The sequence below is a fragment of the Burkholderia savannae genome (assembly GCF_001524445.2).
In the GTDB taxonomy this organism is placed as follows: Bacteria; Pseudomonadota; Gammaproteobacteria; order Burkholderiales; family Burkholderiaceae; genus Burkholderia; species Burkholderia savannae.
In genome coordinates this window covers 3,544,939-3,601,738 of the sequence record NZ_CP013417.1, presented here as the reverse complement: position 1 = coordinate 3,601,738, position 56,800 = coordinate 3,544,939, and the positions used below count along the sequence as shown (strand labels likewise).

General features: G+C 69.6%; 50 protein-coding genes (2 of these 50 running past the window's edge). 33 read left to right on the top strand and 17 right to left on the bottom strand.

What is annotated here, in order from left to right:
• Together WS78_RS17635 and rfaE2 are read left to right on the top strand one after the other, a co-directional pair.
• Positions 1-595, top strand: the 3' portion of a protein-coding gene (locus WS78_RS17635) for a ferritin family protein (RefSeq protein WP_038747145.1). It extends 281 nt beyond the left edge of the window; 595 of the gene's 876 nt are visible here — the last part of the coding sequence; the start codon falls outside the window, past its left edge; its stop codon occupies positions 593-595.
• 133 nt (positions 596-728) lie between these two features.
• Complete coding sequence (gene rfaE2, locus WS78_RS17630) at positions 729-1,220, top strand: D-glycero-beta-D-manno-heptose 1-phosphate adenylyltransferase (protein ID WP_038747148.1); 492 nt, start codon at positions 729-731, stop codon at positions 1,218-1,220.
• A gap of 66 nt (positions 1,221-1,286) precedes the next feature.
• On the opposite strand, the gene WS78_RS17625 is transcribed toward rfaE2, so the two are convergent.
• From WS78_RS17625 to WS78_RS17615, 3 genes are all read right to left on the bottom strand, one after another.
• Positions 1,287-1,688 carry a hypothetical protein gene (locus WS78_RS17625; RefSeq protein ID WP_059584395.1) on the bottom strand — a complete coding sequence of 134 codons (402 nt, stop codon included), beginning with the start codon at positions 1,686-1,688 and terminating at the stop codon, positions 1,287-1,289.
• 119 nt (positions 1,689-1,807) lie between these two features.
• Positions 1,808-2,587 carry a type III pantothenate kinase gene (locus WS78_RS17620; protein ID WP_038747153.1) on the bottom strand — a complete coding sequence of 260 codons (780 nt, stop codon included), beginning with the start codon at positions 2,585-2,587 and terminating at the stop codon, positions 1,808-1,810.
• Entirely contained in the window at positions 2,584-3,582 is a 999-nt protein-coding gene (locus tag WS78_RS17615; protein ID WP_059584311.1) for a biotin--[acetyl-CoA-carboxylase] ligase, read from the bottom strand. Before WS78_RS17615 ends, WS78_RS17620 begins: the two co-directional genes overlap by 4 nt.
• Between WS78_RS17615 and WS78_RS17610 the strand changes: the two genes are divergently transcribed.
• Positions 3,565-3,942 (top strand): hypothetical protein, encoded by a 378-nt coding sequence (locus tag WS78_RS17610; protein ID WP_157131157.1) that lies wholly within the window; start codon positions 3,565-3,567, stop codon positions 3,940-3,942. The two genes, WS78_RS17615 and WS78_RS17610, sit on opposite strands and share 18 nt — an antisense overlap.
• 341 nt (positions 3,943-4,283) lie before the next feature.
• Here WS78_RS17610 and WS78_RS37640 read toward each other — a convergent pair whose 3' ends face one another.
• The 3 genes from WS78_RS37640 to WS78_RS17585 form a co-directional block, all read right to left on the bottom strand.
• On the bottom strand, positions 4,284-6,980 hold the full coding sequence (locus tag WS78_RS37640; RefSeq protein WP_226377161.1) for a coiled-coil domain-containing protein: 2,697 nt from the start codon (positions 6,978-6,980) through the stop codon (positions 4,284-4,286).
• Between the two features lie 722 nt (positions 6,981-7,702).
• A complete protein-coding gene (locus WS78_RS17595) occupies positions 7,703-8,590 on the bottom strand; it encodes a tetratricopeptide repeat protein (protein ID WP_038747156.1) in 888 nt (295 codons plus the stop codon).
• Between the two features lie 504 nt (positions 8,591-9,094).
• Positions 9,095-11,158, bottom strand: coding sequence for a bifunctional 2',3'-cyclic-nucleotide 2'-phosphodiesterase/3'-nucleotidase (locus WS78_RS17585; protein WP_059584321.1), 2,064 nt, complete (start codon positions 11,156-11,158; stop codon positions 9,095-9,097).
• A 311-nt stretch (positions 11,159-11,469) separates the two neighbouring features.
• On the opposite strand from WS78_RS17585, the gene WS78_RS17580 reads away from it, so the two are divergent.
• From WS78_RS17580 to WS78_RS17550, 7 genes are all read left to right on the top strand, one after another.
• Complete coding sequence (locus tag WS78_RS17580) at positions 11,470-12,594, top strand: MlaE family ABC transporter permease (protein WP_038755306.1); 1,125 nt, start codon at positions 11,470-11,472, stop codon at positions 12,592-12,594.
• On the top strand, positions 12,591-13,433 hold the full coding sequence (locus WS78_RS17575; protein ID WP_059584324.1) for an ABC transporter ATP-binding protein: 843 nt from the start codon (positions 12,591-12,593) through the stop codon (positions 13,431-13,433). The genes WS78_RS17580 and WS78_RS17575 overlap by 4 nt, the downstream gene beginning before the upstream one ends.
• Positions 13,434-13,456: 23 nt before the next feature.
• Entirely contained in the window at positions 13,457-14,386 is a 930-nt protein-coding gene (locus WS78_RS17570) for an MlaD family protein (protein WP_059584326.1), read from the top strand.
• Positions 14,387-14,404: 18 nt separating this feature from the next.
• The gene (locus WS78_RS17565; RefSeq protein ID WP_038755310.1) at positions 14,405-15,043 is read left to right on the top strand and encodes an ABC-type transport auxiliary lipoprotein family protein; all 639 of its coding nucleotides are present in this window, start codon (positions 14,405-14,407) and stop codon (positions 15,041-15,043) included.
• 31 nt (positions 15,044-15,074) lie between these two features.
• Positions 15,075-16,286 (top strand): VanZ family protein, encoded by a 1,212-nt coding sequence (locus WS78_RS17560; RefSeq protein WP_063889487.1) that lies wholly within the window; start codon positions 15,075-15,077, stop codon positions 16,284-16,286.
• Between the two features lie 91 nt (positions 16,287-16,377).
• Positions 16,378-16,695 (top strand): (2Fe-2S) ferredoxin domain-containing protein, encoded by a 318-nt coding sequence (locus WS78_RS17555; RefSeq protein WP_038755308.1) that lies wholly within the window; start codon positions 16,378-16,380, stop codon positions 16,693-16,695.
• Between the two features lie 35 nt (positions 16,696-16,730).
• Positions 16,731-17,375 (top strand): alpha/beta hydrolase, encoded by a 645-nt coding sequence (locus WS78_RS17550; RefSeq protein ID WP_059584330.1) that lies wholly within the window; start codon positions 16,731-16,733, stop codon positions 17,373-17,375.
• A gap of 99 nt (positions 17,376-17,474) precedes the next feature.
• Here the strand turns inward: WS78_RS17550 and WS78_RS37115 are convergent, their stop codons facing one another.
• Positions 17,475-17,732, bottom strand: a complete 258-nt coding sequence (locus WS78_RS37115; protein ID WP_226377160.1) for a hypothetical protein — start codon at positions 17,730-17,732, stop codon at positions 17,475-17,477.
• Positions 17,733-17,757: 25 nt separating this feature from the next.
• Between WS78_RS37115 and WS78_RS17540 the strand changes: the two genes are divergently transcribed.
• The 3 genes from WS78_RS17540 (at position 17,758) to WS78_RS17530 (ending at position 20,405) form a co-directional block, all read left to right on the top strand.
• Positions 17,758-19,068, top strand: a complete 1,311-nt coding sequence (locus tag WS78_RS17540; protein WP_038755301.1) for a D-alanyl-D-alanine carboxypeptidase family protein — start codon at positions 17,758-17,760, stop codon at positions 19,066-19,068.
• Between the two features lie 86 nt (positions 19,069-19,154).
• Complete coding sequence (locus tag WS78_RS17535; protein ID WP_059584401.1) at positions 19,155-20,066, top strand: D-amino acid aminotransferase; 912 nt, start codon at positions 19,155-19,157, stop codon at positions 20,064-20,066.
• A 30-nt stretch (positions 20,067-20,096) separates the two neighbouring features.
• A complete protein-coding gene (locus tag WS78_RS17530) occupies positions 20,097-20,405 on the top strand; it encodes an HP0495 family protein (protein WP_009893214.1) in 309 nt (102 codons plus the stop codon).
• A 10-nt stretch (positions 20,406-20,415) separates the two neighbouring features.
• On the opposite strand, the gene WS78_RS17525 is transcribed toward WS78_RS17530, so the two are convergent.
• Positions 20,416-21,381, bottom strand: coding sequence for a transcriptional regulator GcvA (locus tag WS78_RS17525; RefSeq protein WP_059584332.1), 966 nt, complete (start codon positions 21,379-21,381; stop codon positions 20,416-20,418).
• Positions 21,382-21,482: 101 nt separating this feature from the next.
• Between WS78_RS17525 and WS78_RS17520 the strand changes: the two genes are divergently transcribed.
• The 3 genes from WS78_RS17520 (at position 21,483) to lipA (ending at position 23,651) form a co-directional block, all read left to right on the top strand.
• Positions 21,483-21,809: a DUF2917 domain-containing protein gene (locus WS78_RS17520; RefSeq protein ID WP_059584334.1), complete on the top strand. Its 327-nt coding sequence runs from the start codon at positions 21,483-21,485 to the stop codon at positions 21,807-21,809.
• 86 nt (positions 21,810-21,895) lie between these two features.
• A complete protein-coding gene (gene lipB / locus WS78_RS17515) occupies positions 21,896-22,669 on the top strand; it encodes a lipoyl(octanoyl) transferase LipB (protein WP_059584337.1) in 774 nt (257 codons plus the stop codon).
• Entirely contained in the window at positions 22,662-23,651 is a 990-nt protein-coding gene (gene lipA, locus WS78_RS17510; RefSeq protein ID WP_059584340.1) for a lipoyl synthase, read from the top strand. Before lipB ends, lipA begins: the two co-directional genes overlap by 8 nt.
• 565 nt (positions 23,652-24,216) lie before the next feature.
• Here lipA and WS78_RS17500 read toward each other — a convergent pair.
• Entirely contained in the window at positions 24,217-25,206 is a 990-nt protein-coding gene (locus WS78_RS17500) for a zinc-dependent alcohol dehydrogenase family protein (RefSeq protein WP_059584342.1), read from the bottom strand.
• Positions 25,207-25,309: 103 nt separating this feature from the next.
• Here WS78_RS17500 and WS78_RS17495 point away from each other — a divergent pair, with 103 nt between their 5' ends.
• Entirely contained in the window at positions 25,310-26,221 is a 912-nt protein-coding gene (locus WS78_RS17495) for a LysR family transcriptional regulator (protein ID WP_059584344.1), read from the top strand.
• Positions 26,222-26,611: 390 nt separating this feature from the next.
• On the opposite strand, the gene ggt is transcribed toward WS78_RS17495, so the two are convergent.
• On the bottom strand, positions 26,612-28,501 hold the full coding sequence (ggt, locus tag WS78_RS17490) for a gamma-glutamyltransferase (protein WP_059584346.1): 1,890 nt from the start codon (positions 28,499-28,501) through the stop codon (positions 26,612-26,614).
• A 156-nt stretch (positions 28,502-28,657) separates the two neighbouring features.
• Positions 28,658-29,560 carry a LysR family transcriptional regulator gene (locus WS78_RS17485; RefSeq protein ID WP_059584349.1) on the bottom strand — a complete coding sequence of 301 codons (903 nt, stop codon included), beginning with the start codon at positions 29,558-29,560 and terminating at the stop codon, positions 28,658-28,660.
• Between the two features lie 158 nt (positions 29,561-29,718).
• Between WS78_RS17485 and WS78_RS17480 the strand changes: the two genes are divergently transcribed.
• The 7 genes from WS78_RS17480 to WS78_RS17450 all read left to right on the top strand — a co-directional run bounded on the left by WS78_RS17480 (position 29,719) and on the right by WS78_RS17450 (position 41,002).
• The gene (locus WS78_RS17480; RefSeq protein ID WP_059584350.1) at positions 29,719-31,845 is read left to right on the top strand and encodes a 3-hydroxyacyl-CoA dehydrogenase NAD-binding domain-containing protein; all 2,127 of its coding nucleotides are present in this window, start codon (positions 29,719-29,721) and stop codon (positions 31,843-31,845) included.
• Positions 31,846-31,896: 51 nt separating this feature from the next.
• Complete coding sequence (locus tag WS78_RS17475) at positions 31,897-33,108, top strand: acyl-CoA dehydrogenase family protein (protein WP_038750609.1); 1,212 nt, start codon at positions 31,897-31,899, stop codon at positions 33,106-33,108.
• 353 nt (positions 33,109-33,461) lie between these two features.
• Positions 33,462-34,604, top strand: coding sequence for an acyl-CoA dehydrogenase family protein (locus WS78_RS17470; protein ID WP_038750607.1), 1,143 nt, complete (start codon positions 33,462-33,464; stop codon positions 34,602-34,604).
• 25 nt (positions 34,605-34,629) lie between these two features.
• Positions 34,630-35,835 carry a CaiB/BaiF CoA transferase family protein gene (locus tag WS78_RS17465; RefSeq protein ID WP_038750604.1) on the top strand — a complete coding sequence of 402 codons (1,206 nt, stop codon included), beginning with the start codon at positions 34,630-34,632 and terminating at the stop codon, positions 35,833-35,835.
• 436 nt (positions 35,836-36,271) lie between these two features.
• Positions 36,272-37,561 carry a dicarboxylate/amino acid:cation symporter gene (locus WS78_RS17460; RefSeq protein WP_038750637.1) on the top strand — a complete coding sequence of 430 codons (1,290 nt, stop codon included), beginning with the start codon at positions 36,272-36,274 and terminating at the stop codon, positions 37,559-37,561.
• Positions 37,562-37,563: 2 nt separating this feature from the next.
• Positions 37,564-39,597 (top strand): sensor histidine kinase, encoded by a 2,034-nt coding sequence (locus WS78_RS17455; RefSeq protein WP_038750601.1) that lies wholly within the window; start codon positions 37,564-37,566, stop codon positions 39,595-39,597.
• A 46-nt stretch (positions 39,598-39,643) separates the two neighbouring features.
• Positions 39,644-41,002 (top strand): sigma-54-dependent transcriptional regulator, encoded by a 1,359-nt coding sequence (locus tag WS78_RS17450; protein WP_038750598.1) that lies wholly within the window; start codon positions 39,644-39,646, stop codon positions 41,000-41,002.
• A gap of 77 nt (positions 41,003-41,079) precedes the next feature.
• Here WS78_RS17450 and WS78_RS17445 read toward each other — a convergent pair whose 3' ends face one another.
• Positions 41,080-41,616, bottom strand: coding sequence for a TlpA disulfide reductase family protein (locus tag WS78_RS17445; protein ID WP_038750595.1), 537 nt, complete (start codon positions 41,614-41,616; stop codon positions 41,080-41,082).
• Positions 41,617-41,927: 311 nt separating this feature from the next.
• Here WS78_RS17445 and WS78_RS17440 point away from each other — a divergent pair, with 311 nt between their 5' ends.
• On the top strand, positions 41,928-42,479 hold the full coding sequence (locus tag WS78_RS17440) for a hypothetical protein (protein WP_038750592.1): 552 nt from the start codon (positions 41,928-41,930) through the stop codon (positions 42,477-42,479).
• 673 nt (positions 42,480-43,152) lie between these two features.
• Here WS78_RS17440 and WS78_RS17435 read toward each other — a convergent pair.
• Entirely contained in the window at positions 43,153-43,989 is an 837-nt protein-coding gene (locus WS78_RS17435; protein WP_082717688.1) for a thioesterase II family protein, read from the bottom strand.
• A gap of 513 nt (positions 43,990-44,502) precedes the next feature.
• On the opposite strand from WS78_RS17435, the gene WS78_RS17430 reads away from it, so the two are divergent.
• The gene (locus tag WS78_RS17430) at positions 44,503-44,946 is read left to right on the top strand and encodes a GNAT family N-acetyltransferase (protein WP_038750589.1); all 444 of its coding nucleotides are present in this window, start codon (positions 44,503-44,505) and stop codon (positions 44,944-44,946) included.
• A 106-nt stretch (positions 44,947-45,052) separates the two neighbouring features.
• Here WS78_RS17430 and WS78_RS17425 read toward each other — a convergent pair whose 3' ends face one another.
• On the bottom strand, positions 45,053-46,627 hold the full coding sequence (locus WS78_RS17425) for a YifB family Mg chelatase-like AAA ATPase (protein ID WP_059584353.1): 1,575 nt from the start codon (positions 46,625-46,627) through the stop codon (positions 45,053-45,055).
• A 140-nt stretch (positions 46,628-46,767) separates the two neighbouring features.
• A complete protein-coding gene (locus WS78_RS17420; protein ID WP_004198021.1) occupies positions 46,768-47,019 on the bottom strand; it encodes an accessory factor UbiK family protein in 252 nt (83 codons plus the stop codon).
• A gap of 365 nt (positions 47,020-47,384) precedes the next feature.
• Here WS78_RS17420 and WS78_RS17415 point away from each other — a divergent pair, with 365 nt between their 5' ends.
• From WS78_RS17415 to ptsP, 7 genes are all read left to right on the top strand, one after another.
• The gene (locus WS78_RS17415) at positions 47,385-47,723 is read left to right on the top strand and encodes a P-II family nitrogen regulator (protein WP_027789049.1); all 339 of its coding nucleotides are present in this window, start codon (positions 47,385-47,387) and stop codon (positions 47,721-47,723) included.
• Positions 47,724-47,755: 32 nt separating this feature from the next.
• A complete protein-coding gene (locus tag WS78_RS17410; protein WP_038750581.1) occupies positions 47,756-49,252 on the top strand; it encodes an ammonium transporter in 1,497 nt (498 codons plus the stop codon).
• Between the two features lie 321 nt (positions 49,253-49,573).
• Positions 49,574-50,863: a glutamate--cysteine ligase gene (gene gshA / locus WS78_RS17405; RefSeq protein WP_038750578.1), complete on the top strand. Its 1,290-nt coding sequence runs from the start codon at positions 49,574-49,576 to the stop codon at positions 50,861-50,863.
• Positions 50,864-50,890: 27 nt separating this feature from the next.
• Positions 50,891-51,847 carry a glutathione synthase gene (gene gshB / locus WS78_RS17400; RefSeq protein ID WP_038750575.1) on the top strand — a complete coding sequence of 319 codons (957 nt, stop codon included), beginning with the start codon at positions 50,891-50,893 and terminating at the stop codon, positions 51,845-51,847.
• 170 nt (positions 51,848-52,017) lie between these two features.
• Positions 52,018-52,485 (top strand): PTS sugar transporter subunit IIA, encoded by a 468-nt coding sequence (locus WS78_RS17395; RefSeq protein WP_059584358.1) that lies wholly within the window; start codon positions 52,018-52,020, stop codon positions 52,483-52,485.
• A 76-nt stretch (positions 52,486-52,561) separates the two neighbouring features.
• A complete protein-coding gene (locus WS78_RS17390; protein WP_010101417.1) occupies positions 52,562-52,831 on the top strand; it encodes an HPr family phosphocarrier protein in 270 nt (89 codons plus the stop codon).
• A 178-nt stretch (positions 52,832-53,009) separates the two neighbouring features.
• Positions 53,010-54,800 carry a phosphoenolpyruvate--protein phosphotransferase gene (gene ptsP, locus WS78_RS17385; protein ID WP_186448546.1) on the top strand — a complete coding sequence of 597 codons (1,791 nt, stop codon included), beginning with the start codon at positions 53,010-53,012 and terminating at the stop codon, positions 54,798-54,800.
• Between the two features lie 206 nt (positions 54,801-55,006).
• Here ptsP and WS78_RS17380 read toward each other — a convergent pair whose 3' ends face one another.
• Both WS78_RS17380 and WS78_RS17375 read right to left on the bottom strand, forming a co-directional pair.
• The gene (locus WS78_RS17380; protein WP_038750567.1) at positions 55,007-55,765 is read right to left on the bottom strand and encodes a HesA/MoeB/ThiF family protein; all 759 of its coding nucleotides are present in this window, start codon (positions 55,763-55,765) and stop codon (positions 55,007-55,009) included.
• A gap of 107 nt (positions 55,766-55,872) precedes the next feature.
• Positions 55,873-56,800 carry the 3' portion of a S41 family peptidase gene (locus WS78_RS17375; RefSeq protein WP_059584361.1) on the bottom strand. 647 nt of this gene lie beyond the right edge of the window, so the window shows 928 of its 1,575 coding nt (coding positions 648-1,575); its start codon lies off the right edge, out of view — the gene reads right to left on this strand; it ends in the stop codon at positions 55,873-55,875.

Genomic DNA, 56,800 nt, shown 5'->3' with positions numbered 1-56,800 from the left:
CAAGCCGGAACTGATGCCGACGGAAGAGGAACTGCACGCGGTGCGCTTCGAGTTCGATCCGGCGCCGCCGCTCGAGACGCTGATGCTGCACTTCTGCGGCGAAATTCGCCTGAACCACTGGTATCGCCGCGCGGCCGAGTGGCATACCGAGCCCGTCATCAAGCACATCTACGAGACGATCTCGCGCGACGAGGCGCGTCACGGCGGCGCGTACCTGCGCTACATGAAGAAGGCGCTCAACAACTGCGGCGACGTCGCGCGCGCGGCGTTCTCGAAGATCGGCGTGCTGATGGCGTCGGCGCGCCGCACCGAGAAGCCGCTGCACCCGACGAACCTGCATGTGAACCAGGCGCTGTTCCCGCGCGACACCGTGCAGTCGCGCCTGCCCGATCCGGAATGGCTCGAGCGCTGGCTCGACGAGCAGATCCGTTTCGACGGCGAGTGGGAGAAGAAGGTCGTCGACCGCATCCTGCACAACCTGTCGGTGCTGTTCGAGCGCACGTTCGCGACCGCGCAGGAACTGAACCGCTATCGGAAGGAAGTCACGGCGCGCCTGCAGGCGCAGGGCGGCCCGGCCGCCGCGCAGCCCGCGTAACCGCTGCCGCATCGCGCGACAAGCCCGCTCGCAGGTTCGGCGGGCTTTTCTTTTGCCGTTTCGCGTTGCAGCCGGCGTGCGCCTGGTGCGACGCGGTTTGCCCCGTTCATCCCGACCAACGAGTTTTCCGACCATGCCCGCTTCGTTCGAACGCAAGCTGATCACCCGCGACGCGCTCGCCGCCTTGCGCGCGTCGCTGCCCGCGCCCGTCGTCTTCACGAACGGCGTATTCGACATCCTGCATCGCGGCCACGTCACCTATCTCGCCGACGCGAAGGCGCTCGGCGCATGCCTCGTCGTCGGCGTGAACAGCGACGCGTCGGTGCGCATGCTCGGCAAGGGCGACGACCGGCCGATCAACGTGCAGGAAGACCGGATGGCGCTGCTCGCCGCGCTCGAATGCGTCGACTGGGTCGTCGGCTTCGACGAGAAGACGCCGGTGTCGCTGATCGAGGCGGTGCGCCCCGACATCCTCGTGAAGGGCGGCGACTACGACATGGACGCGCTGCCCGAAGCCGCGCTCGTGCGCGGCTGGGGCGGGCGGGCGCTGGCGATTCCGTTCGAGCACGATCGCTCGACCACCAAGCTGCTGAAGAAGGTGCGCTCGCAGTCGAACGGCGACTGATCGACGCTTCGCGCGGCCGGCGTCGCGCGCAGGGGCGCGCGGGCGGCTCGACGCTGCGTCACGGCGTCAGTGTGCGGCCGAGGCGTTCGGCTGGGGTTGGGCCGGCGCTCGAGCCGGCGGCGCCGCGGCCGTGGCCGTGGCCGTGGCCGCGGCGGGCGGCAATGCCGGTGCCTGCGTCGCTGAACTCGTCGCGGCGCCGGACGCCGGAACGGACATCGGGCCGGAAGTCGGGCCGAGCGCGTTCAGCGGCGCGGTGTCGAGCGGCGGCGACACGATCGGCCCGCCGATGATCGGCTGATCCGCTGCCTGCGACACGGGCGCAACGCGCAGCGCGTCCGGCCGCACCTGCAGCAGCGCGTGGCCCGGCTCGCGCGGGCCCGCGGCGGGCATCGGGCCGAACACGCCGCGCACTACCACGAACGCGAGCATGTTGGCGAGAAAGAGAATAGAGATCAGCCAGCGCAGCATCGTCAATACTCCCGAGAATCGTTCCGTTACCGTCAATCCGCCGCGCATCGCATCGCATCGCGGCGCCGCGCCGCTTCGCGCGCGAGCGGCTTGCGGGCCGCTCGCGCGCGCGGCCCGCGTCACGTCGAATGCGCGATCAGCGCGAGGCCCGTCAGCACGAGCGTGTCGTGCCGCGTATGCGGGACAGTCAGCGCGCGCACGATCGCCTCCGCCGCGCCGCCCGACAGCACGAGCCGCACCGGCGCTTTCCACGCTCGTTCGAGATCGCGCCACGCGCGCTCGATGAGCCCCGCCTGCGCCTGCAGGCAGCCGGCGGACAGCGCATGCGGCGTGTCGATCGCGAACGGCGCGTGCGCGTCGTTCGCGGCGACTTCGTCGAGCAGGCTCGTCGCGGCGTCGATCGACACCGTCGGCAATTGCGCGGTGTGCATGCCGAGCGAGCGCATCATCAGCGCCCAGCCGGGCGCGATCAGCCCGCCCGCGAAATGGCCGTCCGCGCGCAGCGCTTCGAGCGTCGTGGCGGTGCCGAACGTCGCGATCAGCAGATGCTCGCCCGGGAATGCGGCGTGCGCGCCGATGAGCCCCGCCCAGCGGTCGCTGCCGAGGCGCGAGGGCTTCGCGTAGCCGTTCGTCACGCCGCATTGCGCGGCGCTCGCGCGGACGACGGTGCGTGCGAGCGCGGGCCAATGCGCGTCGATCAGCGCGTCGATGCGCGCGGCGGCCGCGTCGCCCGCGACGTTCGAGATCCACGCGCCGCTCGGCGCGGGCAGCGTCGACCAATCCGGCGTGTCGTCCGCGTGCTCGAACGCGCCGCTCGCGACGAAATGGCGCGCGCTGTCCGCGAGCGCCCATTTGACGCGGCTGTTGCCCGCGTCGATCAGCAAGCACAAGCCGCTCATCGGCCGCTCCCCGGCGCGCGCAGCGACACGTCGCCCGCCGCGATCGCCTGCCGGCCGGCGGGCGTGTCGAGCAGCAACTGGCCTGTCGCGTCGATGCCGGCCGCGACGCCGCGCGCGAGCTCCGCGCCGCGTTCGAGCAGCGCGACGTCGCGGCCCGCGTAAGCGTGCAGCGCGTTCCAGCGCGCCGTGAACGGCGCGAGGCCGCTCGTCGCGAACGCGGGCAGCGCGACGGCGAGCGCGTTCAGCGCGGCGGCGAACGTGTCGGTGAGCGTCGCGCCGGGGCGCACGGCGGACAGCGCGACGGGCGGCAGGCCGCCCGCGAGCGTCGCGTCGCGCGCGCGCAGCGCGTCGATTTCGGCCGCGGCGGCATCGGCCGCACGCACGTTGACGCCGAAGCCGATCACGACCGCGGTCGCATCGTTCGTGTTCCAGACGGTTTCGATCAGGATGCCGGCGAGCTTGCCGACGATCGCGGTCTCGCCGCCTTGCGTCGACGTGACGAGCAGGTCGTTCGGCCATTTGAGCGCGATGCGAGGGGCGGCGGCGGTTGTATCGGCGGTTGCGTCGGCGGTCGTGTCGGCGCGTTGGCGGGCGGCCGGTTCGGCGCGCGCGCCGGTCGGCATTTCGGCGAACGCTTCGGCGAGCGCGACGCCCACGGCGAGGCTCAGGCCCGCGAGCTCGCCGACGGGCCGCGGCAGCACGCACGCGATCGAGCACAGCAGCGCGTCGCCCGGCCGGGCGAACCACGGGCGGCTTTGCCGGCCGCGTCCGGCCGTCTGCTCGTACGCGACGCGCGCGATCGGCGCGGCGAGCGCGTCGCGGCTGCGCGGCAGCGATTTCAGCTGCGCGGCGAGGTCGGCGTTGGTCGAACCCGTCGTGTCGACGATCTGGATCGACCATTCGCGGGCCGCGGGGGCGAGGCGCGCATCCACGCGTGCGCGGTCGATGCGCGGCCCGTCGTTCGCGGGCGTCGAGAGGTGAGGGGCGGCATTCATGGCGCGTATTGTAGCGACAGGGTGTCGCGCGTGGCTTTCCACGTGACCGACGAGGGCTTCGGATCGACGGCGTTCGAAGCGCGCGGGCGCGATCGAGTTGCCGCGACGCCGCGCAACGCGGCGCGCCGAATTGCGCTGCAGCCGCGGGCGAACGCGTTTCGCGACGGCCTCGACGCACGGATCGACAAGCGCGGCGCGCTGCCCGACGAGGTTCGTGCGCTCATCAAAGCCCCCGGCGCCGCGGCCAACAGGATCGAGCAAGGCGGCGGCCAACCGAAGGACGGCGTGAACGCGATTCGCGGCGTGACGGCGATCGCGCCGGGCGGTGCGTCGTCGTCGGCGCTGAAAAAGCACATTTGATGAACAGGCTCGGGCCGTATCGGCGCGCGCCGTCTGTCGATGAATGGACGGCGCGGCGCATTTGCGCCGATGATTCGGCGTCCGAGCGTCCGAACGATTCGGCGATTCGGGAACGCGGCGGCTCCGCGCTTCGGCGAAGTAGGCGGCGCGGCGCTTTGGCCCTCCGGCGCTCGGCCTCGCGCTCGCCGGCGCGCGCGATCTCGCGCCGCGCGACGACGGTATGCGCTGGCGCCAAACAGCCGCGCACGCGCCGCCGATCGGCGGCGCGGCCCGGCGCCGCGTTCGCGTGCCGGCCAGGTGCGTCGCGCGATGCGCCCGGCCGGCAACGGCGAAACGGCGCGTCAGACGATTCGCGGCTTGCCGTCCGACGTCAGCGCTTGCGCCTGGCGAGCGCCGGCGCGCGTCGCGGGATCGGGCCGCGGTGGGTCCTCCCGCAGCCTGTCGAGACGCTCCTCGATGTCGCCGTTGCGCAGCCTGTCGAGGCGCTCCTCGAGGTTGATGTCGCGCAGGTTGCCGTCGGCGCGCTGCAATTGCCGATTGAAGTTGTCGGCCCAGATCTGATGCGCGCGCTCGGCCGCGGCCCGCTCGATCCCCCGCCTCGCTTCCTGTTCAGCCTGCTGTCGCGCCGCCTGAGCAGCCTTTTCCTCGGCCGCGCGACGCGCGGCGTCGCGCGCAGCCGATTCGGCGCTTTCGCGCGCGCGACGCTCCGCTTCCTGCTCCGCCTTGCGCTGCGCCTCCCGCTCCGCCTGCTGCTGCGCGTCGCGCTGCGCAGCGCGCATCGCCGCGTCCTTCGCCGCGCGCTCGGCCTGCAGCGCCGCCTCGGTCTGCGCCTGTTTGCGCGCGACCTGCTCGGCCGCCGTTGCCGCCTGCGCCTTCACCTGCGACGACACCGCCTCGCCGACCCGATGCTCCGCGCCGGACGCCGCCTCGCGGCGCGCGTCGTGCAACGCGACGCCCGGCGCCGCCTGCCCGGCCTCGCGACGTGCGGCGAGATTCGAGAAGCTCTGTTGAATTCGCGCCATCTTGTCGACGAAGAAGCGATCGTTCATCACGTGGCGCACGAGCGCCTCGCTCGCGACGCGAATCGCCTTGTCCTTGTCGACGAGCCCGGAATAATCCTTCGCCCGTTCGACCGCGCGCATCACGATATCCTTCGCCTGGCTCGATTCGAGACACCGCTTCAGCGCATCGGCTTCCTCCGTCTTGTTCTCGACGAACACGCCGCTGTCGAGCATCGCGCGGATCAATTCGGCGCGCGTTTCGTGCCGCAATGCGTACTGCGCGCCGTCGAGCGCGCGTCGCGCGCTGTCCGCGACGTCCTCGAACGCGCGCGTCGCCTCCTTGAGCGCCTTCTTCTCGGCCTTGAGCGCCGTTTCGACCGTCGCCTTTTCCGACTTCGTCGCGCTCGCGCGCGGTTGCGCCTTGAGCTCGGCGAGCCGCTGCTCGAATTCGTCGACGCGCGCCCGTACCGCGCCGACGCTCGCGCGCGCCGCGTCGAGCCGCTGCGCGAAGCGCGCCTTGACGGAGTCGCCGCTCGCTTGCATGCGCTGCCCGAACTGCTCGTGCAACGCGCGCAGCAGCGACAGATGCGCGTCGCCGAGGCTCGCCCGCATGTAGTCGGGCAGATTCAGGCCGTGCGATTTCAGGCGCTCGTTCAATTGCGACTGGAGCTGTTCCTGCGCGCGTTCGAGCATCGTCTGCCGATGTTCTTCCGCGGCTTTGCGCTGCGCGATCTGCCAGGCCCGGAGCTTGATGTTTTCGAGCCGCGCCTTCACGCTGTCCTTCGACGCCGCGGCCGTTTCCGGCAACGGCTCCCGCAGGCGGCCGACCACTTCGTCGAACTGGTTCTTGATTTTGCCCGTCAGCTTGTCGAGCGCGGCTCGGTCGCCCGGCCGCGCTTGCGCGGCCTTGTCGTCGAGTTCCGCGAGCAACCCCTTCATCGATGCGAGCAGTTGCGGATGATTCACGCCGTGGTCGAGCACGGCCTTGTAATAGCCCGGCAGCTTGCCTTGCAGCAGCCGGCTCAGGCCCGACTTCTCGTGATCCGGCGAACGCAGCAGTTTCGCGACCTCCCGGGCGACCGCCTGACTGTCGCTGTCGGTCACGACCGCCTGCAGCAACTGCAGGTACGCGTCGTTCAGCTCGATTCCCGCGCCGCGCTCGGCCGAAGGCCGGTCGGTCAGACGGCGCGCCAACGCCGCGCCGATCTCGAATTCGCCGTACTGATTCTTTTGCGCGAGCCTGCGTAGCGCCGCGCCGCCCTGCGGATCGCGTGAACCGCCGAGCGCATCGATCAGCGCGCCCGCCAGACCGGTCACGGGCTGCGCCAGTTGACGCGCGCGCGCGTCGATGGCCGATTCGGCCGATGGGGCGGCGGCCGCGGCGCTCCCGGGCGCGGCGGCCTGCGCGGCGGCACGGAAATCGAGCGGCGTGAACGACGCCAGCAGTTTGTCCGCGAGACGCTCCCCTGACGCGTCCGACGCCTTGAACGGCTGGCTCGTCGGCAACGGCCGGTGCGCGGACGCCGTCGCCCCGGCATCCCCGGCTTCCGGCTGCGGCGCGCTTCGGTCGCCCGACGGCGCGCCGCCGTCGAGCTTCGCGCGCGGATTTTCGCCCGCCGCCTGCTTCGTCGCGCTCGCGTCGCCGGACGAGCCGGCCGCCTCGCGCAGGCTGTCGGACGCCTGCGTGTCCGTCGCGAGCTTGTCCGTCGCGCCGATCACGCCCGATGCGACCTTCGCCGGCGGCTGCGGAATCGCACCGGCGGCGCCGGCGACCGCGCTCGAGATCGCCGCGCCCGACGCCGCCTGCTTGATGCCGTGATCGACGCGCTGCGTCGCGTCGGCCGCTTGCGCGACGCCTTCCGGCGGCGTTGTCGCGCCGGTCGCGACCGCGCGCGCGATCGCGCCCGTCGCGCGCCCGGTCTTCGCGTACTGCTTCCACGCGTCGAGCTTCTCGCCTTCGAGCAGCGCGAGCGAACCGTCGCCGTTCGCGTAGGCCGACCTGATGTCGGCCTCGCGCATGTGTCCGGACTGGATCATGAACCCGATCAGATTGCCGCCCCAGACTTTCGGCCGTCCGCCGAGATCCGTCGTGAAATAGTTGGTCTTGTAGTCGGCGTCCGGATAAAGCGTCCGATAGACCTTGTGCGCGAAGTAGTCGGTCGCGAACTCGTCGTAGTTCCAGTTGGAATTGATGCCGGCTTCCTTCGTCGTCTGCTGAAAGCCCGTGTGATCGTGCGAAGCTACGGCGCAGCAGGATCGGCAGGGATTCGTCGATCAGCAGACGGCAGAGGCCCTGCGAATCGAAGTGCAGGCCGGGCAGGCCGAGCCGCTGCGCGAGCTCGGCGAGCAGCGCGTCGGTCGCGCCGTCGTGCGGGGAGGGCGCGGACGCCGAGCGGATGCCCGGCGGGAGGTCGGAGAAACGGACGGTCATGAGTGTCGTGTGGAACAAGGGCTTCGCGTAAACGGGGTGGCTCGCCGGAAGGCAAGCGCGGCCGAAATGCGTGGTTCGGCCGCCATGCGTATTCGTACACGATCGTCTCGCGCGCCTCTTTTTGAATTCGTCGATCGCTTCGTTTTTTGGGGGGCGGAGTTCGCGCGGCGGGCAGCGCGATCGGCTGGGCGGAGGGGCGTAAAGCGCGCGTGCGCGCCTGCGTGTTTGCGCGTTCGTGTGTTCGCGTGGCGGCAGGCGCATCCGCCGCATCCGCGCGACGGCGGGTTCCCGTGGCCCGCCGCCGCGCCCGTTCAAGGCATTCGTTCGATCAAGGCGCGAGCGCCGGGTGCTTGAGCGCGTGCGCGGCCTCGATCCATTGCGCGTGGAACGCGTCGGGGTCGCGCGGCAGCCCGAGTTCGCCGTTGCGGTACGCGATCGCGAGCGTTTGCACCGCTTCCGGCAGCTCGCGGTCGGCGGCCTGCCGGTACAGCGCGAGCGCGCGCGCCTCGTCTCGGCGCACGCCGCTGCCGTCGCGGTACGCGTTCGCGAGCATGAATTGCGCGGCCGGTATGTCGTGGCGGGCCGAGAGCTCGAACCAGCGGGCCGCCTCGGCGGGATCGGCGGGCGTGCCGTAGCCGCTGCGGTAGATGAGGCCGACGTAGTACGCGGCGTTCGGATCGCCCACGGCGGCGAGCGGGCGCAGCATCGCAAGCGCGCGCGGGTAGTCGCGCGCGGCGCCGCCCGTGCCGAGCAGCCATGCCTTGCCGAGCGCGAGGCGCGCGTCGCGCACGCCGGCGCTCGTCGGCGCGCTGCCGAGCGGCGCCGCGCGCGCGGCCGTTTCGAGCCAGCGCATGCCTTCGTCGCGCAGCGCGAGATCGCGCGAGCCGACGAGCGCGAGGCCGAGCGCCGACTGCGCGTCGGCCGAGCCGCGCTGCGCGAGCGCGCGAAGGCGGCCGAGCGCGCGCGGCTCGGCCGCCTGTTCGACCATCGCGCGCCATTCGTCGAGCTGCGCGCGCGTGACGGACTGCGCGCCGGGCGCCGGATGCTCGAGCCGGTCCGCCACGGCGACGCCCGCCGCCAGCGCCGCCGCGACGGCGAGCATGCCGACGGGCGACAGCGTCGCGCGCAGCAGGCGCTGCCGCGGCGACGGGCGCGGCGCGTCACCGGGCGGCGTCGTGACGCGTGTCGAGATCAGGTTCTTGGTTGCATTCATCATCGAAGTGAGTCGGTTTCATGGTTGGCGAGCGGGGCAGCGCCCGGCGCTCCAGGGGCGCGCGGGGCGCGGGCGGTGCGGGCGCGGCGAGACGGAGTGAGCGAAGCGAGGGGGCGAAACGAGGGAGCAAAACGAGAGAGCAAAACGAGATGGCGAAGCGCATGCGGCGAGGCGGCCGGTTCGCACGCACCGGCGCATGGCGCGCATCGCGCGGCGCTCGATGCGAACCGCATATCGCCATCGCATTTCTCATTTCGCATTCGCACTTCGCATTTACACTTTGAACCGCGAACCGCGAACCGCGAACCGCGAACCGCGAACCGCGAACCGCGAACCGCGAACCGCGAACCGCGAACCGCGAACCGCGAACCGCGAACCGCGAACCGCGAACCGCGAACCGCGAACCGCGAGCCGCACGATTCGCGCGTCGCGGTCGCGCGAATCGCGGCCGCCGTCGGCTGCTTCGCGCCCGTCCCGGTCCGCGCCCGTCCCGCCCCTCGCGCTTCGTCATTGCGTCAGATCAATCTCGTAGGTCGCGAGTCCCTTGCCGGAGCCATCGTCGGCCGCGATCTGCGTGATGCCCGCGACGCCTGCCGCGTTCGCGAGCGCGACGAGGTTCGGCGCCGACGCGAACTGCACGTGCGCGACCGACCCCGCGAGCTTCGTGAAGCGCCAGCTCCGCTGCATGCCGTCGGCCGCGCGCGTGAGCTGGCCGCGCTTCTTGATGTACGCGATCAGCACGTCGCGGTTCGCGTCGGGCGACGCGAAGATCGTCTTGCTGCCGTCGAGGCCCGGGAAGTTGCCGCCGCCGCTCGCGCGATAATTGTTCGTCGCGACGATGAACTGCGCGTTCGGATCGATCGGCGCGCCTTTGTAAGTCAGGTTCCTGATCCGGCTGCCCACCGCCTGCGTCACGTCGATCTCGTAGCGCAGATCGGCGGACGTGAACATGTCGAAGTTGTAGCCGGGGAAGCTGCTCACGAGCTTCTGCGCGGTCGCCTTCGTCGGATCGATCGTGTTGAAGCGCTTCGCCGCGGTCTCGAGCCAGTTCCTGATGTCGGCGCCGCTCACCTTCACCGCGTAGACGGTGTTCGGGTACAGATAGAGATCGGCCGCGTTGTTGATCGCGAGCGCGCCCGCCGCGACGTCGGTGAAGTCCGTGCCGCCGCCGAAGCCGCTCTTGAACGGCGCGCTCACCGACAGCACCGGCAGCGACGCGTACTGCGGCAGGTTCGCCACGACGTAGCTCGCGACGTAGTCGGCCTGCGCCTCGTTGACGATCTGGATCGCGCCGGGGTCGCCGACGTCCGCGAAATAGCTGGTCATCCGGTAGTCGGTGCCGCCGATCGGCGTCTTCACGTAATCGATCGTCGCCTGATGCTCGGCCGCGATCGCCGCGGCGACGGACGGGTCCGCGTCGACGTAGCTCTTGTCCGGATTCTGGATCGAGCGCGCCTCGACGGTCGTCTGCGATGGGTCGACGCTCCACTTCTTGCCGTCGAATGCGAGGCCGAGCTTGATCACGCCGAGATGCTTGCCCCAGTAGTTCGCCATCACGGTGGGCACGCCGTTGACCGTGCCCTTCGCCTTGTCGACGCCCGGCAGGTTGAACTGCGCGATCGTGCTCGCCGCGTCCGGGAACACCTGGTGGGAGTGGCCGATCAGCATCGCGTCGATGCCGGGCACGGTGGACAGCCACCAGCTGCCGTTTTCCATCGTCGGCGAATACGGCGAGTTGTCGAGGCCGCCGTGCGAGATCGCGACGACGAGGTCCGCGCCCTTCGCGCGCATTTCGGGGATGTACTTCTCGGCCGCTTCCTTCAGGCCCGTCGTGTAGACCTTGCCGTCGAGCCAGCGCTTGTCCCAGCTCATGATCGCGGGCGGCGTGAAGCCGATGATGCCGATCTTCACGGGCGCCGTGATCGCGCGGCCGTCCGGCGCCGTCGCGGCGACGGTCTTCGTGAGGATCGTGTACGGCGTGAAGAGCGGCGCGTTCGTCTTCGCGCTGATCACGTTCGCGAGCACCTGCGGGAAGTTCGGGCCCGCGCATTTCTTCTGCTGCGCCGGGTCGGGCAGGCCGTCGACGGCGAACGTGTTGCCCGTCACCTGCGACAGGTACGGCAGCCCGTAGTTGAATTCGTGATTGCCGATGCCGCCGCCGTCGAATTTCGCCGCGTTCATCACCTTGTAGATCGCGAGCGCGCTGCCGCACGGCACGGGTTTCACGAGCGCCTGATAATCGGCGAGCGCCGTGCCCTGGATCGTGTCGCCGTTGTCGAGGAGGAGCGTGTTCGGATACTGCGCGCGCGCCTGCGCGATCAGCGTCGCGACGCGTTCGAAGCCGAGCGACTTGTCGGCGGCGAGCTTGAAGTAATCGTACGACAGCACGTTCGTGTGCAGATCGGTCGTCTCGAGCACGGCGAGCGTGGCCTTCGCGCCGGCGGGCGTGGGCGCGCCGGACGAGGCGGGCGGCGTCGAATCGACGTCATCGTTGCAGCCGGCGACGAGCGCCGCGCATGCGACGAGGGCGGCGGCCGAGAGCCGCCGGCGAAAACGCGAGGGGAAGGGCATCGGGATTGTTCCTGTTCTGTTTCCGTTGAGCCGGGGATGGCGTGAGCGGCGCATGCGCCGGCGGCCTGGCATCCAGCGCGTGAGAGTATCGAAAGGAAACGTGACCGAAGAATGAAAGCGCTTGGACGGCCAACCGGAAGGCGCGCGGAAAGCATACCGGAAGCTTGCGCGGCGCGGGAGCGGCCGGCGCGGGCCGCGCGCCGCGTGCGCGCGCGACGCCCGGCCGCGCCGCGCGCGCGGGCGAAACGAGACTTCGCGCGGCGAAGCGGTTCGCTACAATGGCCTCTGTCACCGTTTTGCGAAATCGCCCTTTGGACTTCCAGACACCTCCCGGCCTGTCGGTCGATGCCGGCAGCCAAGGTTCGACCGTGCGCCTGTCCGGCCAGTGGACGGCGCTCGCGCTCGCGCGCGACCGCGGCAACGTCGCGCGCCGCATCGCACGGCTCGCGAAGGAGCCGGTCGGCGCGTGGGATCTGTCCGGCGTCGACCGGCTCGACCACGTCGGCGGCCAGGCGCTCTGGCGCGTGTGGGGCCGCAAGCTGCCCGCCGGGATCGCGCTCACCGACAATCAGCGGACCGTGTTCGAGCGCATCGAACGGCTCGACGAGAGCCGCGAGGCGCCCGAGCCCGTCGTGCGGATCGATCCGGTCACGCGCTTCGGCCAGGGCCTCTTCACGTTCGGCGAACACCTGTACGGCGGCATCGCGCTGCTCGGCGGCCTGATCGTCGATCTGCTGTCGGTGCTGCGCCGGCCGCGCACGATGCCGTGGACCGAGATCTCCGCGAACGTCTACGCGGCGGGCGCGAAGGCGCTGCCGATCACGGCGCTCGTCGCGTTCCTGATCGGCATCGTGCTGTCGTATCTGTCCGCGCAGCAGCTGCAGCTCTTCGGCGCGAACCGCTACATCGTCAACATCCTCGGCCTCTCGGTGATTCGCGAGCTCGGGCCGGTGCTGTCGGCGATCCTCGTCGCTGGCCGCTCGGGCTCCGCGATCACCGCGCAGATCGGCGTGATGCGCGTGACGGAGGAGCTCGACGCGATGCGCGTGATGGGCATTCCGCACGGCCTGCGGATCACGCTGCCGCGCGTGCTCGCGCTCGGCGTCGCGATGCCGCTGCTCGTGATGTGGACCAACATCATCGCGCTCGCGGGCGGCGCGCTCGCCGCGAAGTTCGTGCTCGGCATCGACCTGAACTTCTTCGTGCGCTCGCTGCCGTCCGTCGTGCCGATCGCGAACGTGTTCATCGGGCTCGGCAAGGGCGTCGTGTTCGGGATGCTGATCGCGCTCGTCGCGTGCCACTTCGGCTTCCGGATCAAGGCGAATTCGCAGAGCCTCGGCGAAGGGACGACGACTTCCGTCGTCACGTCGATCACGGTCGTGATCCTCGCCGATGCGGTGTTCGCGATCCTCTTCCAGAACGTGGGGCTCGGATGAACGCGCGCGACGACGATTTCGTGATCGAGGTGCGCGACCTGACGAAGCGCTACGGGCGCAACGTCGTCCACGAGCATCTGGATTTCGACGTGCGCGCGGGCGAGATCGTGTCGATCGTCGGCGGCTCGGGCTCGGGCAAGACGACGCTCGTGCGGCAGATCCTCGGCCTCGAGCGGCCGAGCTCCGGCACGATCGAGGTGTTCGGCCAGGACACGTCGAAGATCGACGCCGACACCGCGCGCGTGATGCGCAGCCGCTCGGGCATGCTGTTCCAGCACGGCGCGCTGTTCTCGTCGCTGACCGTGTTCGACAACGTCGCGCAGCCGCTGCGCGAGCTCGGCCGCGTGCCGGAGGATCTGCTGCACGACATCGTGATGCTCAAGCTCGAGATGGTCGGGCTGCCGTGCAAGCACGCGTCGAAGATGCCGGCCGCGCTGTCGGGCGGGATGGTCAAGCGGGTCGGGATCGCGCGCGCGATCGCGCTCGAGCCCGAGCTGCTGTTCCTCGACGAGCCGACGGCGGGGCTCGATCCCGGCGCGTCCGACGAGTTCGTCGAGCTGATCGCGACGCTGCATCGCACGCTCGGCCTGACCGTCGTGATGGTCACGCACGATCTCGATACGATGGTCGCGCTGTCGACGCGCGTCGCGGTGATCGCGGAGCGCAAGGTGCTCGTCGCCGCGCCCGTCGAAGACGCGGCGGGCGTCGATCATCCGTTCATCCGCGAATACTTTCTCGGCCGGCGCGGACGCCGCGCGCTGCAGGCGCTGCCGCCCGCGCGGCGCGCGCGCCTGCCGAAGGCGGCGCTCGAACCGGCGCCTTCGGACGCCGAGCTTTAGTACGAACACGAGGGAACCCCAGCATGGAAAACAAATCACACGCGTTCTGGGCCGGCCTCTTCACGATCGGGCTGCTGCTCGCGATCGTCGGGGCGGTCTATTGGTTCAACGTCGATCGGACGGTGCGCGTGCCTTACGATCTCGTGTCGCGCTCGAGCGTGACCGGGCTCTTTCCCGACGCGGCCGTCCGCTATCGCGGGCTCGACGTCGGCAAGGTGCAGTCGATCAACTTCGACCGCGGGCATCCGGGCGAGATCGTGATCCGCATTCTCGTCGACACGAACGCGCCGATCACGCGCTCGACGTTCGGCAGCCTCGGCTTCCAGGGCGTGACGGGCATCGCGTTCGTGCAGCTCGACGACACGGGCGCCGATCAGGCGCCGCTGCCGACGTCGGCGAAGACGGTCGCGCAGATTCCGATGCGCCCGAGTCTGTTCGACCAGCTCCAGCAGCGCGGCGACGTGCTGCTCAAGCAGATGGAGATCGCCGCGAAGAGCGTCAACGAGATGCTGTCGCCCGAGATGCGCGACCAGTTGAAGGCGACCGCGGCGAGCATGCAGCATGCGGCCGACGGCGTCACCCAATTGTCGAAGCAGGTCGAGCCCGCGCTCGCGCAAATGCCGCAGACGATGGCGCACGTGAACCACGCGCTCGAATCGGCGGACGCGCTCGTCGCGCCGGGCGGGCCGTTCGTCGCGAACCTGAACCGCGCGGGGCAGGCGCTCGTGTCGATGAACGACACGCTCGCCGAGCTGAGCGCGCGCGTGCGCTACGACACGCTGCCGCGCTTCAACGCGCTCGCGACGAACGTCGGCGACGCATCGCGCACGCTGAAGGATGTCGCGGGCGACGTCGGCCGCAATCCGCGCAGCCTGCTGTTCGGCACGCCGGCGGCCGAGCCCGGTCCGGGCGAGTCGGGATTCATGTGGCCGGGCGCCGCGCCCGCCCAGTAAGTTTTCTTGGAATTCGCGATGCACGCACACTACACGTCAGGTTTTTTCCTCCGCCGCGGCCGCCCGGCGCTCGCGCTCGCCGCGGCGCTCGCGATCGCGAGCCTGAGCGGCTGCGCGGGAACGCCCGCCGCGCTCTCGAACATCCGCTACGATCTCGGTCCGGCGCAGCCGGCCGCGACGGCGGGCACGGCGCCCGCGCTCAAGGTGCTCGACGTGAGCGCGCCCGACGCGCTCAACTCGGAGCGCTTCGTCTATCGGCTCGCGTATTCGGACGCGCAGCGGATCGCCGTCTACCGCGACAGCAAATGGACGGCGCCGCCCGCGCAACTACTGACGCAGCGGCTGCGCGGCGCGCTGTCGCGGCGCGGCGCGGTGCTCGAGGGCGAGGACAGCGTGCGCGCGCCCGTGCTGAAGGTCGAGCTGTCCGAGTTCGAGCAGGTGTTCGACGGCCGCTCGGAGAGCCACGCGGCCGTCACCGCGCGCGCGACGCTCACGCAGGAAGGCCGGGTGCTCGGCCAGCGCACGTTCGTGTCGCGCGCGCCGGCGAGCACGCCGGATGCGGCGGGCGGCGCGCAGGCGCTTGCCGCGGCGAGCGACGATCTCGTCGCGCAGCTCGTCGCGTGGCTCGGCGTCCAGGCGTACGCCGCCGCGCCATGAACGCCGCCGCGCACGCCGCGCTTGCCGCGCCGTGCGCGGCGCCGCCGAGATGACCCCCGCCGCGCGCCGGCAGCGCCGCCATTCGACGCTCGCGCGTCAGGCGTTCGCCGTCTACGCGGCGCTCGTCGTCTATGCGTCGCTCTATCCGTTCACGGGCTGGCGCTCGCTCGGCATCGGCCCGTTCGACTATCTGCTCGCGCCGCTGCCGCGCTATCTGACCGCGTTCGACGTCGTCACCAACGTGATCGGCTATCTGCCGTTCGGCGCGCTCGCGGTGCTCGCGCTCTATCCGCTGCGCGGCGTGCCGGCCGTGCTCGTCGCGATGCTGTCGGGCGCGCTGCTGTCGGGCGCGATGGAGGCGCTGCAGACCTATCTGCCGACGCGCGTGTCGTCGAACCTCGATCTCGCGGCGAATGCGCTCGGCGCGCTCGTCGGCGCGGCGGCGGCCGCGCCCGCCGCGACCGCGCTGATCGAGCGCGGCGCCGTGCGGCGCGTGCGCTTCGCGTGGTTCGAGCGCGATGCGTCGACGCCGCTCTTTCTCGCCGCGCTGTGGGCAGGCGCGATCCTGTTTCCGTCGCCGTTCCTGTTCGGCATCGGCGATTGGCCGAGCGAGCTCTGGGAGAGCGCCGACGTGTCGATGCGCGGCGCGCTCCTCGCATGGGCGCCGAACGCTTGGAATCTGCCCGCGTGGCCGGACCGGCTCGACGGCCTGCTGTCCGATTCCGCGTGGGAAACGCTGCTCGCCGCGCTCGGCCTGTTCGCGTCGCTCGCGGTTGCGTCGCTCGCGATGCGCGAGCGCGCGCCGCGCGTGCGGCTCGTCGTCGGCTTCACCGCGTTCGCGCTCGCGCTGAAGGCGGCCGCGACCTTCATGCAGTCGCACACGGGCCTCGTGTTCGACTGGGCGAGCCCCGGCGCGCTGCGCGGCATCGCGGCGGGGCTCGCCGCCGCGCTCGTCGCGCTGCGGCTGCCGGGCGCGTGGCGCGCGTCGCTCGCCGCGGCGGCGCTCGCCGTCGCGCTCGCGCTCGTCAACGTGCTGCCCGTCAATCCGTTCTTCGATTTCGCGCTGTCCGGCTGGCAGCAGGGCCGCTACGTGCACTTCAACAGCATCGCGCGCTGGCTCGCGTGGATTTGGCCCTATGCGGCGCTCGTCTGGCTCGCCGGCCGCGCGGAACGCGCGTGGCTCGCGAGGCGCGCGTCGCGCGCCGCGCGCGGCGTCAGCGGCAAACGGCGCCGGTCGCTATAATCGGCCACGACTCGCCTGCCGAATCCGTCCGATCGCTTCTGTCCGATAACGCCGGTCGCTCACGCGGCGCCCGCACGCAATGAGCCACATCATGGAACCCTACTACCAACACCACGTCTTCTTCTGCCTGAACCAGCGCGAAAAGGGCGCCGAGCGCCCGAGCTGCGCGAACTGCGGCGCGCAGGACATGCAGGAGTACGCGAAGAAGCGCGTCAAGGAGCTCGGCCTCGCGGGCGCGGGCAAGGTGCGCGTCAACAAGGCGGGCTGCCTCGACCGCTGCGAGGAAGGCCCCGTCATCGTCGTCTATCCGGAGGGCACCTGGTACACGTACGTCGACAAGAACGACATCGACGAGATCGTCGAATCGCATCTGCGCGACGGCCAGGTCGTCGAGCGCCTGAGAATCTGAGCCCCGTTTTTTCGAATCGCCCCGCACGCAGCAGCATGAACGCCTACACCCAGAAATCCCTGATCGCCGGCCCCGTCGGCCACATCGAGATCGCGATCGACCTGCCCGACGCCGTGCGCGACGGCTCGGCCGCGCCCCGCGGGATCGCGCTCGTCGCGCATCCGCATCCGCTCTTCGGCGGCACGATGGACAACAAGGTCGCGCAGACGCTCGCGCGCATCTTCGTCCAGTTGAACTACGCGGTGATCCGCTCGAATTTTCGCGGCGTCGGCGCGACGCAAGGCGAGCACGACGACGGCGTCGGCGAAGTCGACGATCTGCTCGCGGTGCTCGCGCACATGCGCACGCTGCCCGGGCACGCGGATCTGCCGATCGTGCTCGCGGGCTTCTCGTTCGGCACGTTCGTGCTGTCGCACGTCGGCAAGCGGCTGCGCGACGCCGGACAGGCGATCGAGCGGATGGTGTTCGTCGGCACGGCGGCGAGCCGCTGGCAGGTCGCCGACGTGCCGGAGGATACGATCGTGATCCACGGCGAAAACGACGACACGGTGCCGATCGCGTCGGTCTATGATTGGGCGCGGCCGCAGGAGCTGCCCGTCGTCGTGATTCCGGGCGCCGAGCATTTCTTCCATCGCAAGCTGCATATCCTGAAGCGCGTCGTCGTCGGCGCGTGGCGCTGACGCTGACGCTGACGCGCGCCGCGATCGTCGCTCGCGCCGGCGGCGATCGCCCGTCAGCCGGCCGGCGCTCGCCCGATAGGCCGGCCCGGCGCAACCGCATCACACCGCCCGCCGCGCGGCAAGCTCCCCAATCCCGAAAAGCGCCGCGGCGAACTTCCGTATAATGGCCGGGTTTTGCGTCGGCCCGTCCGCACGGACGTCCGATGCGCCGTGCAGGCCGCCGCGCCGCTTTTCGCTCTGCGAACCGATTGCGCCGCCGCCTGTCCAATCGGCGCGTTTCGCGAGCCTTCCTTCCCAGAAATGCCGCAGGAACGCCGCCGCCCGGCCTTTCAACCGCGCGCCCCGTGCGCGCTGCACATTTCTGCCATCAGCCTGAATCGATATGCGTCTGTCTTCCCTCGGCCTCACGTCACTCGCTTCCTCCACCGCCATTGCCGTCGCCGCGCGTAACGTCGCGCTCGGCGTCGTGCTGCCCGCCGCGCTCGTGTCGACGATCGCCGTCGCGCAGGCCAAGCCCGCCGCGAAGGCGAAGCACGCGGCCGCCGCGCCCGCCGCCGCGCCGACGGGCGCGCCCGCCACGTACGTGCCGGGCGCGGTGCCGCCGCCCGGCGTGAACGCGCGCTCGTGGGTGCTCGTCGACGCGTCGAGCAATCAGGTGCTCGCATCGGGCAACGCCGACGAGCGCGTCGAGCCGGCGTCGCTCACCAAGCTGATGACGGCGTACCTCGTGTTCGAGGCGCTCGACGCGAAGAAGATCACGATGGAGCAGATCGTCACGCCGAGCGAGGCGGTGCGCCGCGTCGGCCGCGACGAGTCGCGGATGTTCATCGAGGCGAACAAGCCCGTCAGCGTGCACGACCTCGTCTACGGGATGATCATCCAGTCGGGCAACGACGCCGCGATCGCGCTCGCCGAGCTCGTCGGCGGCAGCGAGGCGCAGTTCGTCAACATGATGAACGCCGAGGCGCAGCGCCTCGGGATGGCGAACACGCACTTCGCCGACGTGAACGGGATGCCCGACCCGAACCACTACACGACGGCGGGCGACCTCGCGAAGCTGTCGACGCACCTGATCCGCGATTATCCCGACTACTACAGCATCTTCTCGGTGAAGGAATTCGCGTACAACAACATCAAGCAGCCGAACCGCAACCGCCTGCTGTGGCTCGATCCGACCGTCGACGGCCTGAAGACCGGCCACACGCAGGCGGCGGGCTACTGCCTGATCGCGTCGGCGAAGCGCTCGCTGCCGGGCGCGGCCGACGCGACGCGCCGCCTCGTCACCGTGATGATGGGCGAGACGAAGGAAAGCGACCGCGTGCAGGACAGCATGAAGATGCTGAACTACGGCTACACCGCGTTCGATTCGGTGCGTCTGTACAAGGCCGGCCAGCCGATTGACACGCCGCGCGTCTACAAGGGCAAGAGCAACAACGTGCAGGTCGGCGTGAAGAAGGATCAGTTCATCACCGTGCCGCGCGGCCTGGCGGACAAGGTGAAGCCGGAAGTCGCGCTGAACGCGCCGCTCATCGCGCCGCTCGCGGACGGCCAGGCGGTCGGCTCGGTGAAGCTCGTCGCCGACGGCAAGACGGTCGCGGAATTCCCGGTCGTCGCGCTGCAGCCGGTGCCGGAAGCGGGCCTCTTCGGCCGCATCTGGGATTCGATCCTGCTGATGTTCAGCAAAAAGAAGTAAGCTGTCCGCATGCCTGCGGGCCGGGGCGAACCCGGCCCGCAGGCAACCCTTGCCCTTCGTCACGATTTCCACCGCCGTTGAACGTCATGAGTCAAGCCGACATCGAACCGATCGTCTATCTGAGCATCGCATCGCAGGAAGCGCTGGTGCCGCTCGCCGAAGCGCGCGTGCCGGTGCTCGACCGCGGCTTCATCTTCGGCGACGGCGTGTACGAAGTCGTGCCGATCTACGCGGACGGCGCGCGCCGCGCGCCGTTCCGGATCGCGCAGCATCTCGCGCGGCTCGCGCGCAGCCTGAAGAGGATCGGCATCGCCGATCCGCACGACGAGGCGGGCTGGCGCGCGCTCGTCGCGCAGCTCGTCGACGCGAACGCGGCGGCGCTCGGCGACGGCCAGCACGCGATCGTCTACATTCAGGTGACGCGCGGCGTCGCGAAGCGCGGCCACGCGTTTCCGGCGAACGCGGTGCCGACGGTGTTCGCGATGGTGAGCCCGCTCGCACTGCCGACCGACGCGCAGCGCGCGCAGGGCGTGCGCTGCGCGTCGGCCGAGGACCGCCGGTGGCTGCATTGCGACATCAAATCGGTGTCGCTGCTCGGCAACGTGCTGATGGCGCAGCATGCGGCGGAGCACGACGCGATCGAGACGATCCAGCTGCGCGACGGCAACGTGACGGAAGGCTCGTCGTCGAACGTGTGGATCGTGAAGAACGGCGAGCTGATCGCGCCGCCGCGCAGCAACAAGATCCTCGAAGGGATTCGCTACTCGCTCGTCGAGGAGCTCGCCGACGAATGCGGGATACGCTTCGTCGCGCGCGACATCAACGAGGCGGAGCTGCGCGCGGCCGACGAGATCCTGCTCACGTCGGCGACGAAGGAAATCCTGCCCGTGACCCTGCTCGACGATCTGCCCGTGCAGGGCGGCCGGCCGGGGCCGGTGTTCGAGGCGCTGTACGCCGCGTACCAGCGCGCGAAGGCGCGCGAGATGGAAAGCGTCTGAGCGGGCCGCCGCCGACGCGTGGAGAACGACATGACCGAACCGAACAAGACCGTCGAGCTGACGGGCGAAATCGCGACGCCCAAGGAAACGCTGCTCGAATTTCCGTGCGACTTCCCGATCAAGGTGATGGGCCGCGCGCATCCGGAGTTCAAGGACACGATCTTCAAGGTCGTGAGCGTCCACGACAACGAGATCGATCTCGAGAAGATCGAGGAGCGCGCGTCGAGCGGCGGCAACTACACGGGCCTCACGATCACCGTGCGCGCGACGAGCCAGGAGCAGCTCGACAACATCTACCGCGCGCTGACGGGCCACCCGATGGTGAAGGTCGTCCTGTGACGGCGGGCCGCTAGTCCCTTTCCCTTCTTTGCGCACGCGCGGCCGCGTAGGCCGCCGCGTGCTGCGCCTCCTGCGTCGCGCACAGCACCTTGAAGCGCGCGATTTCCTCCAGCAGCCACGTCCGGAACGCCTGCACGCGCGGCGTTTGCGCGAGCGACGGCGGGCACACGAAGAAGTAGTGCCACGGGCTCGGCCCCGCGATGTCGAACAGCCGCACGATCCTTCCCGCCGCCACCTCCGGCACCGCGAGCGAGCGCCGCACGAGCGCGATGCCCTGGCCGTCGATCGCCGCCTGCAGCAGATTCGACGAATCCTGATACAGCACGCCGCGCTTCGGCTCCGTCAGCGTGTCGAGGCCCGCCGCGTCGAACCACGGCCGCCACAGCTCGTCGTCCGAGCGCAGCAGCGGGTAGCGCACGAGATCGGCGGGCGTCTCGGGCAGCACGCCGCCGTTGAGCGCCGGCGCGCAGACGGGAAAAAACGTCTCGTCGAGGAGCGGCTCGACGTACAGCCCCGGATAGACGCCGTAGCCGAAGCGGATCGCGACGTCGACGTCGTCGCGCGCGAAGTCGACAAGCGCATCGCTCGCCCGCAATTCGAGATCGATTTCCGGATGCCGCTCGATGAACGGGCCGATCCGCGGCGTGATCCAGCGCGCGGCGAACGACGGCAGCGTCGACACGATGAGCCGCTTGTCGCGGTCGGTCGCGCGGATGTCGCGGGTCGCGTCGGCGAGGAGCGTCAGCGCGGCGCGCACCTGCTGCGCGTAGCGGCCGCCCGCGTCCGTCAGCGTGAGCCGCTTGCCGTGCCGCGCGAACAATTGCACGCCGAGCTCCGCTTCGAGCGCGCGCATCTGGTGGCTGACCGCGCCGTGCGTGACGGACAGCTCGTCGGCCGCGCGCGAGAAGCTCTCGTGCCGCGCGGCGGCTTCGAACACGCGCAGCGCGTTCAGCATCGGCAGTTGACGGACGCTCATCGGTTAGTTTTTCTCACAAGCACGTGAAAATCGATCGTTTTGTGCAAAGCCTTATGCACACTACGATTGTAGCCACTGGAGCATTTTTGGCGGAGGCTGTCATGAGAGAGATTTCTTCAAGCATCACGTTCGAGATCCAGCCCGGCGAAACGGTGCCGATGAAGGTCGCGCGCAGCACGCGGCTTGCGGTGCGCGGCGCGCCCGTGTGGGCGACGCGCAGCAACGACATCGCCGATTATTTCCTGTCTCCGGGCGAGACGCTGAAGCTGCGGCGCGGCGAGCGCCTGTGGCTGAGCGCCGACGGCGCGGCGAGCGCGTGCGTGTCGTTCTCGATCGCGGTGCCGCCGCAGCAGGCAGCCGTGTCCGGCCTGTTGCGGCTCGCGGCGCGGTTCGCCGCGCTCTTTCGCGACGGGTGGCGCACGGTCTGAGCATTCTCCGCCCGGCGCGCGCCGCCGCGCGGCCGGTCTCCATCGGGCACCGGCGAGGGGCATGGGTTTTCGGTAAACTACCGCCCATGTCAGCCTCGCCGGTTTCCATCGTGCCTCCCGCCTCCGACGCGCCCCCCGCGCCCGACGCCGCCGCGTCTGCCTGCGCCCGCCCATCGTCCGCGCTGCCCGTCACGGTCCGCTGGCTCGGCGAGACGCCGTACGAAGCGTGCTTCGACGCGATGCGCTCGTTCACCGACGCGCGCACGCCGGACACCGACGACGAAATCTGGGTGGTCGAGCATCCGCCCGTCTACACGCTCGGCCAGGCCGGCAACCCCGCGCACCTGCTCGTCGCCGACAGCGGCGTGCCGCTCGTGAAGGTCGACCGCGGCGGACAGATCACCTACCACGGCCCGGGGCAAATCGTCGCTTATCTGCTCGTCGATTTGAGGCGGCGCAAGCTGATGGTGCGCACCCTCGTCACGCGGATCGAGGAGGCCGTGATCGAGACGCTCGCGGCGTATAATCTCGCGTCGGTCCGCAAGGCCGGCGCGCCCGGGATCTACGTGGAATCGGGGCCGCATCGGGGCGCGAAGATCGCTGCGCTCGGCCTCAAGATTCGCAACGGCTGCAGCTATCACGGGCTGAGCGTGAACGTGAAGATGGATCTGCGCCCGTTTCTCGCGATCAACCCGTGCGGCTACGCGGGGCTCGAAACGGTCGACATGGCAAGCCTCGGCGCGACCGCCGACTGGCACGAAGTCTCACGGACGCTCGTGCGCCGTCTGATCGCCAACCTCGACGGCGCAACCGCGGCCGCCGCATCGCCGCAGCAGGCACTGGAACAATCGAATGACTGACCTTACCGCTACTCCCGCACCCGCCGAACCGGCCGCATCCGCATACGATCCGACCGCCAAGCAGAAGGCGCAGGCGAAGACCGCGCGCATTCCGATCAAGATCGTCCCGATCGAGAAGCTCAAGAAGCCCGACTGGATCCGCGTGAAGGCGGCTACCGGCAGCTCGCGCTTTTCCGAGATCAAGACGATCCTGCGCGAGCACAACCTGCATACCGTGTGCGAGGAAGCGAGCTGCCCGAACATCGGCGAGTGCTTCGGCAAGGGCACCGCGACGTTCATGATCATGGGCGACAAGTGCACGCGCCGCTGCCCGTTCTGCGACGTCGGCCACGGCCGGCCCGATCCGCTCGACGCCGACGAGCCGAAGAACCTCGCGCGCACGATCGCCGCGCTCAAGCTCAAGTACGTCGTGATCACGAGCGTCGACCGCGACGACCTGCGCGACGGCGGCGCCGGCCACTTCGTCGAGTGCATCCGCGAGGTGCGCGAGCAGTCGCCGCAAACGCGCATCGAAATCCTGACGCCGGACTTCCGCGGCCGCCTCGACCGCGCGCTCGCGATCCTGAACGCCGCGCCGCCCGACGTGATGAACCACAACCTCGAAACGGTGCCGCGCCTGTACAAGGAAGCGCGCCCCGGCTCGGACTATGCGCATTCGCTGAAGCTCCTGAAGGATTTCAAGGCGCTGCATCCGGACGTCGCGACGAAGTCGGGCCTGATGGTCGGCCTCGGCGAGACGGCCGACGAGATCCTGCAGGTGATGCGCGACCTGCGCGCGCACGACGTCGACATGCTGACGATCGGCCAGTACCTGCAGCCGTCCGATCACCACCTGCCGGTGCGCGAGTACGTGCATCCGGACACGTTCAAGATGTACGAGGAAGAGGCGTACAAGATGGGCTTCACGCACGCGGCCGTCGGCGCGATGGTGCGCTCGAGCTATCACGCCGATCTGCAGGCGCATGGCGCCGGGGTGGTTTGATCCCGGCGGGCTGGCGGGCCGCCGCACCGAGTGACGGTGGTTCGGCGGCCGGATGAAGAAAACCCGCGGCGAAGGCTGCGGGTTTTTTTTTATGCTTGCGCGACTGGCGACTGGCGATCGCCGATTGCCGATTGCCGATTGCCGACCGCCGACCGCCAACCGCCAACCGCCAACCGCCAACCGCCAACCGCCAACCGCCAACCGCCAACCGCCGACTGGCGATTGCATGGGGTGCGCGCGTTCGTCGCCGCACGGTTCGAACGGCGGTTCGCGTCGGGCGGGTGCGCGACGCAGCCCGTGCGCGCCGCCGATGAGGCGTGACGGCCAGCGGTGCGAATGGTGAGCGGCGCGCGTGGTGTGCATGCACGGTTGACGAGCGTTCGCGTCCGAAGTCGACGGCGCACGAGGAACGGCCGACAGGTCGCACGCCGCTCGCAGCGCACCACGCATCGCACACCGCACACCGCACACCGCACACCGCACACCGCACACCGCTCGCCGCTCGTCGCTCGCCGCTCACCACCGCCGCTTCGCCTGACGAAGCATCAACGCACGCTCGGCGCCGTCACACCGCGACGACGATCTTGCCGAACTGCTCGTTCGATTCCAGATAGCGGTGCGCGTCGGCGATCCGGTCGAGCGGGAACACACGGTCGATCACCGGCTTGAGCGCGCCCGACGCGAGCCCGTCGAGCACAAAGCGCTTCGCGGCGTCGAGCTTCGCCGGGTCGCCGACAACGCGCTTGTACTGGTAACCGTGCACGCTCAGCATCTTGCCGAGCACGGCGAACAGCGGGAAGGGCGCCTGCTCGGCGGCGAGCGCGCCGTATTCGATCACGATGCCGCCGTACGCGAGCGCGTCGGCCAGTTGCGGCAGCATCGGGCCCGTGACCGGATCGAACGCGACCCGCGCACCCGCGCCGCCCGTGATCTCGCGCACGCGCGCGGCGAGATCCTCGCGCTGCGTGACGATCACGTGGTCGGCGCCGAACTCGCGCAGCGCCTGCGCCTTCGCGTCGGTGCGCGTCGTCGCGATCGCGACCGCGCCGGCCATCCGCGCGATCTGGATCGCCGCGAGCCCGACGCTGCTCGACGCCGCGGTGATGACGACCGCATCGCCGCGCTTGATCTGCGCGAGGTCGATCAGCGCGCCCCACGCGGTCACGTACTGCATCCACACGGCGGCCGCCTCGGTCCAGCCGAGCGATGCGGGATGCTTGACGGCCAGGTCGGCGGGCACCGTCGCGACTTCGCCGTACGTGCCCCAGCGCGTGATCGACAGCGGCGGCACGATGCTGACCGCGTCGCCGACCGCGAAGCCCGTCACGCCGGAGCCGACGGCGCTGACGACGCCCGCCGCCTCGTAGCCGAGCCGCGCCGGAAAGACCGGCGCCTCGACGTAGTGCCCCGAGCGGAACATCGACTCGGCGCGGTTCAGGCCGAGCGCCTTCACCTGCAGCGCGATTTCGCCCGGTCCCGGCGGCGCCGGCTCGATTTCGTCGAAGCGCAGGACGTCGGGCCCGCCGGTCTGATGGATGCGTACGATGCGTGCCATGTCGGATCTCCATGAGAAAAATCGGTGAGGCCACTATAATTCGCGCCGATTCGACGATAAATCGTATAGTCGAATCAGCTATTGAAACGAATGGTTTCGAATCATGGATCGACTCACCAGCATGGCGGTGTTCGTGAAGGCCGCGGAAACGGGCTCGTTCGCGGCGGCGGGCGAGTCGCTCGGCCTGTCGTCGCAGATGGTCGGCAAGCACGTGCGCTTTCTCGAGACCCATTACGGGATGCGGCTCATCAATCGCACGACGCGCCGCCAGAGCCTGACCGAAGCCGGCCGCGCGTTCTACGAGCGCAGCCGCGCGGTGCTGGCCGAAGCGCAGGCCGTCGACGCGCTCGCCGCGAACCTGATGGCCGCGCCGCGCGGCACGTTGCGCATCAACGCGCCGATCAGCTTCGGCGTGCATTGCCTGATGCCGATGCTCGCGGTGTACATGCGCGCATATCCCGAGGTGCAGGTCGATCTCACGCTGAGCGACCGCGTCGTCGACGTCGTCGACGAGGGCTACGACGCGGTGATCCGCATCGCGCCGCTCGCCGATTCGAGGCTGATCGCGCGGCCGCTCGCGCCGTACCGGCTCGTGTTGTGCGCGTCGCCCGCGTACCTGGCCGAGCACGGCACGCCGGCCGAGCCCGCCGATCTGGCCGCGCACGAATGCCTCGGGTTTTCGTATTCGGGGCAGCCGGCGGCGCTCGAATGGCCGTTCGAGAGCGCGCACGGGCAGCAGGCGGTGCGCGTGAGGAGCCGGCTCGCGGTCAACAACGGCGCGGCGCTGCGGATGGCCGCGCTCGACGGGCTCGGCATCATCCTGCAGCCGACCGAGCTCGTCGGCGACGATCTCGCCGCGGGGCGGCTCGTGCGGCTGCTGCCGGGCTACGAGCCGCCCGCGCGGCCGATCCACCTGCTGTATTCGCCGGACCGGCGGCCGACGCCGAAGCTGCGAAGCTTCATCGACTACGTGATCGCGACGTTCGGCGGCGCGCCGGGCGACGGGCGGCCGTGAGCGGTTGAGGCATCGGAGGGGCGGGGCGGCGGGGTGTGGCGCGCTCGGGCGGCGGCGTGGTATCGCGACGCCGCGATGCGAGACGGTGGGGCGGCATGATGGCTGCGTTCCGACGGGCGATTCACCGGGCGATTCACCGGGCGATTCACCGGGCGATTCACCGGGCGATTCACCGGGCGATTCACCGGGCGATTCACCGGGCGATTCACCGGGCGGCTGCGATCGCTGATTGGACGGCCAACGGGCGACCGGCCGGGCCGCCCGCCCATCGTTACGGCGAGCCGGGCCAGCGCCGCGGCCCCGACGCGCCACGCGGCTCCGGCCGCAGCCGCATGCGGCACGGCGCGGCGCGCGAGCGCCCCGACCACGGCTCGAAGCGCCGTCAAGCGCTCAATCCCCCGCGACCACCCCGTCGCGCCGCGGATCTGAACCGCCGAACCACACCGACTGCCCCTCGACATTGATCCGCTGGATTCCCTGCAGGCTCGACCCCAGCTCGACCACGCGCACGTCGTGCCCGCGCTCCTTCAGCGCGTCGGCGAGCGCGTCGGACACGCGTCCCTTCTCGAGCTCGGTCGGCCCGTTGCGCGAGCCGAAGTTCGGCAGCGCGATCGCCTGCTGCATCGTCATGCCCCAATCGATCATGCCGACGAGCGTCTTCGCGACATCGTTCGCGGTCGACGCGCCGCCCGCCGAGCCGAGCGCCATCATCAGCCGCCGCGAGCCTTTCTCGAACACGAGCTCGGGCGCGAGCGTCGAGCGCGCGCGCTTGCCCGGCTGCACGCGGTTCGCGACCGGCTTGCCGTGCTCGGCCGATACGGGCGAGAAGTCGAGCACCTGGCTGTTGAGCAGGAAGCCGCGCACCATCAGCCGCGAGCCGAAGCGCGCGTCGAGGGTCGACGTCATCGACACCGCGTTGCCGTAGCGGTCGACGACCGTGATCTGCGATCCCGACGCCGGCTCCGCACCACGATCGGCGGCCGACGCGGGCGGCAGGCCGGACGGCGAGCCGGCGCTCGCGCCGCCGAGGCTCGCATCGCCGATCAGGCGCGCGCGCTCGGCGACGTAGCGCCGCTCGACGAGGCTCTTCCAGCTGCCGCCCGGCGGCGCGACGAAATCCGGATCGGCGACGTACTGCGCGCGATCCGCGTACGCGAGGCGCCCCGCCTCGCTGAACAGATGCGCGGCGAACGGCGTCGGCTCGACACCCGTCGCGTTGCGCACGGGCTTCTGCGCGCCGATCTGCCGCCAGTCCGGCTGGGCCTCGAGCAGGCCGAGCATCTGCGCGACGACGAGCCCGCCCGCCGACGGCGGCGGCATTCCGCACACGGTCCACTTGCGATAGTCGGCGCACAGCGGCTCGCGCACTTTCGCGCGATATTGCGCAAGATCCTGCACGCTCAGCACGCCCGGATTCGGCGCCTGGCGCACCTTCGCGACGATGTCGCGCGCGATCGCGCCCGTGTAGAACGCGTTCGCGCCGTGCGCGGCGACGAGCTTGAGCGTCGCCGCGAGCTGGGGGTTCTTCAGCGTCGCGCCGGCCGGCTTCGGCGCGCCGTTCTTGTCGTAGAAGACCGCGCGCGCGGCCGGATCGCTCGCGAGCGACGGATCGTTCGCGAGCGCCGCCGCAAGCCGCGGGCCGAGCGGAAAGCCTTGTTCGGCGAGCCGGATCGCGGGCTGGAACAAGCGCCGCCACGGCAGCTTGCCGTGCGCGCGGTGCGCGAGCTCGAGCATGCGCAGCACGCCCGGCGCGCCGACCGCGCGCGCGCCGAGCGCCGCGCGCGGCAGCGGCTTGCCGTTCGCGTCGTAAAAGAGTCGATCGGTCGCGGCGGCGGGCGCGGTCTCGCGGCCGTCGTACGCCTCGACCTTCTTGCCGTCCGCGTGCAGCAGGAACGCGCCGCCGCCGATGCCCGACGCTTGCGGCTCGACGAGCATCAGCACCATCTGCGCGGCGATTGCCGCATCGACGGCCGTGCCGCCCGCCTTCAGCATTTCCTGGCCCGCCTGCGCGGCGAGCGGATGTGCGGCCGCGATCATGTCGCGCTGCGCGGTCCAGCCCGGCTTGTCGACCCAGCTCGAGAGCTCGGCGGGCGAGGCCGGCGATTCCGCGGCCGACGTCGCTGAAGCCTCAGCCGTTGCCGACGCCGGCGCGGCCGAGGCGGCGGCGTTTCGCGCGCCCGAGCCGGGCGCGTTCGCGCAGCCGGCGGTGACGGCGAGGAGGGCGGCGGCGAGCGCGCCCGCCCACGGGCTGGTCGAGCGCGGGCGAATCCGGTCGGTCATGAATACCTCGGTGCGAAGGAAGGACGGCGTCAGACGGCAGCAGCAAATACGAACGCCCGTGCGCCGCCGCGCGGGCGGGGTATTGTCGCCGCGTCGGAAGCGGCTTGTCATCCGACAACAAACCCTAGGGGGCGGGCGTCGGAAAAGGGCGGCGCGTCATGCGCCGCGCCCGGCGTTTCTCGCCTCGTCGAGCATGAAGTCGATGAACGTCGAGGTCGCGCGCGTGTGATGCCGGTTCGGCATGTACAGCATGTACATGTGCGTGCCGAAGATGCTGAGCCGGTATGCATCGAGCGTCGTCACGACCGCGCCGCGCCGCACGTCGTCGTGGACGACGTAGTCCGGCACGATCCCGACGCCGAGCCCCGCCAGGATCGCCTGGCGCAGGAACAGGAAGTTCTCGGAGATGAGCGTCGGCTCGAGCAGCACCTCGTGCCGCTCGTCGCCGAGATACGCGGCGACGCGCAATTGCCGGCCGACCACCGTCGCCGTGATGACGGGCGCGTCGAATAGCTGATCGAGCTCGGTCGGCATCCCGTGCGTCGCGGCGAAGCCGGGCGACGCGCACGCGACGTAGCGCACCGCGCCCATGTCGCGCGCGACGAGGTTTTGCGGCGGCTCGGACATCACGCGCACGGCGATGTCGACTTCGTCGCGCATCAGATCCTCGACGCGGTTCTCGAACACGGCGTCGAGCACGATCCCCGGATAGAGCCGCTTGAACGCGATCAGCCAGTTCGACATCACGAGCTGCCCGTAGCCGCTCGGCACTGATAGCCGCACGCGCCCCTGCAGTTCCTGGCCGAGCGTCGTCACCGCCTCGCGCGCGGCGAACAGCTCGTTCTGGATTCGCCGCCCGTGCTCGTACAGGCGCAGCCCGATCTCGGTCGGCTCGATGCGCCGCGTCGTGCGCCGCACGAGCTGCAGCCCGATCGATTTCTCCAGCTGATTGAGCCGGTAGCTGACGTTCGCGCGGCTCATCTTGAGCCGCTGCGCCGCCTTGCTGAGGTTGCCCGCGTCGAGGATGTCGACGAGCAGCGTAAGCGCATTCAGATCCATCGCCGTGCCCGTGTGTCGAAATTCATTGTCAAAACCGGCTTGACAGGTTGTTAAAGAGTGATGGAATTGTCAATCAATCTCGATCAATCGAGAATCGTGGCAAACCCCGCGCCTTCCGCGATGAAGCGAACGCGCGCTTTCCGTACGGAGCGAGACACATGAATCAGCAGGCATCCCACGCAACCGGCACCGTCATGCGCGAGCGGCGCGACAAGGTGCTTGTCGTCACGATCGACCATCCGCCTGTCAACGCGCTGTCCGCCGACGTGCGGCGCGGCCTCGTCGACGCGCTCGACGCGGCCGACGCCGAGGCGGCCGTCGGCGCGGTGCTGATCGTCGGGGCCGGACGCAACTTCATCGCCGGCGCGGACATCCGCGAGTTCGGCAAGCCGCCCGTGCCGCCGCTGCTGCCCGACGTGTGCAACCGGATCGAGACGAGCGGCAAGCCGGTCGTCGTCGCGCTGCACGGCGCGACGCTCGGCGGCGGGCTCGAGATCGCGCTCGCCGCGCATTACCGGATCGCCGTGCCGGGCGCGAAGCTCGGCCTGCCGGAAGTGCAGCTCGGGCTGCTGCCGGGCGCGGGCGGCACGCAGCGCACGCCGCGCCTGATCGGCGCGCAGGCCGCGCTCGACCTGATGCTGAGCGGGCGGCACGCGTCGGCCGAGGAGGCGCTCACGCTCGGCCTCGTCGATCGGCTCGCGCGCAGCGACGACACGCTCGCCGAAGGGCTCGCGTACGTCCAGGAATTGCTCGCGGCGGGTGCGCCCGCGCGTCGCACGCGCGACGCACAAGGGCTCGCCGATCGCGCGGCGGCCGAAGCGGCGCTCGACGCCGCGCGCGCCGACGTCGCGAAGAAGTCGCGCGGGCTGTTCTCGCCGGCGAAGATCGTCGAAGCGGTCGCCGCGGCGCTCGCGCAACCGTTCGACGAAGGCTTGCGCACCGAGCGCAAGCTGTTTCTCGAATGCCTCGACAGCCCGCAGCGCGCGGGGCTCGTGCATGCGTTCTTCGCGGAGCGCGAGGCGGCGAAATCGCCGGAGACGCGCCGCGGCGCGCCGCGCGCGATCGAGCGGATCGGCGTCGTCGGCGGCGGCACGATGGGCGCGGGCATCGCGGTCGCGGCGCTCGACGCCGGCCTTCCGGTGACGATGATCGAGCGCGACGACGCATCGCTCCAACGCGGCCGCGCGCATGTCGAGAAGGTCTACGCGGGCCTTGTCGCGAAGGGCCGGATGACGCCCGCCGCGCAGGCCGCGCGCCTCGCGCGCTTCAAGGGCGGCACGTCGTACGACGCGCTCGCGCAGGCCGACGTCGTGATCGAAGCGGTGTTCGAGGACATGGCGGTGAAGAAGGCCGTGTTCGCGGCGCTCGCGCGCGCGTGCAAGCCGGGCGCCGTGCTCGCGACGAACACGTCGTATCTCGACATCGACGAAATCGCCGCGAGCGTCGAGCGCGCGTCCGACGTGATCGGCCTGCATTTCTTCTCGCCCGCGAACATCATGAGGCTGCTCGAGGTGGTGGTGCCGGCGAAGGTGAGCGCGGACGTCGTCGCGACCGCGTTCGAGCTCGCGAAGAAGCTGAGGAAGATCCCGGTGCGCGCGGGCGTGTGCGACGGCTTCATCGGCAACCGCGTGCTCGCCGTGTACCGGACGGCCGCCGATTACATGATGGAAGACGGTGCGTCGCCGTATCAGATCGATCGCGCGATCCGCGAATTCGGCTTCCCGATGGGGCCGTACCAGGTCGTCGATCTGGCGGGCGGCGATATCGGCTGGGCGACCCGCAAGCGCCGCGCGCCGACGCGCGATCCGCGGCTGCGCTACGTCGAGATCGCGGACCGCCTGTGCGAGCGCGGCTGGTTCGGCCAGAAGACGGGCCGCGGCTACTACCTGTATCCGGACGGCGCGCGCGTCGGCGCGCCGGACCCGGACGTCGAGGCGATCATCGCCGGCGAGCGCGCGAAGAAGGGCGTGACGCCGCGTGCGTTCGCCGACGACGAAATCGTGCGCCGCTATCTCGCCGCGATGATCAACGAAGGCGCGAACGTCGTGCACGAGAAGATCGCGCTGCGCCCGCTCGACGTCGACGCGGTGTTCCTGCACGGCTACGGCTTCCCGCGCCATCGCGGCGGCCCGATGCATTACGCGGACACGGTAGGCCTCGCAAACGTGCTCGCCGACATCCGCGCGTTCGCGAGCGAGGACCCGGTCTTCTGGAAGCCGTCGCCGCTTCTCGTCGATCTCGTCGCGCGCGGCGAGACCTTCGCGAGCCTGAACCGCATCGACTGACGCCGATCGTCAATCGGCGATCGCCTATCCCGCACTCGAGAACGACGTCACATGGATCTGAATTTCACCGCAGACGAGGAAGCGTTTCGCGCGCAGGTGCAGCGCTTTCTCGCCGACAAGCTGCCGCCGCGCATCTCGCGCAAGGTGAAGGGCGGCTTGCGGCTCACGCGCGACGACATGCGCGAATGGCACGCGACGCTCAACGCGCAGGGCTGGCTCGCGAGCCACTGGCCGCGCGAATGGGGCGGCCCCGGCTGGAGCGTCGCGCAGAAGTTCCTGTTCGACAACGAGTGCGCGCTCGCGGGCGCGCCGCGCATCGTGCCGTTCGGCGTGAACATGCTCGGCCCCGTGCTCATCAAGTACGGCAGCGAAGCGCAGAAGCGCCGCTGGCTGCCGCGCATCCTCGACGGCACCGACTGGTGGTGCCAGGGCTATTCGGAACCGGGCGCGGGCTCCGATCTTGCGTCGGTCGCGACGAGCGCGGTGCGGGGTGTCGACGCGCAGGGCGATCACTACGTCGTGAACGGCCAGAAGACGTGGACGACGCTCGGCCACTACGCGAACATGATCTTCTGCCTCGTGCGCACTGCGACCGACGTGCGCAAGCAGGAAGGCATCAGCTTCCTGCTCGTCGACATGAATTCGCCCGGCGTCGAGGTGCGCCCGATCGTCACGCTCGACGGCGAGCATGAAGTGAACGAAGTGTTCCTCACCGACGTGCGCGTGCCCGCCGAGAACCTCGTCGGCGAAGAAAACAAGGGCTGGACCTACGCGAAATACCTGCTCACGTACGAGCGCACCAACATCGCGGGCATCGGCTTCTCGGTCGCGGCGCTGGAAAAGCTGCGCGCGGTCGCGGCGAAGGTGAAGAAGAACGGCCGGCCGCTCGCCGACGATCCGCTCTTCGCCGCGCGGCTCGCGCGCGTCGAGATCGAGCTCGAGAACATGAAGACGACGAACCTGCGCGTGCTCGCGGCCGTCGCGGGCGGCGGCGCGCCGGGCGCGGAGAGCTCGATGCTGAAGATCCGCGGCACGCAGATCCGGCAGGAGATTTCGTCGCTGTTGCGGCGCGCGATGGGGCCGTACGCGCAGCCGTTCGTCGACGCGGCGCTCGACGCCGACTACGACGGCGAGCCGCCGGGCGGCCTGCCCGAAGCGGCGAGCGCGGCGGCGCAGTACTTCAACAATCGCAAGCTGTCGATCTTCGGCGGGTCGAACGAAATCCAGAAGAACATCGTCTCGAAGATGATTCTCGGGCTTTGAGCTTTGCATGGGACCAGGGTAAGCGCTGAAGCGCCAACCCTGGTCGACAGCTTTGCATGGGGCCAGGGTAAGCGCTGAAGCGCCAACCCTGGTCGACAGCTTTGCATGGGACCAGGGTAAGCGCTAAAGCGCTAACCCTGGTCGACAGCTTTGCATGGGACCAGGATAAGCGCTGAAGCGCCAACCCTGGTCGACAGCTTTGCATGGGGCCAGGGTAAGCGCTGAAGCGCCAACCCTGGTCGACAGCTTTGCATGGGACCAGGATAAGCGCTAAAGCGCTAACCCTGGTCGACAGCTTTGCATGGGACCAGGGTAAGCGCTGAAGCGCTAACCCTGGTCGACAGGAAACGACTATGGACTTTCAACACACCGAAGACCGCCGGATGCTGGCGGACAGCCTGAACCGCTTCATCGCCGAGCAATATCCGTTCGCCGCGCGCGACCGGATCGCGCTGTCGGATGCCGGCTACAGCAGCGACATGTGGCGGCGCTTCGCCGAGCTGGGCGCGATCGGCGCGCTCTTTCCGGAGGACTGCGGCGGCTTCGGCGGCGCGGGCTTCGACATCGCGCTCGTGTTCGAGTGCCTCGGGCGCGGGCTCGTCGTCGAGCCGTTCGCGGGCGCGCTGATGGCAGGCCGCGCGCTCGCGCAGGCGGGCGGCGACGCGCATCGCGCGCGGCTCGCGGCGCTGATCGACGGCCGTGCGATCGGCGCGTTCGCGCACGCGGAGCCCGATACGCACTACGAACTGCACACGGTGAGGACGCGCGCGACGCGCGAGGGCGATCGATGGGTGCTCGACGGCACGAAGGCCGTCGTCGACTGCGGCGAGCACGCGACGTTCTACGTCGTCAGCGCGCGCACCGCGGGCGCCGACGACGACGCGGCGGGCCTGTCGCTGTTCGTCGTGCCGAAGGCGGCGCCGGGCGTGTCGGTGCGCGGCTACCGGAAGATCGACGGCGGCCGCGCGGCCGACGTGCGCTTCGCGCGCGTCGCGCTCGAAGGCGACGCGCTCGTCGGCGCGCCGGGCGAAGCGGCCGGCGCGATCGAGCGCGCGATCGGCTTCGGCCTGCTCGCGCTCGCGGCGGAAGCGCTCGGCGCGATGGACGTCGCGAAGGCGCACACGCTCGAATTCCTGCGCACGCGCCGCCAGTTCGGCGCGCCGATCGGCAGCTTCCAGGCGCTGCAGCACCGGATGGCGGACGTGCTGCTCGAGATCGAGCAGGCGCGCTCGGCGGTGATCAACGCGGCCGCGCAGCTCGATGCGCCGCGTGTGGCGCGCGAGCGCGCGCTGTCGGCCGCGAAGTACAGCGTCGGGCGGATCGGCGCGCTCGTCGCCGAGGAGAGCATCCAGCTTCACGGCGGCATCGGGATGACGTGGGAGCTGCCGCTTTCGCACTACGCGAAGCGGCTCGTGATGATCGATCACCAGCTCGGCGACGAAGATCATCATCTCGCGCGCTACGTCGCGCTGTCGAAGCCGCAGTCGATGCAATGACCGCGGACCAACGGAGGAGACGAAGATGCGCAACGAACTGGGCGCGCAGCCGCTCGCGGGCGTCAAGGTGCTCGATTTCTCGCGCGTGCTGGCCGGCCCGTGGTGCGCGATGGTGCTCGCCGATCTCGGCGCGGAGGTGATCAAGGTCGAGCACCCGGCGCGCGGCGACGATACGCGCGACTGGGGCCTGCGCGTCGGCGATACCGAGACGACCTACTTCAACAGCGTGAACCGCAGCAAGCGCTCGATCTGCGTCGATCTGCAGACGGAAGCGGGGCAGCGCATCGCGCGCGAGCTCGCCGCGCAGGCGGACGTCGTCGTGCACAACTTCAAGGCGGGCGGCGCGGAGAAGCTCGGCCTCGGCTACGGCGCGCTCGCCGCGCTGAATCCGCGGCTCGTTCATTGCGCGATCTCCGGCTACGACCGCTCGGGCCCCGAGGCGAGCCGGCCGGGCTACGACCTCGTCGTGCAGGGCGAGGCCGGCCTGATGGCGCTCAACGGCGAAGCGGGGCGGCCGCCGCTGAAGTTCGGCGTCGCGGTCGCGGATCTCTTCACCGGCATGTACTCGGCGCAGGCGATCCTCGCCGCGCTCTACGAGCGGCACGCGACGGGGCGCGGCCGGCGCATCGAGATGGCGCTCTTCGATTGCGGGCTGATGGTCACGTCGTACTACGGGCTGGAGGCGCTCATGATGGGCGAGGACCCGCCGCGCTACGGCAACGCGCATCCGTCGATCGTCCCGTACGGCGTGTTCGACGCGGCGGACGGCCCCGTCGTGATCACGGTCGGCAACAACCAGCAATTCGCGCGCTTTTGCGACGTGATCGGCCGGCCGGAGCTCGCGGCCGACGCGCGCTTCGCGACGAACATCGCGCGCGCCGCGAATCGCGCGGAACTGCTGCCGGAGATTCTTCGCGAGCTCGGCCGCCGGCCGCGCGCCGCGCTGCTCGCCGCGCTCGCCGACGCGGGCATCCCGTGCGGCGAAGTGCTCGGCTTGCGCGAGGCGCTCATGTCGGAGCGCGCGCAATCGGCGGGGCTCGTCACGCGGCAGCCGCATCCGGTCGCGGGCGAAGTCGACGTGCTCGCGCCGCCGTACCGGTTCGACGGCGAGCGCCTGCCCGTGCGCGGCGCGCCGCCCGCGCTCGGCGCGGATACCGAACGCGTGCTCGGCGACTGGCTCGGCCTGTCCGCGCGCGAGATCGCGCAACTGCGCAGCGAGCGCGTCGTCTAGCGCGCGGCGCGTTCGCACGGCAGGCGTTCTGCGCGCAAACGGGCGCGCTCGCCGTGCGGGCCGTCGCGCACCGAAACATCAGACGAAATGCGCGGGCGCGCACGAATCGTCCGGCGATCCGGACGGCCGCAATCCGGAAATCCGGATTTCCGGATTGCGCGCGCTCGTCACGATTCGGAAAAGCCAGAGAAATCAACAGGCTGAGCCTGATCGAGCGGCTGGCATCGACCTTGCGAAGTAAACGCCCAAGGCCCGCCTAGGCCTCATTACTACAGCAAGGAGACATTCGATGCCCCACCTCGTCCACCTCCCTCGGATTCGCTGAGGCCATCGCTTGTTGCGGCGCGGCAGCCGCGCGGGCGAGTGGCACCCCTGACATTCGTCCGCGCGCGTGACGCCGGCCGGCTTCGACTCATCCTCTCTCTTCTCTGGAACCATCGTGAAGAAACCGTTCTATAAAGTCCTCTACGTGCAGGTGATCTTCGCCATCGTCGTCGGCGTGCTCCTCGGTCACTACTACCCGTCGCTCGCCGTCGACATGAAGCCGCTCGGCGACGGCTTCATCAAGCTGATCAAGATGGTGATCGGCCCGATCATCTTCTGCACCGTCGTGACGGGCATCGCCGGCATGCAGGACATGAAGAAGGTGGGGCGCGTCGGCGGCAAGGCGCTGCTGTATTTCGAGATCGTGTCGACCTTCGCGCTCGTGCTCGGCCTCGCGGCGACGCACATCCTGCGTCCCGGCGTCGGCTTCAACATCGATCCGGCGACGCTCAACGGCAAGGAAGTCGCGTCGTACGCGGCGAAGGCGCACGGCCAGTCGACCGTCGACTTCCTGATGCACATCATCCCGAACACGATGATCGACGCGTTCGCGCAAGGCGAGATCCTGCAGATCCTGCTGATCGCGCTGCTGTTCGGCAGCGTGCTCGCGCATCTCGGCGATCGGGGCCGCGTCGTCACCGACTTCATCGACGGCATCACGCGCGTGCTGTTCGGCATCGTGCACATCGTCACGAAGCTCGCGCCGATCGGCGCGTTCGGCGCGATGGCGTTCACGATCGGCAAGTACGGCGTCGGCTCGCTGGTGCCGCTGCTCAAGCTGATCGGCACGTTCTACCTGACCTCGGTCGTGTTCGTGCTCGTCGTGCTCGGCGCGATCGCGCGCTTCACCGGCTTCTCGATCATCCGCTTCGTCGGCTACATCAAGGAAGAGCTGCTGATCGTGCTCGGCACGAGCTCGTCGGAGGCGGCGCTGCCGCAGCTGATGGAGAAGCTCGAGAAGGCGGGCTGCTCGCGCTCGGTCGTCGGCCTCGTCGTGCCGACCGGCTACTCGTTCAACCTCGACGGCACGAACATCTACATGACGATGGCCGTCCTCTTCATCGCGCAGGCGACCAACATCGAGCTCACGTGGATGCAGCAGCTCACGCTGCTCGCGGTCGCGATGCTGACATCGAAGGGCGCGAGCGGCGTGACGGGCGCGGGCTTCATCACGCTCGCCGCGACGCTCGCCGTCGTGCCGACCATTCCGCTCTCCGGCATGGTGCTGATTCTCGGCATCGACCGCTTCATGAGCGAGTGCCGCGCGCTGACGAACATCGTCGGCAACGGCGTCGCGACGGTCGTCGTGTCCGCGTGGGAGAAGGAGCTCGACCGCGCGAAGCTGCGCGCGGCGCTCACGGGCAACGGCGAAGCCGCCGCGGGCGAAACCGCCCGCGTCTGACGATGAGCGGGAACACGGCGGGGCGCGCAGCGGCGCCCGCGCCGGGCGGGGCCGGGCCGGGCGCGCCGACGCGCGCGTCGCTCGGCCCCGCGGCCTTTTCGGGCGGGGGCTATGCCACAATAGACGATCCTTACAGTCCGGAAGCCGTCACCGTGAAGCGCCGCCTGCTCGTCCTTCTCGCGCTCGCCGCGATGCTCGCGGCGGCGTGCGCGCTCACGTGGGCCGTCACGTGGCGGCGCGGCGTCGCCGATCTGCGCGACAGCGCGGCGGCGCGCGTCGACCGCACGACCAACGCGCTGAAGAGCACGCTCGACCGCTACGAATCGCTGCCTTACCTGCTGGGCGGCCACCCGTTCGTGCAGGACGTTCTCGCCGCGCCCGGCAATCGCCGCCGCGTGAACCGCGCGAACCTGTACCTCGAGGACATGAACCGCCACGCGCACGCGACGGCGACTTACGTGATCGCCGCGAACGGGCTGTGCGTCGCCGCGAGCAACTGGCGCGGCCCGGACAGCTTCACCGGCATCGGCTACCAGTTCCGTCCGTATTTCATCGATGCGGTGAAGGGCGGCACGGGCCGCTTCTTCGGGATCGGCACGATCTCGCGCGATCCCGGCTACTACATCTCGCAGCCCGTGCGGCGCGACGGCAAGATCATCGGCGTCGCGGTCGTGAAGCTCAATCTCGAATGGTTCCAGGGCGCGGACGCGTCGGAGCCGCTCGTCGTCGCCGACGATCACGGCGTGATCTTCCTGTCGTCGGTGCCCGAATGGAAGTACCACACGCTCAAGCCGCTGCCGGGGCCGATCGCGACGTCGATTCACGAGACGCGCCAGTACGCGCAGCATCCGGTGACGCCGCTGCCGCTGCGCGTCGAGCGCGTGCTCGGGCCCGATGCGCAGATCGTCCGGATGGGCGCGGGGCGGCGCGCGCCGCGCTATCTCGCGACGCGCCGCCTGCTCGGCGAGCCCGACTGGCAGCTCGTCACGCTCGCGCCGATCGAGCCCGTCGACGCCGACGCGCGCAACGCGACGATCGTCACCGCGTTCGGCTTCGTGTCGCTCAGCCTGCTCGCGTTCTACTGGCGCACCCGCCGCGCGCGCGTGAAGGAGATGCTGCGCAGCCGCGTGCTGCTGCAAAGCGCGTATGCGGAGCTGAACCGGCGCGTCGAGGAGCGCACGGCCGATCTGTCGCAGGCGAACGCGCGGCTCAAGCAGGAAGTCGGCGAGCGGATTCGCGCGGAGCACGAGCTGCGCGCGGCGCACGACGAGCTCGTCCAGGCGAGCAAGCTCGCCGCGCTCGGCCAGATGGCGGCCGGCATCACGCACGAGCTGAACCAGCCGCTCGCCGCGCTGCGCAGCTTCTCCGACAACACGCGCGTGCTGCTCGACCGCGGCGATCAGGCGGCCGCGCGCGAGAACCTCGAGGCGATCGCGGCGCTCACCGAGCGCATGGGCAAGATCACCAATCAGCTGAAGCTGTTCGTCGGGCGCGCGAAGCCGCGCAACGAGCAGGCGCACGTCGCGCGCGCGCTGCGCAACGTGCTCGCGCTGCTCAAGGAGCGGTTGAAGGGCGTCGAGCTCGCGATCACGCTGCGCGACGAAACGCGCGATCCCGCCGAAGCGGCGCGCTTCGATCCGTCGCGCGACGAGCCGGCGCTCGTCGCGCGCTGCGAGGATCTGCGGCTCGAACAGGTGCTCATCAACCTGCTCGGCAACGCGCTCGACGCGGTCGCGGCGGCCGCCGCGCCGCGCATCGACGTGACGATCGACGCGACGGCCGCGACGCTTGCGATCGTCGTGCGCGACAATGGGCCGGGGATTGCGCCGGAATCGCTCGCGCGGCTGTTCGAGCCGTTCTTCACGACGAAGGAAATGGGGCGCGGGCTCGGGCTCGGCCTCGCGATCTCGTCGTCGATCGCGCGCGACGCGGGCGGCTCGCTCACCGCGCGCAACGCGCCGGCGGGCGGCGCGGAGTTCGTCTTGACGCTGCGCCGCGCGCGCACGCATCATCCGGACACTTCCGCCGCGAGCTGAGCGCGCGTCCGCGCGCGGCCCGCACAGCATCATTGGGTGACAGAAGATGGCGAACCGCCTGCAAGTGATCTACATCGAAGACGACGAGCTCGTGCGCCGCGCGGGCGTGCAGAGCCTGCAGCTCGCGGGCTTCGACGTCGTCGGGTTCGGTTCGGTCGAGGCGGCCGAGAAGGCGATCGTCGGCGATGCGGCCGGCGTGATCGTGTCCGACATCCGCCTGCCCGGCGCGAGCGGCCTCGATCTGCTGGCGCAGTGCCGCGAGCGCACGCCCGACGTGCCGGTCGTGCTCGTCACCGGGCACGGCGACATCTCGATGGCCGTGCAGGCGATGCGCGACGGCGCATACGATTTCATCGAAAAGCCGTTCGCGGCCGAGCGCCTGATCGAGACGGTGCGGCGCGCGCTCGAGCGGCGTGCGCTCGTGCTCGAGAACCACGCGCTGCGGCGCGAGCTCGCGGGGCAGGGCGTCGTCGCGCCGCGGATCATCGGCACAAGCCCGGCGATCGAGCAGGTCCGGCGGCTGATTGCGAACGTCGCGCCGACCGACGCGTCGGTCCTCATCAACGGCGACACGGGCGCCGGCAAGGAGCTGATCGCGCGCAGCCTGCACGAGCTGTCGCCGCGCCGCGACAAGCCGTTCATCGCGGTCAACTGCGGCGCGCTGCCGGAGCCGATGTTCGAATCCGAAATGTTCGGCTACGAGCCGGGCGCGTTTACCGGTGCGGCGAAACGCCGAATCGGCAAGCTCGAATACGCGTCGGGCGGCACGCTGTTCCTCGACGAGATCGAGAGCATGCCGCTCGCGCTGCAGGTGAAGCTGTTGCGCGTGCTGCAAGACGGCGTGCTAGAGCGGCTCGGCTCGAATCAGCCGATTCGCGTGAATTGCCGCGTGATCGCGGCGGCGAAGGGCGACATGAGCGAGCACGTCGCGGCCGGCACGTTCCGGCGCGATCTGCTGTATCGCCTCAATGTCGTGACGATCGCGCTGCCGCCGCTCGCCGAGCGCCGCGAGGACATCGTGCCGCTCTTCGAGCACTTCATGCTCGACGCGGCGGTTCGCTACGGGCGCCCCGCGCCGCTTCTCACCGATCGGCAGCGCGCGAGCGTGATGCAGCGCGACTGGCCGGGCAACGTGCGCGAGCTGCGCAACGCGGCCGACCGCTTCGTGCTCGGCGTGACGGAGGGCATCGTCGGCGACGCGGGCGCAGGGGACGCGCAAGAGGATGCCGGGCAGTCGCTCAAGGAGCGCGTCGAGGAATTCGAGCGGGCGGTGATCGCCGAGACGCTGAACCGCACGGGCGGCGCGGTCGCCGCGACGGCCGACAAGCTGCACGTCGGCAAGGCGACGCTCTACGAGAAGATGAAGCGCTACGGATTGACGGCGAAGGGAGAAACGGACCGCTGACGCGGCCCGTCGTCGAGCGATCCGTTCGAGTTCGAGGGGAGGCGGCGCGGCCGGAAGGCTTGCGCGCTTGCGTGCTTTTATGCGCTCGTGTCGAGCGCCTTTTGCAGCAGCTGGTCGAGCTCCGCGAACTGCGGCGCGCCGACGTAGCGCTTCAGGATCTTGCCGTCCTTGCCGATCACGAACGTCGTCGGCGTCAGCTGAACGTTGCCGAACTGTTTCGCGACGCTGCCGTCGTCGAGCGCGACCTTGAACGGCAGCTGGCGCGTTTGCGCGTAGTTCGCGACGTACATCGGCGGATCGTAGTTCATCGCGACCGCGACGAATTCGAGCCCCTGGCCCTTGAAGCGGTTGTACGTTTCGACCATCTGCGGCATTTCCTGCATGCAGGTCGCGCAGCTTGTCGCCCAGAAGTTGACGAGATAGACCTTGCCCTTCAGATCGGCGGCGGTCGAAATCTTCTGGCCGGACAACAGCGTAAACGTTGCTTCGGGCGCGCTGGACTTGCCGTTGAACGCGAAATAGCCGGCGACGGCGATCGCGACGGCGGCGACGGCGATCGCCACGTAGCGCAACGGGCCGGCGCGGCGGCCGGTGGGGGCGGGAGCGGGGCTCATCTGCAAGACCTCTGGAATGCGGACTCCGGGCGACGCCGCGCGGGGCGTCCGACCGGTGCGAACGGCGCTCATTGTACCGTCAATCTGGCGCGCGCACCGGCGCCGCGCGTTCGCGCCGGCCGGCATAATGCGGCTTCGTTCAACGTTCATTGCTACCCGTTTTCTTCATGATTCGTGCCGCTCTTCGCCACGCGCGCTCGCTTCGTCCGCTTCGTCGGCCCGGGGTGGCCGGCCTGTCGGCTCCTTTACGCCCGCGGCGGCCGGCGCGCACGCTTGTCGCGTCGTTCGGCGCCCGCGCGCGCCGCGCGGCCATGGTGCTCGGCGCGCTCGCGTCGCTTGCCGCCTGCTCGCCCGCTTACGACTGGCGCACGCTGCACAACGACGCCGGCTACACGATCGATCTGCCGGCCAAGCCGACCGTCGAAGAGCATCCGGTCGCGATCGGCGGGGCGCCGATGAAAATGCGGATGCAGGCGGCGCACGTTGGCGGCGCGGTGTTCGCGGTCGGCACGGTGATGCTGCCGGACGATCGCGACGCGACCCAGCACGCGGTGCTCGACTATCTGCGCACTGGTTTGGCGCGCAATCTGCGCACGCAGCCCGCCGAGCAGGCGGTGCTCGTGCCGCTCGCGGCCGGGGGCCAGGCGGCGGGCGTCGAGCTGCGGATGAGCGGAGCGCCCGACGGCGCGTCCGGCGCGCAGGGGCAGGCGGGCGGGGCGTCGTCCGGCGTGCGAGCGTCGAAGACGGTGATTGCGCGGCTCGTCGCGCATGGCCGGCACGTGTACGAAGTGATCGTGATATCCGATGCGCCGCTCGCATCCGAGCCGCTCGAACAATTTTTCGGCTCGTTAAAACTCGATTGATCGGGCGACGCAGGCCGCCTAAGAGCCGATGCGAAAGTGAAAGTTCCTTCGCAAGAACGGTGGCTAATCGCCGGATTTTGCGGGATTTTTCCGGCTATCCACAGACTGTGTGGATAACTTTGTTGAAAAGTTCGGCGGGTGGGCGGCAAAGGCCCACCGGAGGGGCTTTCAGTTAGATTGCCCGCAATCTTCGCACTTGCAAAAAATCAATAAAATCAATGCATTGCAAAATAGGCTTCAAGTGATCGGTGGGGCGCGCGATAGTCGGGTCGGTTTCCGCTAATTGTGCATAAGTCAAGTCTTGACAGGCATTTTTTTGCCAATCGATCGAAAGTGGCCGACCTCGAAGCTGTGCGCGGAGGGCCGCTGACGGCGGGGGGAGGCCGGCTCCGGCGGTCTCCGCTCGCCTCGCGCGGCGCGTTGGCCGATGTCGGCTGGCCGGCTGGAGGAGGAATGGGCCGGAAAAGGGGGCCGGAAAAATGGGGCCGGAAATGGGGCGGGAAAGGGCCGGCCGGCAGCTTGCCGGCGCGTTCGCGCATCGAGCGTCGATGTGGCGATCGCACGTTCGCGCGCCGCGCTTCGGTGCTCGTCTGATCGCGGGCGAGGTCCGCCGGGCCGTGGCGCGACGCCTGAACCACATTTGCCGGGCAAACGAAAGCGCCGGGCGTTGCGGCTAACCGGCGCAGCGCGCTCCGTCGAATATGCCGGCGCCCGTGCCGCCTTCCTCCGGTTGCGGGGCGGCTGGCAGGCTCGAGCGCCGTTCGTGCTTCGTCAATGCGGCTTCTATCGCGTCGCGGACCGCGGACGGGGTGTCGAGCAGATAGAAATGTCCGCCGTCGAACGTCTTGCGTTCGATCGGGAGCGTCGACGCGCGCCGCCAGTCGTGCAGCCCGTCCTCGGACAGCACCGCATCGCGTTTGCCGGCGAAGACCGTGACGGGCACGGGCAGCGGCGTCGGCGACGCGAGTGGGAAGAACGCCTCGACGATCCGGAAATCCGCCTTCGCGAGCTTCAGCAGGATCGCGCGCAGCTCGTCGTGCGCGAAGACTTCGGGCGGCGTGCCGCCGAGCGACGCGAGATGATCGACGATCGCCGCGTCGGGACGCGCGTGGACCGGATGCGCGCGGCGTCGCGACGCCGCAAACGGCGAATCGGCTCCCGACACGCCGAGCCAGCGCGGCGGACGCCCGAGTTGCGTCATATCGTGCGCGAAGCAATACGCGACGAGCGCGCCCATGCTGTGGCCGAAGATCGCGTAATCGGCCGGAAGCTCGGGGGCGAGTTCGCGCAGGTAGTCGCGCAGTTGCGGCAGCGTGTCGAATGCGGGGCGGTGGAGGCTTCTGCCGCGGCCCGGCAGCTCGACGAGCCATACCTCGATGTGGGCCGGAAACGCGGCCGCCCATCTGTAGTAATTCGTCGCGGAGCCGCACGCGTGATGGAACATCAGCAGCCGGTGCCGCGCGCGTTCGCGCCGGTCGGGAATGGTGAGGGTGCCGGGCAGCAAGGCCATGCGCGATCGCTCCAGTCAGGGAAGGCCAATCCTGGACGGTCCGGCGGCGTCGCGAATGCTCGCGGCGCGGGGCGCCGGACGGTGTCGTCGTTGAGGTTCGGTGCGTCAATCGGCGTACTATATTACGATTTGCCGCTGCTTCCCGTCGTCGCTTCGCGGTACGATCGCCCGGCCTGGCCGCGCCCTCTTCCTCGGCGGCAGCGCGTCGGGCGCGGAGATTACCGGACCCATTGCGCGACGCTCGCGTGGCGGCGAGCGACGATTCCGGAACGCATTTCGAACGCCTTTCCGCGTTTGCGTCACGCAGGCGCCGCTTGAAAATCGCTGCTTGAATGGCGGCGATCGCCGGCCGTGCGAGGGCGTCGATCGACCGGTTGCCGAGGCGATGATTTCGTGCCGCTCGTAACCCGGTGGGCATCCCGATCGCGGCTCGGCACGGTCCGTCAAGCAGGCGTCAAGCAGGCGCCGAGATGGCCATGGATACTTCTTTGCCTACCGTCCGCGGATACGACCATGACGATTCTCGTTCGCGCCGCCGCCCCCGCCGACCAGCCCGCGTTGCGCCGGCTCTATTTGCGCGCGCGCCGCGGCACGTTCGCCTGGTTGCCCGCCGACGGCTTCGCGCTCGATGATTTCGACGAACACACCCGAGGCGAATCGCTGCTCGTCGCGCAAGCGCCGCGCGAGGGCATCGTCGGCTTCATCTCGGTGTGGGAGCCCGACTGCTTTCTCCACCATCTGTACGTTGCGGGTTCGCGGCTGCGCGAGGGAATAGGCAGCGCGTTGCTGCGCGCGCTGCCCGGCTGGCCCGCCACGCGCTATCGGCTCAAATGCCTGCGATTGAACGAGCGCGCACTCGCGTTTTATCGCGCACACGGGTTCGTCGAGATCGATTCGGGCGTATCCGAGGACGGCGACTATCTGCTGCTGGAACTCCGCCCGACGGGCGGCCGATGACGTGCGGCCGCCGAGCGGCTCGCGACGGCGCCGCGCATTCGAGCCTGCATCGCCGAGCGCGCCGTTCTTCCTGTCGCCGGGCGGCGGACTGTCGTGCGATAGGCGCTCAGGCGGGCGAAAACACCCTTCGATACCGGATCGCCTCGGCGATCTGCCCGGCGCTCGGCGATTCGTCGCCCGCGAGATCCGCGATCGTCCGCGCGACCTTCAGCACCCGGTAGTGCGCGCGCGCCGACCAGCGGAACCGCTCGCCCGCTTCGCGCAGCAGCGTCTCGCCCGTGCTGTCCGGACGGCAGAACGTATCGGTTTCGCGCCCCGTCAGCATGTGATTGGTCTTGCGCTGCCGCGCGAATTGCCGCAAGCGCGCGAGCGCGACGCGCTCGGCGACGGCCGCGCTCGATTCGCCCGCCGCCGCCGGCCGCTCGGCCAGCTCGGCGGGCGTGAGCGCGGGAATTTCGATCTGGATGTCGATGCGGTCGAGAAGCGGCCCGGACAGCTTGCGCAGATAGCGCGCGGCGACGTCGGGCGAGCAGCGGCAACGGCCGCCGGGGTCGCCGCGCCAGCCGCAGGGGCACGGATTCATCGCCGCGATCAGCTGGCATGCGGCCGGGAAATCCGCCTGCAGCGCGGCGCGCGAGATCGTGATGCGGCCCGCCTCGAGCGGCTCGCGCAGCGTCTCGAGCACGTGCCGGTCGAATTCGGGCAGCTCGTCGAGGAACAGCACGCCGAGGTGCGCGAGCGTGATTTCGCCCGGCTGCGGCGGATTGCGCCCGCCGACGAGCGCGGCCGAACTCGACGAGTGGTGCGGCGCGCGAAACGGACGCCGCCGCCATTGAGCGGGCGAGAAGCCCGCGCGGCTCGATGAAAGAATCGCGGCGGACGTCAGCGCCTCGTCGTCGTTGAGCGGCGGCAGGAGGCCCGGCAGACGCGCGGCGAGCATCGACTTGCCCGCTCCCGGCGGCCCGATCATCAGCATGTGATGGCCGCCCGCCGCCGCGACTTCGAGCGCGCGCTTCGCGCCCGTCTGGCCGATCACGTCGGCGAGGTCGGGGGCGGATGCGGCAGGCAGATCGTCGAGGCGGGGTGCGGCGACGGGCGCGAGCCGCCCGTCCGGCGCGCCGGCGAGATGCGCGCACAGCGCGGGCAGATCAGCCGCGCCGTACACCGTCACGCCCGGCGCGAGCGCCGCTTCGCCCGCGCTCGGCAGCGGCAGGTAGAGCTCGGCGGCGCTCGGCGCCGCCGCCGGTTCGCCATCCGCCACCAAACCGGTTTCGTCCGCCTGCTGCGCGCGCGCCGCGCCGCACGCCATCGCGAACGCACCGCGCATCGGGCGCAGCGCGCCCGTCAACGACAGCTCGCCCGCGAACTCGCGGCCATCGAGCGCATCGGCCGGAAGCTGGCCGCTCGCGGCGAGAATGCCGAGCGCGATCGGCAGGTCGAAGCGGCCGGACTCCTTCGGCAGGTCGGCGGGCGCGAGGTTGACGGTAATGCGCCGCACGGGGAATTCGAAGCCGCAATTCTGCAGCGCGGCGCGTACGCGCTCGCGACTTTCGCGCACCTCGAGATCGGGCAGCCCGACGATCGAGAACGAGGGCAGCCCGTTGGCGAGATGGACTTCGACGGTGACTTCCGGCGCACGGCCGGCAGCGGGCGCGCGGCTGCGCACCACGGCAAGCGACATGATTCGACTCCGCGTGGACCGGACCGGGCGGCGCGGATGGCGCCGCCCGTGGCGTCCGGAGATTGGTTTCGATGCGCGCTTGCCGGCGTGGCGCGAGCTGCTGGGATGGGCCGCTCAGCGAATGCGAGCGGCGGCGGCCGTCACGATTGGACGTCGGCCAGTTTCTGTTCGAGCTCGGCGACGCGCTTCTCGAGTTCCTCGAGCCGCGCGCGAGTGCGCGCGAGCACTTGCGCCTGCGTGTCGAATTCCTCGCGGGTGACGAGATCGAGCTTCGAGAAGCCCTGCGTGAGCATCGCCTTCACGTTGCGCTCGACATCCTTGGCCGGCGAGTTTTTCAGCAGATCGCCGATACGCGCCTGCAGGTCGTTGAAAACGTCGCTGGGTTGCTTCATGGTGTTCCCCTTCCAGGTGCACAAAATCTGTGCAATAGCCGTTGCCGTCGTGCCCACGAATCGCGCATGACCGAAATTGGTGCGCTCGCAGGCCCGTTTTCCGGGCATTCGATCGCGTGAAGCCGCGTTCGCCGTGCGCCGGACGTGCGTGCACTCTAACAACCTTCCTTTCAGTGCGCCAGCAAACCGGGCCCGCGTTGGCCGTTCGGCCAAGGCGCGCTTGCGTTCGCGCAAGCGCGCATCCGTGGCGGAAATCTGCCTGAAAGCCTTTCAAGACCTGCATGAGCCGACATGGCATGCGAGTTGCTGTAGATGTTCCGCTACACATTGCTGCACTGATGGGACAACCATAGCGAGAGGACTTCATGAAACTGATTACCGCAATCATCAAGCCGTTCAAGCTCGATGAGACGCGCGAGGCGCTCTCGGCCCTCGGCGTCTCGGGCATCACGGTGACGGAGGTCAAGGGGTTCGGCCGCCAGAAAGGGCACACCGAGCTGTACCGCGGCGCCGAGTATGTCGTCGATTTCCTTCCTAAGATGAAAATCGAAGCCGCGGTGTCGGACGATCTCGTCGATCAGGCCGTCGAGGCGATCGAGCGTGCGGCACGCACGGGGAAGATCGGCGACGGCAAGATCTTCGTCACGGCGATCGAGCAGGTGATTCGGATCCGTACCGGGGAGACGGGCGCTGACGCCCTGTAACAAGAGACACGAGCGATAAGAGGAAATCCAAGATGCGCAAAATACTGATGTCACTGTTGATGGCCGGCTCGCTGCTTGCGGGCGGCATCGGCGCCGCGATGGCCGACGACGCGTCGTCGGCACCCGCAGCCGCCTCGGCCGCAGCGGCTTCCGACACGTCGGCGAGCGCCGCCGCCGCGTCCGCGCCTGCCGCCTCGGCGCCGGCCGCATCCGCGCCGGCCGACGCATCCGCGGCCGCATCGGCCGCCGCGCCGGCATCGGCCGCCGCCGCACCCGCCGCGCCGACCGCGCCGTTCTCGGTCGATTCGTCGAAGATCAATTCGGGCGACACCGCGTGGATGCTGACGTCGACCGCCCTCGTGCTGTTCATGACGATTCCGGGCCTCGCGCTCTTCTACGGCGGCATGGTTCGCAAGAAGAACGTGCTCGCCACCGTGATGCAGAGCTTCGCGATCACCGCGCTGATCACGGTGCTCTGGACGGTCGTCGGCTACAGCCTCGCGTTCACGCCGGGCAACGGCTTCATCGGCGGCTTCTCGCGCGTGTTCCTGTCCGGGATGAACTACATCCACGGCGACAAGGCGACGACGCTCACCGTCAGCCACCTCGCGCCGACGATTCCCGAGACGGTCTACTTCGTCTACCAGATGACGTTCGCGATCATCACGCCCGCCCTCATCTGCGGCGCGTTCGCCGACCGGATGAAGTTCTCGGCGATGCTCGTGTTCATGACGCTCTGGTCGCTGATCGTCTATGTGCCGATCGCGCACATGGTCTGGGAACCGACCGGCTGGCTGTCGGCCGACGGCGTGCTCGACTTCGCGGGCGGCACGGTCGTTCACATCAACGCCGGCATCGCGGGCCTGATGTCGTGCCTCGTGCTCGGCAAGCGCGTCGGCTACGGCCGTGAGGCGATGGCGCCGCACAACCTCGTGCTGACGCTGATCGGCGGCTCGATGCTGTGGGTCGGCTGGTTCGGCTTCAACGCGGGCTCCGCGGTCGCGGCGGACGGCCGTGCCGGCTTCGCGATGCTGACGACGCAAGTGGCGACCGCGTGCGCCGCGCTCGGCTGGATGTTCGCCGAGTGGATCGCGAAGGGTAAGCCCTCGGTGCTCGGCATCGTGTCGGGCGCGGTGGCGGGCCTCGTCGCGATCACGCCGGCGGCCGGCTTCGTCGGCGTCGCGGGCGCGCTCGTGATCGGCATCGCCGCGGGCGTCGTGTGCTTCTGGTCGGCCACGTGGCTCAAGTCGAAGCTCGGCTACGACGATTCACTCGACGCGTTCGGCGTGCACGGCGTGGGCGGCATTCTCGGCGCGCTGCTGACGGGCGTGTTCGCGGTCAAGGACATCGGCGGCGCCGACGGCAGCCTGCTGCTGCAGGCGAAGGGCGTGCTGATCACGCTCGTCTACAGCGGCATCGTGAGCTTCGTGCTGCTGAAGGTGATCGATCTCGTGATCGGCCTGCGCGTGACGGAGGAAGAAGAACGCGAGGGCCTCGACGTGATCCTGCACGGCGAGCACGTCGAATAATCGGATTCATCCCCGAACCCGGGACGGCGCGGCGCACGCACGCTTCGCCGCCCGACGGACAGAATGAGCGCAGCGACTTCGACCCGCCTTCCCGGCGGGTTTTTTTTCGTCTATTCGCACCTTGTCGCATGCGGCGCCGACATCGCGCGCTGCGGCAAACACCCGTCTGAAGCCCGCGCGGCAAGGGCGCGCGCGATAACCCTTCGGCCTATCGGGTCAATAGCGACAATCATGCGGTAAATCCTTGCGATCGCGGGAACAATCCCCAAATGCACGGGGCAATTGCTCTACAATCTTTTTTCTCCCGTCCGCGAGTTACACATGGTTCCCCATCTCGTTACGGCGTTAAACGGCCCGCTGCTCGAGCTCGAGCGGAAGATCCTCGACGCCACGCCTGCGATCGAACGCTGGTTCAGGCTCGAATGGCAGGAACACACGCCGCCGTTTTATTGTTCGGTCGATCTGCGCAACGCGGGTTTCAAGCTCGCGCCCGTCGACGCGAACCTGTTTCCGGGCGCGTTCAACAACCTGCCGCCCGAAGTGCTGCCGCTCGCCGTGCAGGCGGCGATGGCCGCGATCGAGAAGATCTGCCCCGACGCGAAGAACCTGCTCGTGATTCCCGAGCTGCCGACGCGCAACGCGTTCTATCTCGAGAACGTCGCGCGCCTCGCGACGATCATGCGCCAGGCGGGGCTGAACGTGCGCTTCGGCTCGCTCGATCCGAGCATCGCCGACATCACGCCGATCACGCTAGCCGACGGCCAGAAGATCGTGCTCGAGCCGCTCGAGCGCACGCCGCGCCGCCTCGGCCTGAAGAATTTCGATCCGTGCTCGATCCTGCTCAACAACGATCTGTCGGCAGGCATTCCGGGCGTGCTGGAAAATCTGCACGAGCAGTATCTGCTGCCGCCGCTGCACGCCGGCTGGGCGGTGCGCCGCAAGTCGACGCACTTCTCCTGCTATGACGACGTCGCGAAGAAGTTCGCGAAGATGGTGGGCGTCGATCCGTGGATGCTGAACCCGTATTTCTCGCACGTCGAAGGCGTCGACTGGCATGAGAGCGACGGCGGCGAGGCGCTTGCCGACGCGATCGACGCGGTGCTCAAGAAAATCGCGCGCAAATATCGCGAATACGGGATCGGCGAGAAGCCGTACGTCGTCGTGAAGGCGGACGCGGGCACGGCGGGGCGCGGCGTGATGACCGTGCACGACGCGTCCGAGATCGGCCGGATGACGAAGCACGAGCGCGCGCAGATGGCCGAATCGAAGGCGGGCGTGCCGGTGCGCGACGTGATCGTGCAGGAAGGCGTCTATACGTTCGAGCGGATCGGCGACGAGGTGGCCGAGCCCGTCGTCTATATGATCGACCGTTACGTGGTGGGCGGGTTCTACCGCACACACGGCGCGCGCGAGCGCGACCAGAATCTGAACGCGCCCGGCATGCACTACGTGCCGCTCGGCTTCGAGCACACGGCGCTGCCGGACACGCACGCGAAGCCCGGCGCCGCGCCGCCGAACCGCTTCTACATGTATGGCGTCGTCGCCCGGCTCGGGCTGCTCGCGTCGTCGGTCGAGCTCGAGAAGACCGACCCGGAAGCGATCCAGGTGTGACGCCTCCCTTCTAGCATCAGGACCCGCATGGACATTCTCTTTATCGCCGACCCGCTCGAGCGCTTCAAGATCTACAAGGACTCGACCTACGCGATGATGGCCGAGGCGGCGCGGCGCGGGCATGCGGTGTACGCGTGCGAGCCGAACCAGCTTGCGTGGACGGGCGCGGGCGTCGAGGCCGACGTGCGCCGCGTGACGATCGCGGGCGACACGGCCGATCTGCATCGCGACCGCTGGTACGAAGCAGGGGCGCACGAATCGCGCGCGTTGCCGTCGTTCGGCGCGATCCTGATGCGCAAAGATCCGCCGTTCGACATGGAGTACGTGACATCGACGTGGCTGCTCGAGCTTGCCGAGCGCGCGGGCGCACGCGTGTTCAACAAGCCGCAGACGATCCGCGATCATTCCGAGAAGCTCGCGATCGGCGAGTTCGCGCAGTTCGTCGCGCCGTCGCTCGTCACGCGCGACGCGGCGCGGCTGCGCGCGTTCCACGCCGAGCATGGCGACGTGATCCTGAAGCCGCTCGACGGCATGGGCGGGATGGGCGTGTTTCGCGTGAAGCCCGACGGCATGAATCTCGGCTCGATCATCGAGATGCTGAGCCACGACGGCGCGCGATCGGTGATGGTGCAGAAGTTCATCCCGGAGATCAAAGCCGGCGACAAGCGCATTCTGCTGATCGACGGCGAGCCGGTGCCGTACTCGCTCGCGCGGATTCCGCAGGGCAACGAGGTGCGCGGCAATCTCGCGGCGGGCGGCGTCGGTGTCGCGCAGCCGCTCACCGAGCGCGACCGCGAGATCGCGGCGACGCTCGGCCCGGTGCTCGCGGCGCGCGGCTTGCTGCTCGTCGGACTCGACGTGATCGGCGACTGGCTGACCGAGGTGAACGTCACGAGCCCGACTTGCTTTCGCGAAATCATGGAGCAGACTGGATTCGACGTCGCCGGCATGTTCGTCGACGCATTGGAGCGCGCGGTCGGCTGACGCGCGCACGGTTGGGCGGCGGCTGCGCAGGCCCCCGTCGCCGGACCGGTTCGGCCGGCTAGGCACGCTCGGCCGGACAGGCTCGACTGGCCTGCTACAATGCCCGTTCGCCGGCACGGTTTTTCGTGCGCCAGGCCCGGCGGTCGGGCCGAACACGTTGCAAGGCTGACATGGCAGGCATTCTCATCATCGCGCATGCGCCGCTCGCTACCGCTTTGCGGGACTGCATCGCGCATATCTATGGCGGGCTGCCCGCGCGGATCGGCTGCATCGACGTACAGGCGGAAAACGATCCGGCCCAGGTGATGGCGTTCGCGCACGCGGAACTCGCGCGTCTGAAGGAAGAAAACGGCGCGCTCGTGCTGACCGACATGTACGGCGCGACGCCCGCGAACATCGCGGGGCAGCTCGCGAAGGTCGAGGGCGTGCGGGTGCTCGCGGGCGTCAATCTGCCGATGCTCGTGCGCGCCGTGTGCTACCGGACGACGCCGCTCGACACGCTCGTCGACAAGGCGCTCGCCGGCTCGACGAAGGGCATCCACGAGATCGCGGCCGGCACGCCGCCGCCGCGCGCAAGCGCGCTTGGCTGCGGCGAATGCGCGCCGATTCCGCCGGAGCCGAAGGCGCAGCCGCACTGAGCCTGCGCACCGATTCGCATTACCCCAGTGCGGCCGGCAGGCCGGCCGCAGCCCGTTTTGACCTCATCGGAACACCATGCTTCAACAAGAAACGACCATCGTGAACAAATTGGGGCTCCATGCGCGCGCGTCGGCCAAGCTCACGCAGCTCGCGGGCAATTTCCAGTCGGAAGTCTGGATGACGCGCAACGGCCGCCGGATCAACGCGAAGAGCATCATGGGCGTCATGATGCTGGCGGCGGGCATCGGCAGCACGGTGACGATCGAGACCGAAGGGCCGGACGAGCGCGAGGCGATGGATGCGCTTCTCAAGTTGATCGCCGACAAATTCGGCGAAGGGCAGTGACGCCGCGGCGGCACGCCGCTCAGCTATCCAGCGAGAATGCCGCGCGACGCCGCGGCATTTTTTTCGTCACGTGACGCCGCGCCGCGATGCTGCGCCGCACGCAGTCAGATGGCGGGCGCGGAATTTATAATCGGTGGTCGGGGTCATAAGCGCATCGCAGCGGTGCGCCGCGGCTCACGTGATCAAGGAGGTGCGCGTGTCTTTCACGCTGCATGGCATTCCCGTTTCAAGAGGCATCGCGATCGGAAGAGCGTATCTGATCGCGCCGGCGGCGCTCGACGTCGCGCATTACCTGATCGAGGTCGAGCGGATCGAGGCCGAGATCGAGCGTTTCCGTACGGCGCTCGGCGCGGTGCGCCGCGAACTCGACGAGCTGCGCGCCGATTTGACCGACGAAACGCCGACCGAAGTCGCGGCTTTCATCGACGTGCACGCGATGATTCTCGGCGACGCGATGCTCGTGCAGGAAACCATCGACCTGATCCGCACGCGCCGCTACAACGTCGAATGGGCGCTGACCGAGCAGCTCGACGTGCTCGCCAGCCACTTCGACGACATCGAGGACGAATACCTGCGCGAGCGCCGCGCGGACATCGAGCAGGTCGTCGAGCGGGTGCTGAAGGCGCTCGCGGGCGCGCCGTCCGCCGCGCAGGCGCTCGACTGCGCGGCGGGCAACGGCCACGACGAGATGATCGTGGTGGCGCACGACATCGCGCCCGCCGACATGATGCAGTTCAAGACGCAGGCGTTCCAGGCGTTCGTCACCGACCTGGGCGGGCGCACGTCGCACACGGCGATCGTCGCGCGCAGCCTCGGAATTCCGGCCGCGGTCGGCGTCCAGCATGCGAGCGCGCTGATCCGCCAGGACGATCTCATCATCGTCGACGGCGACCAGGGGATCGTGATCGTCGATCCCGCGCCGATCGTCCTCGAGGAATATTCGTACCGGCAATCGGAGAGGGCGCTCGAACAGCGCAAGCTGCAACGGCTCAAGTTCTCGCCCGCGCTGACGCTCTGCGGCGCGAAGATCGATCTCCTCGCGAACATCGAACTGCCCGACGACGCGAAGGCGGCCGTCGACGCGGGCGCGGTCGGCGTCGGTCTGTTCCGCTCCGAGTTCCTGTTCATGAGCAAGAACCGGATGCCGGAGGAGGAGGAGCAGTTCGCCGAGTACAAGCGCGCGGTCGAGCTGATGCGCGGCATGCCCGTGACGATCCGCACGATCGACGTCGGCGCGGACAAGCCGCTCGACATGCACGACGAAGGCTACGAGACCGCGCCGAACCCGGCGCTCGGCCTGCGCGCGATTCGCTGGAGCCTGTCGGAGCCGCAGATGTTCCTCACGCAGCTGCGCGCGATCCTGCGCGCGTCGGCGTTCGGCCAGGTGAAGATCCTGATCCCGATGCTCGCGCACGCGCAGGAGATCGACCAGACGCTCGACCTCATCAACGAGGCGAAGCGGCAGCTCGACGCGGCGGGGCTCGCGTACGATCCGAACGTGCGTGTCGGCGCGATGATCGAGATTCCGGCCGCGGCGATCGCGCTGCCGCTGTTCCTGAAGCGCGTCGATTTCCTGTCGATCGGCACGAACGACCTGATCCAGTACACGCTCGCGATCGACCGCGCGGACAACGCGGTCGCGCATCTTTACGATCCGCTGCACCCGGCGGTGCTGCACCTGATCGCGTTCACGCTGCGCGAGGCGAAGCGCGCGGGCGTGCCGGTGTCGGTGTGCGGCGAGATGGCGGGCGATCCGGCGTTGACGCGCCTTTTGCTCGGCATGGGGCTCACCGAGTTCTCGATGCATCCGAGCCAGTTGCTCGTCGTCAAGCAGGAGATCTTGCGCGCGCATCTGAAGGCGCTCGAGAAGCCGACCGCGGACGTGCTCGCGTCGTTCGAGCCGGAAGAGGTGCAGGCGGCGCTCAATCGCCTCGCGAGCGCCGAGCCTCGGGCCGACGTCGCGGCCTGATTTGGCGGCGCGCGTGGGCGCGCATTCGTCAGCGGAGGCGGAAGGCGGGGCGCGAGCGGCGGGATCGCTTGCTTGTCGCCGTTCGCCCGAAAGCGCGATCGCGCGTCATGTTTCCATGCCGAAGCCGAAGCCGAAGCCGAAGCCGAAACCAACGCCAACGCCAACGCCAACGGTTGCGGCGACACCCTGCGCCGCCGCCGCCTCGCTCAATGCGCGCCGCCCGCGCCGCACACCGGGCAATCCGGCTGCCGCGCGATCTTCATCGTGTTCCATTCCATCCGCAGCGAGTCGAGCATCATCAGCCGGCCGACGAGCGTCGTGCCGATTCCGCCGATCACGCGCAGCGCCTCGGCCGCCTGCATCGCACCGATGATGCCGACAGTCGGCGCGAACACGCCCATCGTCGAGCACGCGACCTCCTCGAACGGCTGATCTTCCGGAAACACGCACGCGTAGCAGGGCGAGCCCGGATCGCGGAAGTCGAACGTGCTGATCTGCCCGTCGAAGCGCAGCGCCGCGCCCGACACGAGCGGCACCCGGTGCTCGACGCATGCGCGGTTGATCGCGTGGCGCGTCGCGAAATTGTCGGTGCAGTCGAGCACGACGCTCGCTTGCGGCACATGCGCGTTCAGCCACGCATCGTCGACGCGCTCGGCCACCGCGTTCACCTTCACGTCGGGATTGAGCCGCGCGAGCGCGTCGCGCCCCGATTCGACCTTCTTGCGGCCCACCGACGCGCTCACGTGCAGGATCTGCCGCTGCAGGTTCGTGAGGTCGACCGTGTCGGCGTCGACGAGCGTGATCGTGCCGACGCCCGACGCCGCGAGATACATCGCCGCGGGCGATCCGAGCCCGCCCGCGCCGACGACGATCGCATGCGCGTCGAGAAAGCGCTGCTGCGCTTCGATGCCGATTTCGTCGACGAGGATGTGGCGGGAATAGCGGAGGAGTTGATCGTCGTTCATCGTGGGCCGCGGGGCGGAGAAACGGTCTCGAACATTATTCTAGGCGCACAAAGAAAACGGGCCATCGCGGCAAGCCGCCGCGATGGCCCGTGCGTTGCGTCGCGCGCTTACTGCGGCTGCGGTGCCGAAGCGGGCTTCGGCGCCGGCGCCGGCTTCGCGGCCGCTTTCGGCGCCGCCTTCGGCGCGGACGCGGCGGCCGCCTTGTCGGCCGGGCTCTTCGGCGCGCTGTCGGCGACCAGCATCTTCGACTGCTCGACCGGCTTGCCTTCGAGCTTGTTGAGTGCCTGCTGCATCATGAAGTCGTCGGCGCTGCCGAATTCGACCGGCTTGCGCTCGCGATCCTTCTGACGCTGCTCGGGCGTCTTCTTGTCGTTCTGCTCCTCGAGAATGCGCAGTTGCTCCATCCGGCGCTGCTCGCGATCCTCGAGCTCCTTCTTCTCGTTCGGGTCCTGCGTGTTCGCGAGGTGGTTCGTGTAGTCGACTTCGCGCGTGACGAGCACGTCGTCCGGATCGCCGTCCGCGAACTGATCGACCGGAACGTCGGGCAGGATGCCCTTGTTCTGGATCGAGCGGCCGCTCGGCGTGTAGTAGTACGCGGTCGTCAGGCGCAGCGCGGAGTCCGCCGTCATCGGCCGGACCGTCTGCACCGAGCCCTTGCCGAACGTCGCCTTGCCCATGATCACCGCGCGGTGCGAATCCTGCAGCGCGCCCGCGACGATTTCCGACGCCGACGCCGAATAGGCGTTCGTCAGCACGACCATCGGCACGGTCTTGAAGACGGCCGGCAGGTTCTTCAGCGGGTCGGAATCGAACGACGGCAGGCGGTAGTTCTCGTAGTTGTCGCGATAGATCTGCTTCGAATCCGGAATCTGGCCGTTCGTCGAGACGACGACGGAATCCGGCGGCAGGAACGCGCCCGCGACGCCGACCGCGCTCTGCAGCAGGCCGCCGCCGTTGTTGCGCAGATCGAGGATCAGGCCCTTCAGGTTCGGCTGCTGGCGCGCGATGTCTTGCAGCTTCGCGGCGAGATCGGGC

Bases quoted from the DNA above. Each gene is read 5' to 3' on its own strand.
- rfaE2 (WP_038747148.1), top strand. From the start codon at position 729: ATGCCCGCTTCGTTCGAACGCAAGCTGATCACCCGCGACGCGCTCGCC.
- WS78_RS17625 (WP_059584395.1), bottom strand. From the start codon at position 1,688: ATGCTGCGCTGGCTGATCTCTATTCTCTTTCTCGCCAACATGCTCGCG.
- WS78_RS17620 (WP_038747153.1), bottom strand. From the start codon at position 2,587: ATGAGCGGCTTGTGCTTGCTGATCGACGCGGGCAACAGCCGCGTCAAA.
- WS78_RS17615 (WP_059584311.1), bottom strand. From the start codon at position 3,582: ATGAATGCCGCCCCTCACCTCTCGACGCCCGCGAACGACGGGCCGCGC.
- WS78_RS37640 (WP_226377161.1), bottom strand. From the start codon at position 6,980: ATGATCCAGTCCGGACACATGCGCGAGGCCGACATCAGGTCGGCCTAC.
- WS78_RS17595 (WP_038747156.1), bottom strand. From the start codon at position 8,590: ATGATGAATGCAACCAAGAACCTGATCTCGACACGCGTCACGACGCCG.
- WS78_RS17585 (WP_059584321.1), bottom strand. From the start codon at position 11,158: ATGCCCTTCCCCTCGCGTTTTCGCCGGCGGCTCTCGGCCGCCGCCCTC.
- WS78_RS17575 (WP_059584324.1), top strand. From the start codon at position 12,591: ATGAACGCGCGCGACGACGATTTCGTGATCGAGGTGCGCGACCTGACG.
- WS78_RS17570 (WP_059584326.1), top strand. From the start codon at position 13,457: ATGGAAAACAAATCACACGCGTTCTGGGCCGGCCTCTTCACGATCGGG.
- WS78_RS17565 (WP_038755310.1), top strand. From the start codon at position 14,405: ATGCACGCACACTACACGTCAGGTTTTTTCCTCCGCCGCGGCCGCCCG.
- WS78_RS17555 (WP_038755308.1), top strand. From the start codon at position 16,378: ATGGAACCCTACTACCAACACCACGTCTTCTTCTGCCTGAACCAGCGC.
- WS78_RS17550 (WP_059584330.1), top strand. From the start codon at position 16,731: ATGAACGCCTACACCCAGAAATCCCTGATCGCCGGCCCCGTCGGCCAC.
- WS78_RS17540 (WP_038755301.1), top strand. From the start codon at position 17,758: ATGCGTCTGTCTTCCCTCGGCCTCACGTCACTCGCTTCCTCCACCGCC.
- WS78_RS17535 (WP_059584401.1), top strand. From the start codon at position 19,155: ATGAGTCAAGCCGACATCGAACCGATCGTCTATCTGAGCATCGCATCG.
- WS78_RS17530 (WP_009893214.1), top strand. From the start codon at position 20,097: ATGACCGAACCGAACAAGACCGTCGAGCTGACGGGCGAAATCGCGACG.
- WS78_RS17525 (WP_059584332.1), bottom strand. From the start codon at position 21,381: ATGAGCGTCCGTCAACTGCCGATGCTGAACGCGCTGCGCGTGTTCGAA.
- WS78_RS17520 (WP_059584334.1), top strand. From the start codon at position 21,483: ATGAGAGAGATTTCTTCAAGCATCACGTTCGAGATCCAGCCCGGCGAA.
- lipB (WP_059584337.1), top strand. From the start codon at position 21,896: ATGTCAGCCTCGCCGGTTTCCATCGTGCCTCCCGCCTCCGACGCGCCC.
- lipA (WP_059584340.1), top strand. From the start codon at position 22,662: ATGACTGACCTTACCGCTACTCCCGCACCCGCCGAACCGGCCGCATCC.
- WS78_RS17500 (WP_059584342.1), bottom strand. From the start codon at position 25,206: ATGGCACGCATCGTACGCATCCATCAGACCGGCGGGCCCGACGTCCTG.
- WS78_RS17495 (WP_059584344.1), top strand. From the start codon at position 25,310: ATGGATCGACTCACCAGCATGGCGGTGTTCGTGAAGGCCGCGGAAACG.
- ggt (WP_059584346.1), bottom strand. From the start codon at position 28,501: ATGACCGACCGGATTCGCCCGCGCTCGACCAGCCCGTGGGCGGGCGCG.
- WS78_RS17485 (WP_059584349.1), bottom strand. From the start codon at position 29,560: ATGGATCTGAATGCGCTTACGCTGCTCGTCGACATCCTCGACGCGGGC.
- WS78_RS17480 (WP_059584350.1), top strand. From the start codon at position 29,719: ATGAATCAGCAGGCATCCCACGCAACCGGCACCGTCATGCGCGAGCGG.
- WS78_RS17475 (WP_038750609.1), top strand. From the start codon at position 31,897: ATGGATCTGAATTTCACCGCAGACGAGGAAGCGTTTCGCGCGCAGGTG.
- WS78_RS17470 (WP_038750607.1), top strand. From the start codon at position 33,462: ATGGACTTTCAACACACCGAAGACCGCCGGATGCTGGCGGACAGCCTG.
- WS78_RS17465 (WP_038750604.1), top strand. From the start codon at position 34,630: ATGCGCAACGAACTGGGCGCGCAGCCGCTCGCGGGCGTCAAGGTGCTC.
- WS78_RS17455 (WP_038750601.1), top strand. From the start codon at position 37,564: ATGAGCGGGAACACGGCGGGGCGCGCAGCGGCGCCCGCGCCGGGCGGG.
- WS78_RS17450 (WP_038750598.1), top strand. From the start codon at position 39,644: ATGGCGAACCGCCTGCAAGTGATCTACATCGAAGACGACGAGCTCGTG.
- WS78_RS17445 (WP_038750595.1), bottom strand. From the start codon at position 41,616: ATGAGCCCCGCTCCCGCCCCCACCGGCCGCCGCGCCGGCCCGTTGCGC.
- WS78_RS17440 (WP_038750592.1), top strand. From the start codon at position 41,928: ATGGTGCTCGGCGCGCTCGCGTCGCTTGCCGCCTGCTCGCCCGCTTAC.
- WS78_RS17435 (WP_082717688.1), bottom strand. From the start codon at position 43,989: ATGGCCTTGCTGCCCGGCACCCTCACCATTCCCGACCGGCGCGAACGC.
- WS78_RS17430 (WP_038750589.1), top strand. From the start codon at position 44,503: ATGACGATTCTCGTTCGCGCCGCCGCCCCCGCCGACCAGCCCGCGTTG.
- WS78_RS17425 (WP_059584353.1), bottom strand. From the start codon at position 46,627: ATGTCGCTTGCCGTGGTGCGCAGCCGCGCGCCCGCTGCCGGCCGTGCG.
- WS78_RS17420 (WP_004198021.1), bottom strand. From the start codon at position 47,019: ATGAAGCAACCCAGCGACGTTTTCAACGACCTGCAGGCGCGTATCGGC.
- WS78_RS17415 (WP_027789049.1), top strand. From the start codon at position 47,385: ATGAAACTGATTACCGCAATCATCAAGCCGTTCAAGCTCGATGAGACG.
- WS78_RS17410 (WP_038750581.1), top strand. From the start codon at position 47,756: ATGCGCAAAATACTGATGTCACTGTTGATGGCCGGCTCGCTGCTTGCG.
- gshA (WP_038750578.1), top strand. From the start codon at position 49,574: ATGGTTCCCCATCTCGTTACGGCGTTAAACGGCCCGCTGCTCGAGCTC.
- gshB (WP_038750575.1), top strand. From the start codon at position 50,891: ATGGACATTCTCTTTATCGCCGACCCGCTCGAGCGCTTCAAGATCTAC.
- WS78_RS17395 (WP_059584358.1), top strand. From the start codon at position 52,018: ATGGCAGGCATTCTCATCATCGCGCATGCGCCGCTCGCTACCGCTTTG.
- WS78_RS17390 (WP_010101417.1), top strand. From the start codon at position 52,562: ATGCTTCAACAAGAAACGACCATCGTGAACAAATTGGGGCTCCATGCG.
- WS78_RS17380 (WP_038750567.1), bottom strand. From the start codon at position 55,765: ATGAACGACGATCAACTCCTCCGCTATTCCCGCCACATCCTCGTCGAC.